Raw genomic sequence first — 57671 nt, forward strand, 5'->3', positions numbered from 1 at the left:
CCATAGCGTTCGTGCACGTCGCGCCAGGGGCAGCCAGCTCGCAGGACGAACAGCATGCCATTAAGAAACCGGCGGTTGTCGTAAGCGGGACGAGACTTGCGCCCCCGTTCACTGGGCAGCAGTTCACCGATCACCGCCCATTCCTCGTCCGTCAGATCGCCTCGCGCCAAAGCCGCCTCCAAAAGGCAGCCTTGAATCAAACGTCAGACGGTTTGGGAATCCACTATGTCAACAGGGCCTAGAATAGCTGACCAATAAGGAGGACGCGGAGGAGTAACTTTGCGGGGCGGAATGACGCGCCCCGGCCAAGGGAGGGAGCGGCCAACAAGACGTCCACGGAACGGCAGCTTTCCGCCAGTCAGTGCTCCAGAGCCGATGGTCCGCTTCCGGCCCGTTTCTTCCGAAGCTTGCCGGTCTGAATGGCGTCTCTCGCGGTTGTTCAGGCATCGTTCGGGAATCCTCGGATTACCGACATTCGCGCCTCGACAGGTTGTTCGATTTGACGGAAGAGGATCCCACTGGAAGATAAGCTGTGAGTACAAAATCCTACAGCACTTTCCGCATGTCCGGCTTCACGGCGGTTTGTACGATCTCGAAGAGCCGCTCTGCTGCTGGACCTAGCGGATCTCCAGCGCGTGTAACGAGCCCATAGCTTGCGACGCGCATGTCTTGGGCAAGTGGGATGCGGCCAAGGCGGCTCGCGAGGGCGCCGTGCTCGATGAAGAGATCGGCGACCGCCCGCGCCATCGGTGCGATCGCATCGGTTTCTCTGACCAGCGCCAGCGTGAAGAGGATCGAAGTCGTTCCGACCACGCGCCGTGGAAGTTCCAGACCGTGCTTGAGGAGATACTCCTCGTGGGTTCGCCTCAACAAGCCGCCCGGTGGCTGAGTGACCCAGTCATATTCGAGACAGTCCTTCAAAGCGATGTTCTGGCGCCGGGTCAGCGGATGGTCGAAGCGCACGAGCAGCGCCACCGGTTCAAGCCCGATCGTTTCGATTCGAAAGGCGCGGGCATCGCTCTCTGTCGGAATACGCCCGATATAGAAGTCGAGATCGCGGTCGAGCAACGCTTCGGAGAGTTTGTCCGACGTATCGATCAGGACAGAAAGATCGATGTCGGGATAGGCGGCCCGCGCCTCGCGTACCGCGGGCAGCAGAATCTTGAGCGAGGGGCCGGTGACCGCACCCATGCGAACCGAACCGCGTGTCCCGACGGCCATCTGGCCGATGCGCTCCTGCACGAGGTCGAAGCCGTGCAAAGCGCTCGCCGCCTGGCTCGCCAAGAGCGTCCCGGCTTCCGTCAGGGAGATGCCCCGCATATGACGGGTATAAAGCGGGACGCCGACCATCTCCTCGAGTTGCGATAGGAGACGGGATGCGGCCGGCTGGGTCATTCCAGTGTGCCGTGCAGCGGCTCCGATCTGTTCGAAATCGCGCAAGGCCGTCAGCAACCGAAGCTGCGAGAACTTGAGGCCCTTTCGAACCAGGTGATCGGCCTGTTTCGCCCTGTGTCTCTCGGACATCGTCGACCTTCTGCTCCAGACGCGACGGCTCCTATGCGGACCCGGACGCAACGATCGGCGACATCAGGAGGCTCCCGGCCGGAAGAGCGGCATCGACCGGGCGCTTCGATCGCCACCCCGATGATATACCTTAATTGGCATATCGTGATCTCAAAAGTCTATTTTTCAAATATATTTTATTGGGCTTAGGATGGTGCAGGGCAGAGCGCGGCAGACACCCATGCGGGGCCCGGAAATGACGATGCGGAACCGGAGGAGGAAGCCGGCCCGCGTCTGGCGTCGAGACGCCAATTTCTGGGCAACTCGCAGTCCCCGCAGGGCCTCGGGAGGAATGATGGTCGGATCGAACGATCGGCGCGAACACGCCGTCGCCTCGAGGTGCCGAGCGCTGCTCGGTTCCGGGCCGATTTCGCGCCGAGCGCACTCTCTGAGCAAACGGAATATCCAGGGCCCTCCCGTAAAGATCGAGTGTAGCCCCTGGGAACCATGCCGCGATCACCGATGAGGGGATCCGGGAAACAAGAGACGTGTGTCTGCCGGCCGGCGCTGGCTTCCACGTTTTTCCATAGGAGGAGTGAAGCATGATCAAGTCCCTGATGATAACCGCCGCGATTTGCCTAGGTGCGACCACGCTCGCCTCGGCACAGACCGTCGGCTTCTCGCAAATCGGCTCGGAGTCCGGCTGGCGCGCCGCCGAGACGACGATCACCCGTCAGCAGGCCGAAGAGCGCGGGATCGATCTGAAATTCTCCGATGCGCAGCAGAAGCAGGAGAACCAGATCGCGGCGCTCCGTTCGTTCGTCGCTCAGGGCGTGGACGCCATTCTTCTGGCGCCTGTCGTTGCGACCGGCTGGGACAGCGTGCTCCAGGAAGCCAAGGAAGCCGAGATTCCCGTCGTGCTCCTCGACCGCAAGGTCGATTCCGACGAGAGCCTCTATCTGACCGCGGTTGGCTCCGACCTCGTGCATGAGGGCGAGGTCGCTGGCCAATGGCTTGTCGACAATGCCGGCGAGGGCGAATGCCGCATCGTCGAACTTCAGGGCACGACCGGCTCCTCGCCGGCGATCGATCGCGCTCAGGGCTTCCGCAACGCCATCGAAGGTAAAGACAATCTGGAGATCGTCAGAAGCCAGACCGGCGATTTCACCCGAACCGGCGGCAAGGAAGTGATGGAGAGCTTCTTGCAAGCCGAGAACGGCGGAAAGGATATCTGCGCGCTCTACGCTCACAACGACGACATGGCGATCGGCGCGATTCAGGCCATCAAGGAAGCCGGCCTGAAGCCGGGCGAGGACATCAAGATCGTCTCGATCGATGCGGTGCCCGACATCTTCCAGGCGATGGCGGCGGGTGAAGCCAACGCCACGGTGGAACTGACGCCGAACATGGCAGGTCCCGCCTTCGACGCGCTCGAAGCCTATCGCAATGATGGAACCGAGCCGAAGAAGTTCATTCAGACCGAATCCAAGCTCTACACCCAAAACGACGATCCTCAGGAGCAGTACGAGGCCCGCAAGGACCTCGGTTACTGATCCGACCCGAGCGGACCGGGGCGGGGCCTCCCAACGCCCTGGTCCATTGCGAGCTGATGCAAGACGATGCGCCTCAAGAACCCTCTCCAGATGGTCTCCGATGCGCCGAAAAGGTCTTCGATGCCTCTGACAATCCGATCCCTCAGCAAGTCGTTTCCTGGAGCTAAGGCGCTCGACTGTGTCGATTTCGACCTGCGGGCCGGCGAGGTTCATGCCCTGCTTGGCGAGAACGGCGCCGGCAAGTCGACGCTTATCAAATGCCTCACAGGCGCCTACCGTCGCGATTCGGGCGAGATCATGCTGAACGGCGAGGCAATCTCGCCGAGCTCGACATCCGAAGCGCAGGCGCTCGGCATCGGCACGGTGTACCAGGAGGTCAACCTCCTGCCGAACCTGACCGTTGCGCAGAACCTGACCTTCGGGCGCGAGCCGCGCCGCTTCGGCTTCATCGACGGGACCGCTCAGCGGGCCGAGGCACGGCGCATGCTCTCCGGCTACGGGCTCGACATCGATGTCGGCCGCGACCTCGGCGCCTATTCCGTCGCCATCCAGCAGATCGTCGCCATCGCCCGTGCCGTCGAACTCTCCGGCAAGGTCCTGATCCTCGACGAGCCAACCGCCAGTCTCGACGCCGACGAAACGCGAATGCTGTTCGACGTGGTTCGCTCCCTGCGCGAGAAAGGCCTCGGTATCGTCTTCGTCTCCCACTTCCTCGATCAGGTCTTCGAACTGACCGACCGTCTGACTGTTCTGCGGAATGGTCGGAAGATCGTGACCGAGGAGACCGCGCGCCTCGATAGGGTCAGGCTCATCGAACACATGCTCGGCCGCGAACTGTCCATGACGGAAGACGCCGCGCGCAGGAAGACCGACCCGAATGTCGCCACGCGACCCGAAGTCGTGCGCTTCGAGAATTTCGGGCGCTCGGGCGTCGTCGAGCCCTTCGATCTCACCGTGCATCGCGGCGAAGTCATCGGGCTCGCGGGCCTCCTCGGCTCGGGGCGCACGGAGACCGCCGAACTTATGTTCGGGGTGCGCACGGCAGCGTCAGGCGAAGCGCGCGACGAGACCGGCAGGATCGCCCACGCCAATCCGCGCGAGGCGATCGCGTCTGGTTTCGGCTTCGCTCCCGAGGACCGTAAGACCGACGGCATCATCGCCGAACTCTCCATCCGCGAAAACATCATACTCGCCATGCAGGCGCGGCGCGGCTGGGCAAAACCCATCCCCCGGGCCGAGCAGGACCGGCTTGCCGCCGACTACATCGAGAAGCTCGACATCCGCACCAGCGGCCCGGAAAAGCCGATCGGGCAGCTTTCCGGCGGTAACCAGCAGAAGGTGGTGCTCGCTCGCTGGCTGGCGATGAATCCACGTTTCCTTATTCTCGACGAGCCGACGCGCGGTATCGACGTCGGCGCACATGCGGAGATCCTGAACCTCATCCGCCAACTCACCGACGAAGGCATGTCGCTCCTCGTCATCTCCTCCGAGCTCGACGAACTTATCGCGGTCTCCAACCGGATCGTCGTCGTCCGCGATCGCCGGCACGTCGCCGAGCTCACCGGCGATGATATCGCGACCGGACCGATTGTCCGTGCCATCGCTGCCGAAGCGGCCGCGCAAGCCGAAAAGGTCGCATGATGTTTCGCTCGCTTTCGCGGATTGCGCCGCAACTCATCACTCTCGGCGCGATCGTTCTCCTGGTCACCGCGTTCTTCCCGGATTTCATCCTGATCGGATACGAGCGCGAACGCCTGGTCGGACCGATCATCGACGTGCTGAAGCGCGGGGCACCCGTGGCGCTTCTGGCCATCGGCATGACGCTCGTGATTGCGACGCGGGGCATCGATCTTTCGGTGGGAACCGTCATGGCGATCTCCGGCGCGATCGGTGCGTGGGCGATCTCCTCCGGGCTCGGCCTCGCTCCCACGCTGGCGCTCGCCATCGGCGCGGGTCTTCTTTGCGGTCTATGGAACGGCTGTCTCGTCGCCGTCATCGGCATTCAGCCGATCGTCGCCACGCTCATCCTGATGACGTCCGGGCGTGGCATCGCCCAGTTGATCACCGAGGGCCGCATCCTCACCTTCAGCGATCCGTCCTTTGCCTTTTTCGGCTCCGGAACGCTTTTCGGCATGCCGTTTCCGGCGGTGCTATGGGTACTGCTCGCGCTCGTGGTGACCCTTCTAATGCGGCGCACGGCACTCGGCATCCTGGTCGAGGCGATCGGTGTCAATCGCTCGGCCTCGGCGCTGGCCGGCGTCAACGCGCGGGTTCTTCTCATCGCGGTCTATATGGCGGCCGGTCTCTGCGCCGCCTTCGCCGGCATCGTCGCGACCGCCGACATCCGGGGTGCCGACGCAAACAATACCGGCCTGTGGCTCGAACTCGATGCGATTCTTGCGGTAGTCATCGGCGGCAACTCGCTACTCGGCGGCCGCTTCTCGATCGCCGCCTCGGTCATCGGCGCGATGATCATACAGACTATCGATACCGGCATCCTGCTCGCGGGCTTTCCGTCGGAATACAATCTCGTCATCAAAGCCGGACTGGTGTTGATCATCCTCGTCGTCCAGTCGCCCAATCTCGCGCAGAGCTGGCGCTTCGTGAAGGACGAGAGTCGGCGAAGGCGCGAGCGCAGCTACGAGGCCAGAAAGGAATTGCGCTCGTGACCGTCAATCCGCGCTTCTATCCCCTGCTCGCGACCATCGCGATCTTCGTCCTCGCCTATACGGTCTGCTGGATCCAGTTTCCCGCCATGCTCTCAACGCGGGTCGTCGGCAATCTTCTGACCGATAACGCCTATCTCGGTATTGTCGCGGTCGGCATGACGGTGGTGATCCTTTCGGGCGGCATCGACCTGTCGGTCGGCTCGGTGATTGCATTCTCCGGCGTGTTCATCGCGGTCGTCCTGCGTGAAACGTCGCTTCATCCGCTGGCTGTCTTCGTGCTCCTGCTCGCGGTGACGACGGCTTTCGGCGCGCTGATGGGGCTGATCATCCATTCTCTCGCCATGCCCGCCTTCATCGTCACGCTGGCCGGCATGTTCCTCGCGCGCGGCGCCGCTTACATGCTGACCATCGATTCAGTGCCGATCTCAGACCCCTTCTACGACTTCATCAAGTCGTCCTACTACCTCATGCCGGGCAAGGGGCGGCTTACCGTCATCGCAGGAGTGATGCTGCTGACGGTCCTCGTCGGCGCCCTCGTCGCCCATCGTACCCGCTTCGGAGCGAGCATGTTCGCGCTTGGCGGCGGCGAGCAGACGGCGCGGCTGATGGGCGTCCGCATCGGACGCTTGACGGTTCTGATCTATGCGTTCTCAGGCTTCATGGCCGGGCTCTCCGGAATCGTCTTCTCGATCTACACGGGTTCCGGCTATCCGCTAGCCACCGTCGGCACGGAGCTGACCGCGATCGCAGCCGTCGTCATCGGCGGGACGATCCTCACGGGCGGTGCGGGCTACGTGGTCGGCACTCTTTTCGGCGTACTCACCATGGGCTTGATCCAGACTTACATCGTCTTCGATGGCACCCTGTCGAGCTGGTGGACGAAGATCGTCATCGGCCTCCTCCTTCTCCTCTTCATCGTGCTTCAGAAGGGGCTCTTGAGGATCTCCTCCGCCGGCCAGTCGGTCCGCCACGCATGATCGATGCGCGACGAGAAACGATAGTGCCTGGCAGTTCACGCCTGGCCGATGCCGTCGCTTCAATCAGCGCCGATGATACGAAGATGATCCGTGCCCGTTTTGGCGGCGAGGAGTTACCTTCGTGAGCAACCATGTGAGCGAGATAGAGTCGCCACGACGGGCGAGGGTTAATCGTACAGGTCGTCGCAGCCCTTGAGATATTCCTTCAGTCGTATTCCGATAGCATGGGAATCGTGACGATTAGCGCCGATGGGGCACGATGCGCGAGCGAAAGCTTCTGATTGCACGATAGTTGGCTGGCTTCGGCGGACCGCAGCCATTATGCGGCGAAGAAACATAGCCTCAATTTCTTCATCTTAGCGCAGGCCCTCAGCGAAGCGACGGTTGACCGTTAAATGTCAGCTGTGACCATTCTCAACCCGCCAATTCGGAGCCGAACCGAACTGAGCTTACGACGACCGCTCATCGGTGTTGGTTTCCATTCCGTCCGGTCGACAGAGAAGGGGCGATAGCTGATCGGCAGCGTTCCAACTACAGCAGCGCAAAGCAAACGGACTGTTTTCGGCCTCGAGAAGCCGCTGGAAATGATTTCTGTGTTAGGCGGACACCAGAAGATCCGCTTCTGGTGCACATTCTCAAGAAGCCGTCGTTCGCACGCTAACTCACCAGACGGTAGCCGATCCCCGGCTCGGTGATGATCAGGCGCGGCGCTGACGGATCGTCTTCGAGCTTCTGTCGAAGCTGCCCGATATAGACGCGGAGATATTGAGTATCGCCCTCGTTTGCCGCGCCCCACACATCCTTTAACAGGCGTCTATGGGTGACGACCCGTCCGGCTTCACGCAGGAGAACAACGAGGACGTCGAACTCGCGCCGCGTGAGGCGAATCTCGGCTCCTGCCTTGCGTACCTGATGGGCGTCGACGTCGATCTCGATCGTGCCGCATCGCATGATCCCGCCATTGCCAAGGGTCTGTCGTGCATGGCGCAGCGCGGCACGCAGCCGAGCGGTCAGTTCGCCGACCCCGAACGGCTTCTCGACATAGTCGTCCGCGCCAAGGTCGAGAGCCTGGATCTTTTCGGTTTCCCGGTCGCGTGCCGACAGGACGACAATCGGAACATGCGAGACCTTGCGCAGGCGCCTGATCACGTCCTTGCCGTCGAGATCGGGCAGTCCGAGATCGAGCAGGATCGCGTCGGGTGGATTTTCCGTCGCGCTCTGAAGCGCTTCGGAAGCCTTCGATGCCTGAACGACCCGGTACCCTTCCGCTTCGAGCACGGGTTTCAGGAAGCGGTGGATGGCGGGCTCGTCGTCGACGACGAGGATGGTCGGCTGGATCATAGGCCTGCTCCGCGTTCGGAAGGCAATCGAATGACAAAAGCGGCTCCCCGTTGCTGGAGGGTATCGGCGGACCGCAACTCGACAGTGCCGCCATGCGCCTCGACAATGCCTTTCGTGATCGCGAGACCAAGCCCGGAGCTGTCCCCACCATCGGCGGCAGAGGTGCGCAGCCGCGTGAACTTCTCGAAGACGTGATCGCGGAGATCGGCCGGGACGCCGGGTCCGTCGTCGACGATCTCGATCGTGACGATGTCTGGTTCCGTCCGCGCCCGAAGCGTGACGGTCGCCTTCGCGCCCGCGTAATTCACCGCGTTGCCGACGATATTGCCGACGGCCTGGTCGAGGAGCGATGCGTCGCCGTAGGCGAGGACCGGCCCGGGCGGACGGTCTACGCGGAAGCGTTGCGGGGCGCCTCTGCGACGGGCCTGATCAACGATGCGATCAAGCATCTCGCCGATATCGAACCAGTCCTTCGTGATCTCCAGTGCGCCAGCTTCCAGGCGCGTCATCGAGAGGAGATTGCGCACCATCTGGTCGAGATGGCGCGCTTCGTCGCGGACCTGTCCCAGAAGATCGTCCCGGACGGCAGGATCGATCCGATCCTGATACTCGATCAAGGCCGTCGAGGCGCCCAGAATGGAGGCGAGGGGGGTGCGGAAGTCGTGGCTGATCGAGGCAAGGAGGATGTTGCGCACCCTCTCGGTCTCTGCTGCCGTGCGCGCGCTGCGAACCTCCGTGGAAAGAACCGCCCTTTGGAGAGCAACGGCCGTCTGCTCGGCGAGAGCGGAGAGGAGGGCGCGAAGCTCTGCATCGAGTAAGGCGTTCGACGCGCTTTCGATACCGAGCACGCCGATGCGGGCGTCCTGGACGGCGAGCGGCAGAAAGGTCCAGCCGGCGGACGGCAGGGTCTGCGTGCCCGCGCCGGCCATCTCGCGATATTCATGCGCCCACCTTGCGGCGGTGCGCGCTGGCATGTCGAGCCGGTCGTCCGGTGGCCAGGAGGCGACGATGGAAAGATCTGCCCCCTCGGGCTGAAGGATCGTCACGGCTCGCCCCGTCGCAGCATTGATCTCGCTGGCGGCAGCTTCCGCCACGGCGCCCGCATCGGGCAGGGCCGAGAGCGTGCGGGTGAACTCGTAAAGCCGCCGGGCCGCGCGGGTGCGCCGGGCCGAGGCGCGCACCTGTTCGCGCGCCTGCCCCGCCACGGCGGATATCACGAAGGCGATGATCAGGAAGATCGTCAACGCCAGCAATTCGTGCGGGCGCGCGATGGTAAAGGTCCCGGTCGGATCCAGGAACAGGTAGTTGTAGGCGGCGAAGGAGAGGAAGGACGCAAGAACCGCAGGCCACACGCCGTAGAGCAGGGCTGGGGCCAGCACTGCGAGCAGATAGAGCATCGAGACGTTGGGCAGCGAGACGAAGCGCGCCAGGATGTTGCCCGCGAACGAGGCGGCGGCGACGAAGGCGGTCGCAGCAAGGTAGCCGGTCCATATGCCTCTCTCAGGCCACCGGAACGCCCAGGCTTCCGGGATCTCGTTCTCGGTCAGGACAAGGACGGAGACCCCGCGCGCTCGCTGCACGATGGCGTCGGCGAGGTTGCCGTCGCCCCAGGGCAGCCGGATCCACCGCGAGCGTGCCTTCCCGACGAGGATCTGCGTGATGTTCTCGAAACGGGCGAAGCGCAGCAGTTCGGCCGGAAGGTCGGACGCGACGAGGTTGTGCGTTTCGGCGCCGAGGCTCTTGGCCAGTTGCATGGTGGCATCGAGACGCGAGGCGGCGCCCTGATCGAGCGTCGCCCCGGGGCGCTCGATCGTAACCGCGAACCAGGGCGCGTCGAGAAGATCCGCGAGCCGTTTGCCTTCGCGCACCAGCCGCTCGGCCTGCGCGTTCGGGCCGACACAGACGAGCAGGCGCTCGCCGGCGGCCCATGGCCCTTCGATGGCGCTCCCCTGCATGCGCTCGACGAGATCGGAATCGACCTGCGCCGCGACCTGCCGTAGGGCGAGTTCGCGCAGCGCGGTCAGGTTCGACGGCTTGAAGAAGTTCTGCGTGGCGCGTGTGGCCGTGTCCTCGACATAGACCTTGCCCTCGGCGAGCCGCCGAATGAGTTCGTCCGACGGCAGATCGACGAGGACGATCTGGTCGGCGACCGTAAGAGTCGTATCGGGCACGGTCTCGCGCACGCGCACTCCCGTGATGCGCTGGACGACGTCGTTCAGGCTTTCCACGTGCTGGACGTTCATTGTCGTCCATACGTCGATCCCGTTTTGCAGACACTCTGCAACATCCTGCCAACGCTTCGGATGGCGCGATCCCTCGACGTTCGAGTGGGCGTATTCGTCGACGATCAGCAGCGAGGGCTGACGGGCGAGCGCTTCATCGAGATCGAGTTCGGGAACGAGCCGTCCCTTGTATGGGATGAGGCGGCGGGGGAGTACCTCGAGGTCGGCGATCATCGCCTCGGTGTCGGCACGTCCGTGCGTCTCCACGATGCCGACGAGAACGTCGCGGCCGCCGGCCCTTTCGGCCCTTGCGGCCTGAAGCATGGCGTAGGTTTTGCCAACTCCGGGGGCTGCGCCGAGAAACATACGCAGCTTGCCTCGGCCTTCTCGCTCGGCCTGGTCGAGAAGGGCGTCGGGTGAAGCACGGGGCGCGTCATGGTCGCTCATTGAAGATCTTCTACTGCTATTTCGTGCCTCTCAGCCATGCGAGGCAGATTCGCAACGCCGCCTGTCTGCCAGTTAGTTTGCGGCGGAGTTCGACGCGAGCGCATCGAGGCCGAGATTCACGCCGAGAACCAGAACACGCGGCTCGCCGAGAAGGCCGAGGGTGCGGCCGGCAGTGTTCTGCGAGATGACCCGACGAACCTCCTGTGGGGTCAGACCACGCGCCTGCGCAATGCGGGGCACCTGGAGCTCGGCGAAGGCTGGCGAGACGTGCGGGTCGAGGCCGCTGCCGGAGGTGGTGATCGCGTCAGCCGGAAGCAGCGCGGCACCAGTCGTAGCCTTCATCGCCCGTCCATCGGTCCTCAATCGCTCGGCCAGGCGAGCACTCGTCGGAGCCAGATTGGTGCCGGACGAGGCCGAGGCGTCGTAGCCGTCACCGGCGGCCGATAGGCGCGGCTGGAGATAGTCTGCCCCCGTGAAGGACTGACCGATCAGCGTCGAGCCGACGGCGACCCCGCCCCGGGTCACGAGGCTTCCCGATGCCTGGTCCGGGAATGCGACACCTGCGATGGCGGTCATGGCCAAGGGATAGGCAAGTCCCAGAAGGAGGGTAAAAAGAGCGAGAAGCGTTGCGGTGGCACGCAATTGCGAGAGCATGAAGATAGTCCTTGCGAAGAAGCTCAGGCGAGACCGAGAACGGAAACCACGACGTCGATCAGCTTGATGCCGATGAACGGCACGAGAATGCCGCCGAGACCGTAGACGAGGAGATTGCGACGCAGCACGGTCGCGGCATCGAGGGCGCGATAGGGCACGCCGGTAAGCGCCAGCGGAATGAGCGCCACGATCACCAGAGCGTTGAAGATGACCGCCGACAGGATCGCGCTTTGCGGCGTCGACAGACCCATGACGTTCAGGACGCCGAGTTCGGGGATCGCCGCGATGAAGAGAGCCGGGATGATCGCGAAGTACTTCGCGACATCGTTGGCGATCGAGAAGGTCGTCAGGCTTCCTCGCGTCATCAGGAGCTGCTTGCCGATGCCGACGATCTCGATGAGCTTGGTCGGATCGCTGTCGAGGTCCACCATGTTGCCGGCCTCGCGCGCTGCCTGCGTGCCGGTCTGCATGGCGACGCCGACATCGGCCTGGGCGAGGGCCGGCGCATCATTGGTGCCGTCTCCGCACATGGCGACGAGGCGGCCCTGGCGCTGCTCGTTGCGGATGTAGTTCAATTTGTCCTGCGGGGTGGCTTCGGCAATGAAGTCGTCGACGCCGGCCTCCGACGCGATGGCCGCGGCCGTCACCGGGTTGTCGCCCGTCACCATCACCGTGCGGATGCCCATGCGCCGCAGCTCGGCAAAGCGCTCCTTGATGTCGGGCTTCACGACGTCCTTCAAATGGATGACCCCGATGAAGCGGCCGTTTTCGGCAAGGCCGAGAGGCGTACCACCGCTCCTCGCGATAAGCTCCACCGCCTGTGTGAACGCTCGAGGCTCCGCGACCTCGCGGCCTGCCGTCTCGCGCACGAACTTCCGAATGGCGTCGATCGAACCCTTGCGGATCGTCTTCGACGTAAGGTCGACACCCGACAGGCGCGTCGCGGCCGAGAAGGGAATGAAGGTCGCGTCCGGCCGAGGCGCATCCGGCAGGACGATGCCGAAGCGATCGCGCGCGAGGACAAGGATCGAACGTCCCTCGGCGGTCTCGTCTGCCAGCGAGGCCGCCACGGCAATCTCGGCCATCTCGGCGGCACTCATGCCTCCGACCGCGACGAACTCCGATGCCATGCGGTTGCCGAAAGTGATCGTGCCGGTCTTGTCGAGGAGAAGCGTATCGACGTCGCCGGAGGCCTCCACGGCCTTGCCGGACATTGCGAGGACGTTATGCCGGATCAGACGATCCATGCCTGCGATCCCGATCGCCGACAGGAGCCCTCCGATGGTCGTCGGAATCAATGTGACGAGAAGCGCGACGAGGATCGGCACCGAGACCGCGGCGCCGGCATAGGCCGACAGGCCCGTGAGCGTCACCACGGCAATGAGGAAGATCAACGTCATTCCCACCAGGAGAATGGTCAGCGCGAGTTCGTTCGGCGTCTTCTGTCGCTCGGCTCCTTCCACGAGAGCGATCATCCGATCGAGGAAGGATGAGCCGGGCGCCGCGGTGATGCGCACGATGAGCCAGTCGGAGACGACGGTGGTGCCGCCGGTGACGGCCGAGCGGTCGCCGCCGGCCTCCCGGATCACGGGCGCGGACTCGCCTGTCACCGCTGCCTCGTTGACGGAGGCAATGCCCTCGACGATGTCGCCATCGCCGGGCACGAGGTCTCCCGTCTCGACCAGAACATGGTCGCCGATCTTCAAGTCCAGGGCGGAGACTGGCCGCACACTGGAACGGTCCGTCCGGTTCGCCAAGCGCTTGGCGACGGTATCGGTTCGGGCCTGGCGAAGCGAGGCTGCCTGCGCCCGGCCGCGTCCCTCCGCAATGGCCTCGGCGAAGTTTGCGAACAGCACCGTGAACCAGAGCCAGGCCGTGATCTGGCCCGTGAAGAGAAGCGGATTGCCCGCGATAAGATCGCGCACGAACAGGATCGTGACGACCGCGGCAACGATCTCGGTGACGAAGATCACCGGGTTGCGCATGAGAGCTGCGGGATTGAGCTTCTTGAAAGCATCGACCGTCGCCCGCCCGACGAGGTCGGGCCGAAAGGTAGACGTTGTGGCCTTGGCAGCCATTGAGGGGATTCCTTATGGTCGTGTCCACGAGGGACCGAAGGAGACTGAAGACGGATTGAAGGAGCGCCTCCCGGGAGAGGCGTCCCCGGTCGTCAGAAGGTCTTGCCGCCGAGCATCTGCACCTGTTCGGCGATGGGGCCGAGGGCGAGCGCTGGGAAGAACTGTAGGCCGCCGAGGATCACGATGATGCCGGCGAGAAGCCCGGCGAAGAGAGGGCCGTGGGTCGGGAACGTGCCCGCCGAGGGCGCAAGCTTCGTCTTGGCAACGAGCGAACCTGCGATCGCCATCATCGGCACGATATAGGCGAAGCGGCCCAGCAGCATCGCGAGCCCCAGCGTGGTGTTCCACCAAGGCGAGTTGGCCGAGAGGCCGCCGAAGGCCGAACCATTGTTCCCCGTCGCCGACGAATAGGCGTAGTAGATCTCCGAGAGGCCGTGCGGCCCGGCGTTCCCGAGCCCCGACAGCGCAGATGGAAGGACGGCGGAAAGCGCCGAAAATCCGAGGATCGCGGCGGGAAGGATCAGAATGGCGAGGATCGCCATCTTCATCTCTTTCGCCTCGATCTTCTTGCCGAGATATTCCGGCGTGCGACCGACCATCAGCCCGGCCACGAAGACCGTTATGATTGCGATCAGGAGCATGCCGTACAGGCCGGCGCCGACACCGCCCGGCAGGATTTCGCCGAGCATGATCAGCACCATCGGCACCATGCCGCCGAGCGGGGTGAAGGAGCCGTGCATCGAGTTGACAGCACCGTCCGACAGACCCGTGGTGACGGCCGCGAACATGGCGGAGGCGGCGAGGCCGAAGCGGACCTCCTTGCCTTCCATATTGCCGCCGGCGGGATCGAGGCCGGCCGAGGCGAGGATGGGGGTGCCGGCCGCTTCCGCCCAGTAGGCGACGCCGATGCCCGCGATGAGCAGAAGCGCCATGACCGAAAGAATCGCGACCGCCTGTCGCTTGTCGCCGATCAGTCGCCCGAAGGCGAAGACGAGCGCGACCGAGACGACAAGCATCTGCCATATCGTCAGGGCATTCGAGAGCGGCGACGGGTTTTCGTAAGGATGCGCGGCGTTGACGTTGAAGAACCCACCGCCATTGGTGCCGATCTGCTTGATCGCGATCTGCGAGGCGACCGGACCAAGTGCCAATGTCTGCTCGTCGCCTTCCAGCGTTTGGACCGTCGCCGAAGCCTCGAGCGTTTGCGGCGTGCCCATCGCGACCTGCGCAAGACCCGTCACGACCGCCAACGGCAGGAGAACGTAGAGGGTCGCCCGAATAACGTCCGTGAAGAAGTTGCCGACGGTCTGCGCTCCGGAGCGCGCGAAAGCGCGCACCAGTGCGACCGCGAGCGCGATGCCAGTCGCCGCCGAAAGGAAGTTCTGCACCGTGAGCCCGGCCATCTGGCTGAGATGGCTCATCGTGGTTTCGCCGCCATAGGCCTGCCAGTTCGTGTTCGTCACGAAGGAGACGGCAGTGTTGAAGGCAAGATCCGGCGAGAGCCCCGCGAACCCTTGCGGGTTCAACGGCAGCAGGCCTTGGCCTCGGAGAAGCAGATAAAGGAACAGGAAGCCGGCCGCATTGAAGGCGAGCATCGCCAGTGTGTAGCCGAGCCAGCTCTGCTCCTTTCCGGGGTCGATTCCGGCAAGGCGATGGAAGCTGCGCTCGACGGGGCCGAGCATGGGCGTCAAGACGTTGCGCTCGCCTCGAAAAACCTTCGACATGAAGGCGCCGAGCGGCATGGCGAAAGCGACGACTGCCGCGAGAATGACAAGGATTTGCAGCCAGCCGACGACGGTCATGGCGGACGCCTTTCAGGTTGGGAAGGATTCAGAACCGCTCCGGTCGCACGAGGGCGAAAACCAGATAGCCGGCGATGGCAAGCGCGACGGTGCCGCCGAGGAGGAGGTCGAACATCGTCAGGCCCGTCCGGCCCAGCGCGCGTATGCGGCCATCAGAACGAAGAAGCCCAGCCCCACGGCCAGATATAGAAGATCGAACACGAGCGAGCCCTCCTTTCGGGATCGCCCCTCAAGTGAACCCGATCGGCATAAAGGCGCCATACGAATTTTCAGATATCTGAATGAACGGCGCTAACGACTCGCGGGTGGGTCATGATCATCTCGGTCGCCATGTCTGCTTTCGGTCCGAAACTCCGAGGCCGCGAATGACGAAGAAGGGTCGGAAGCCGATCGGCAGCTTTTCAATCCGCTTGTTCAGAAGCAGACGGTCTCTTTTCGGCCCAGAGTAATGGTCGAAGCATAATGCGGGCGACCCTATCAGAGGTGGGCTAACCGTTAACCACGTTTCCAATTTCGCAAGCGCTGACGCCTTGCGATCGGTGGTTGAGGACGTCAGGTTATCGGCAGGCAGCGGAACATCGGGTCATCCGCGGCTTTTGAAGCAAACGGCCCCCGACGGTGCTGGTAACACCGGACGAGGGCCTGACCCAGAACCTGTACGAGAGGTCCCAGGCTATGACGAGCCATATCCGCTTCGTCCCTTCGTGGAAAGTTGTAACGAACACGCGCATCGGTCTCCGCCGAATAGCGCGCACTTGCGCCGTTTCGTTCGCCTGATCGATCCGATCGGCCCGAACGGCTGACTGGCGAAGACCGCCTTTCGTGGCGCGCTTCGTCTCGTTCACATTTCCAGCTTTTACTGAGACGACCCGCACCGTTCGCTGACGACGAGGCTCGCGACTTGCGAGAGCGCACCGCGCGATCGAGCGTGACGTCCATACTGCCCCATCCGCTCTTGGAACGGTCCGCCGTTCGAATGTCGGTCTAGGCAGGATGCATGGCGTCGGTCGTCCCTCATCGAAGGGATTCCCCTATGAACCCATCCACTCATTACGCCTCGCGGCGTCGCCAATTGCGAAGCTCTACCGCTTCGTCTGCCGATGTTGGCAGCGGCCGCACCGCCACCGTCGCCTCCGATCCTGCCGAAGTCAAACCGCGTTTTGCTCCCGCCGAGCATCGAGACGCGGTTGATCTCAACGGTGCCGCCGCATCTACGCGGGCCGCATCCGGTTCACACCGTTCGAACGGGGCGTCGGCACCTGCGGTCCTGCCACGCTCCTATCCCTGCCGCCTTGATCCCGGCGCCATCGCAGCCGAACTCGAGCCGTTCGTCGAGAAGGCAGTCGCACAGGTTGCGGCCGCCGTACCGAGCCCGGACGCGATCCTCGGTCGCTACATCGCCGTCGCAGCCCTCATCCGCTCGGTCTCGTTCCACGAGGGCAAATTGCTGGAAGACGCGATGATCGCGATCGGCGTGGCAAATCCCGATCTCGTTGTCCTTGGTAGCGGCGTCCGGCTTCCGGTGACGGCCGCCGCCCTCGAGGCGGTCGCGCATAACAGATCGGGTGCACTTGTCGGACTGTCGTTCGATGCGGATGCAAAGGCGAAGTCGACCTATACGCCGGACCTCGTCACCGTGAACCGCCGCTATCGCTCGGCGCTTGTCATCGACGTGAAGCGCTCGCTCGCCTCCTATCTCGACACGCACCGTTTGAGTGAACTGAGAACCCGAATGCTGGCGGCCTCTCTGATCCTGCCGGACTGGCTCTACAAGGAGCGCAAGCGGCTTGCCGTCGACAGCGTCGGGATCGCCATCGTCGACGGGTCGAGCGGAACAAGCGACCACGGCTCGGGCCTCTGGAGCCTCAGCGAGATCGACGATCTTCTGGAGATCGAGGGGGCAGCTGCCGCGATCATCGCCATGCGGGCGCGGTTTGCGGACCGGGTGCAGGCTCTGATCAAGGACGAGATCCTGCGGCTCGCTCCTCCGCCATCTGCGTCATCGTCGGGCGAGTGTGCGGCCTGCGCCAAGGCCGCATCCGCACAGGACTTCGGCGACCCTGACCCAGATCATGTCACCGACGATGCGTCCGGTCCTGGAAATCATTTCCAGACTGCCTCGGACGCCGTGTTCGACGGAGCCGGACGACCGATACGTTTCGGCTTTGCGCGCGGGCGTCTCCACGCCTGAGCGCGAGGCCCGCTCGAGCGCTGAAGCAGCTTCACGCTTGAGAACCTGACGGTCCGACGCGCGTCGGCGCGCCCCTCATCCACTCCACAGAACCTGTTCACTCCATCGAACGCGCAGTCTCGCCGATCTTCGGATCGGATGCCGGACGCGCGAAGGATCCCCCATGACCTTCGAACATGACGACGACCACAACGACGACCGCCTGAACAAGCGAGGAGACGACCCCTCGGGCAAACACCATCGCAAACAGGACGATCCGTCCGAGCGCGGAAGCGAGCGGTCCATGACGCCCGCTCCCGTTCCCTTCGACCGCCAGCTCACCGAACTTGCCGAGGCCGCAGGCGCGCGGCGCTTCGGCTCGATGCAGCCGGAACACCCGGTATCGCGACCGCTCCCCGACCCAGCGATCGTCATCGCCGTCACGATGATGAGCATTCGCCAGATCGGCCATCTGCCGCTTCCCGTGCGAACCGCGCTCAACGACCTCGCCGAGCGCGGCGATCCGACCGCGCGCGTCATCAGAGCCTGGGTTGGGAAGCGCACCTCGCGGCGCAGCACGGTCGAGAGGAGCGCCCGATGACACGCAAGCCATCTGAGACGACCAACCCAGCCACCGATAGTGCCACCGCCCCCGACCGCGCCACGGCCAACGCCAACCCCGATCGCTCGAGGGATGTGAAGGCTGTCCAGAGCGCCGGCCCCGTCACCCGCTTCGGCGCTCTGCCGGACAAGGTGCGCAACGACGGCGGCCTTCTGGCGGCGCTGCTTCTCATTGATCGGGCGATGGCAGATGCTGCGATGTCGGCCGATGACCTGACCCGTCTTTGTCGGCGACACGGCACCGTGCTGGCGATCAGCGCGGACGCGACGGGGTTCGGGGAGACCTGCCGCCAGCTCCTGTCGATCGGTGCGATCCTTCCCGGCCGCGTCGACATGCTCGATCTGACGAATGTGCGCGCGGCGGTCCAGTTCGCGTTCCCCGCCGACAGGGAGCGTGACTGGAGCCTTCTCGTCCAGTCGCTCGACGATCCTCTCGGCGCGACCTGGGGATCCCTGCCGAGCGATCTTAAAGGCAAGGAGGTCGAACGCCGGATGATCGAGCGATATGCCTCGGCCATTCGCTCGGGTCATCCGATCTTCGTCCTTGGGCGAACGAAGCGGATGCTTCCGATCGCCCAGCTGTCGGCAACGTGCAGGCTTGATGGTGGCCCGATCGATGCCGGGATCATCGGCCGGGCGATCGAGGTGGTGACGGGCATCGATCGCTCAGTGGCGGACAACGGTCTGGTACAGCTCGCGTCCGAGGGCGTCCGCCTCCATACGCTGCCGCTCGAGGACATCACCTTCGCCATCCGCCCCGGTCTGCCGCTCGACACCATCCTGACGCTTCTTGAGCGATCGGCTCGCTACGCTGCGAGGGTTGCCGACGAAGAGGCGGCCGCTGCGAGGAACGCTGCCGACGACGATGATGACGATGAGGGAGGCGGCAGCGGCGACGGTAGTGGCAAAGACTACGGGGACCGCCATTCCAATCGCGACCTGCGCAGTTGGGCCGAGAGGACGGCCAGCGATCTACCGGGCAACGAGCGCAGGTCGGGCAGACCCCCAGCGCGACCCGACACGAACGCCGCGAAGCCAGAGGACGAGACCCGGCCGAACAAGTTGGATGCCGGATCGGTCGTCATCCATCCCGAACCGCTGCCGGACAGTGTTCGGACAGACGCCACAGATCGCGGACATGAAGTCGGCTCCGAGGATGATCGGGTCATCGGCGTCTCAAACGACACGAAAGTGACCAAGGATTCCGGCAGCGGCGACGTCGGCAACAGTATGTGCAGCGATGGCGATGGCGACAGCGTGGGCGACAACAAGGACGGATCCCAGCAGGCACCGACACGCACGCCCTTCCATCGCTGTCCTCTGACCATCGAGACCATGGCCGGGCTCGGCAAGGCGCGGGACTGGGCCCTCGATCTGAAGACCGATCTGGAAGCCTATCGGGCGGGCGAGATTGCATGGGAGGAGATGAGCACGCGGCTGCTTTTGTCCGGCCCGCCCGGCACGGGCAAGACGAGCTTCGCACGGGCGCTCTGCAACACGCTGCAACTCCCCCTCCACGTCGCCTCCGTTCAGACATGGCTCGAGCCGAGCTATCTCGGCAGCGTGCTGAAGCGGATGTCGGCAGCATTCCAGGCGGCCGAAGCCGCAGCGCCCGTCATCTTCTTCATCGACGAGACCGACGCCATCGGCACGCGGGGACCTGCCTCGCGCGACTTCTCGGACTACTGGAACGCGATCGTCAATCGCATGCTTGAGCTGATGGACGGAGCGGTCAAAACCTCGGGCGTCATCATCGTCGGCGCGACGAACAGGCCGGAGGTCATCGATCCTGCCCTGACGCGGTCGGGACGCTGGGAGCGCCAGATCGCGCTCAAAAAACCGGATCGGACGGAGCTGATGACGATCCTCGCTCATCACCTCGGCGACGATCTCCAGAGGATCAAAAGCGGTGAAGATGAGGCCGCACGCGCCCGTTCACAGGCGAGCCTTCACTCAGACGAACCGGACGACCTGCACGGACCGGACGAGCAGCACGAGCCGGACGTCACCCCGGCCAGTCCGCTCGACTGTCTGTCGCGGCGCATGCTCGGTCTGACGGGCGCCGATGTCGAACGGGTGTTGCGCGAAGCACGGGGACGGGCGCGCAGGGCCCGGCGTCCGCTCACCCTTGCCGATCTCGAAGCCGTCGTCGGCAGCGACCGGAAGGAGCTGCCTGAGGGACTTCGCCGCCGCATGGCGATCCATGAGGCGGGCCATGCGATCGTCGGTCACGTCCTGAAGCTTGGGCGCGTAATCGCCGTGTCGATCGAGGACGCAGGCGGAGGCTTTACGGCCTCACTCCATGAGGGCGATGACGATGCGGACGAAGGGTGGCTCATGGGACGGATCGCACAGCTTCTCGGTGGCCGCGTTGCCGAGGAGATCGTTCTTGGCACGATCGCGACAGGAGGCGGCGGCGTCGAGACGAGCGATCTTGCACTGGCAACCCGCGTCGCCGTCTCGCTCGAGACCGCCTACGGCTTCGGATCCGATCGCCCGCTGACCTTCCGCAGCAGTGAATGGGCACAGGGCCTCCTCCTGCGCGGCGGTCCGCTGGCCGACCGGGTCGAGGAGCGGCTGCGCACAGGCGAAGAACTCGCCCGAACGACGATCGAGGCGAACCAGCCTCTCCTGACCCGCCTTGCCGACGCGCTTCTCGCAGCCGGAACGCTCGACGCTGACGAGATCGCGGCGATCCTTGGTGTGCCACCTGACAACGCGGACCTTCAAAGGGAGGCGAGCGGGGACGGAACGACCCGAGAGGTCACTTCAGCGGGACAGACTCCGATCGGTGAGCAGACAAACAAGAACGGGGACGCCTGATGGTCGTCCACCTTCCGCCCGTTGGATCGTCCGACGACCTCGCCGCGACCGTCCGCCAGCTTCGCGACCTGCTTCGAGATCTGGAGGCAATCCAGGCAGGTTGGCGGCCATCACCCGCCGATCTTTGGCAGGCGCCCGTTCTCGAGGGTTGGGAGATCGGTTCTCGCACCGTACCCTGTCTTCTCGGACTGGTTCAGGGCCATCCGACCCTCGATGATCACAGACTGATCCGAACCTCGGAGGTCTGGGCGATCGCGCCCGAGTTCGGCTATGCCCGCACCCTCAGCCGCCTCTATCGGCTGGGCGAGCAGGGTCTGATGAACTGACAGCAAGCCGACGTATGGAAGAGGCGAAGGCGGTCCGCACACCACGGGTCGCCTTCGAGCGTTCCGATCTGTCGATTCATCCACCCGACGTCATGGATCGAAGGATCAATGGATCGATAGGAGGCGGCGCAGCGGGGAAGCGCAGACGGGAGAACAATACGAGAACGCGACTTGAGGTCCTTGCAACCGATCTCAGGTCACGAACACTTCGAGATTAATCGAAACACGTTACGCATTTGCGTTGCCAATGTCCGCGCAATCGATTCTCGCCCTCTGATTGTCGATTCAGAACCCGATACGGGCGTTGCAGACGTCCAGATTTGTGTTTCAGTCTTCGATAAAAGCGATTCCTGCCGTCGCAGAACTGATTGGCTGCCCATCGACGCCGCGCCCGGAACGTCCTGCCTTCGCAGCAACGGACGGCACCCCGATTATCGCAGTGTCCTGACCGCGGGATCGGTCTCCGACAACTCCTCTCAAGTCGCGGGCAAGTCGAGATCACTTGAAACACGTTGCGCATTTGCGTTGCAGAGATCGAGATTTGCGATTCAGACCATCGCGCAAACGATTCCGGATCCGAGACAAGCGTTTCTGAACTCGAGATCTCCGATTCAGCCGCTCACGCCGTTATGTCGGTGCCGGGTTCGCGTGTGATCCGAGAGCGTTCGACCGACGCCGAAACAGCGGAACACCAAAGCGACCCGGCAGCAGTCTGACATGACCACAGGCACCACGGTGGCGTCGAAGCGTGACCACCCGGAACGATGCCACTCTTCTCATGCAGGCACGACATCGACCCCGACGTCGCCCGTCCGCGCAGGACCTCACAGACGGGCAGAACTTGAGGGAATATCGCCTTCACGTAAACGATGGGCGGCACGGCGTCATGAGCGCCGTTTTGGCTGCCGTTGCGTCGCCGAGCGACTGTCAGCCGGAGGGTTCGCCAACCCCCGTTTTGGGCTGAATCACGCCACTTGACATTCGCCGAAGCCTGGAACTGCGGGGTTGCCTATTCTGAGGGATGCTTTGCGGGCGATAAGTCGAGGGTGCGCGCAAAAATATACTTTTGTCCACTTTGACGGAATACAAGGCAATCATGAGTGGCGGCATCGGGCGAAGGTAAGTACATCGCCATGTATTGAGCGGCCTTCCCTGTGTCTTGTCAACAATATAGCCCGATTTCCGATTGGACAACCTTGAGGGTCCGTGTCAGCATCAAGGCTGTCGTGGAACGTTGCATGCGACAACTGAAAGGATCTTGAATGAGCGACGAGCAGAACTCGAACGCCCCGGGCGAGACCGGGGCGCAGGCGACCGATGACGTGGCAGCCGCCGCGACGCCGATCGCCATGGGAGGCATGGCAGACATGGAAGAGAGCGAGGACATGGACAGGAACGCGGACGCGGACGCGGACACCAGCGCAGCCGAGGGCGTGAGCGCGCAGACGAACGGCGTCGCAGACGACGGAGAGAGCACCGACGAGGCTGCGCAGGCGAATGCCGAAGAGGAGGACGCGGCAGCGCAGGCGAACGCGGAGGAAGAGGCCCCCTCAAGGAAGGCGAAGACCCGCGGCTCCGCGAAGGCGAAGGCGAAGGCGGTCGGCAAGGCGAAGCCCTCCCGGGTCCGCAAGGACATGGATGCCCGCAGGGCAAAGAAGGACCGCGCACGTGACGCGCGCGAGAGCGACGAGGAGGAGGCGAACGGGAAGGCCGCCCGGAAGGCGAAGGGCAAGGCGAAGGCCGAGCGCCAGTCCTTCGACCTCGACCGCCTCGCGGCGGAGGCGAAGGCACGGGTTCTGACGAGCGTCGCGGAGATCGACGCGATCGGACGCAAGACGGCGGAGAACACGTTCGACCTCGGCCGAGAGTTCGAGATCATCAAGAACGACATCCCGGACGAGACGGACTGGAAGGAGGCCGTACCGAAGCTCTGTGGGCTGTCTTACAAGAGCGCCGACAACTGGATCAAGGTGCACGCGACCCTCGGTGGGCGCCGTGAGGACCTGATCAGGCACCAGGTCACGCCGACCGTGCTCATCAAGCTGACCCGGGCAACGCCCGAGCAGGTCGATCAGGTGATCCACGCCTTCGAGGCGGGAACGCCGATGAAGGTCCGCGAGGTCGAGGACCTCGTGAAGGGCAACACCCCGGACGCGAACGGCGACATCGCGGCGGGTGGCGGTCTCGCCGAGCTGAAGGCGATCGCCCGGGCGAAGGTGAGCCGCCAGACGAAGGCTGTCGCGGCCAACGTCAAGACGATCCGGAACGCGTTCCTCGAAGCGCTCGAGGCAGCGGGCACGAAGCGGCTGAAGAAGGGCGATCTGGTCGAAGCCCTCGCGCCGATCGCACGGATCGCCTGCCGCGACCTCACCGAGCTCGTCTGCGATGTCGACCCGGCCTCGCTCTCGGGCAGCCAGGCGCTGCGCCACCTGCCGCCCGCCGACGAACGCTGGGCGGCCGCGCTCAAACTGCTCGAGCGCCTCGGCTACAGCGACTGGGTGGAGGCCACCGTTCTGAAGACGTACGTCACCGACGAGGTGCTGCCGACGCTCGGCTTCATCCTCGACGGCGGCGTCGGCCCCGCCGCGCAGCCGGACGAAGCCGACGCCCGGAACGAGGCCGTGAACGAGAACCAGAACGAGGGCGACAACGCCGCGCTCGCGCACGGCAGCCGCGGGATCGAAGACGACAACGAGTTCGACGGCGTCGATGACGACGAGCAGACGGGATCGACGGAGAGGTCGGGCACCGTCATGCCGTTCGTGGCGCGGAACGGGACGGGATCCGGGAACGGCGCCTCGGGCCCGCAGGCCTTCGTCTGATCAGGACGCGAACTGCCTCCGCTTCCGTCGTGTAAGCGACGGGAGCGGAGGCCGGCCGTCCTGGCGCCGCAGCCAACGCTCGAGCGAGTGTCCGGCCCGCCTGCCGATCCGTCCGCTTCCAGACCGCCACCTTCTCCAGCCTGAGCCACAAGCAGGCCCGCCGCAGGCCGAATCCGACGAGGACATGAGACATGGCCCGATCATCATCCACCCGGAACACGCAGCTCGAGGACGACGCCCGCGAGAAGCGGCTCGCCAAACAGCGTGCCTACCAGCAGGCGCTTCGGGAACGGCAGCGCAAGGAGCGCAAGCCCTCCCGCGACGATGTCGCGCGGACGGTTCTGTTCTGGCTGTTCAGCGGACTGACGGCGAACAACAAGGCGGCCGCGTTCAGACAGCTCTACAACGATGTCCTGCCCATGCTAATCGACCAGGGGTTCGACGAGGCGAAGGCCGCCGAACGGATCGAGGAGATCTACGACAGGTACGAAGCGGGCTGGGCCTTCCGGGGCAAGGGGCACCTGAAGGACAGGCCCGACTTCGACGAGATGTTCGGCGACGACCGTTGAGCGAGGTGTCCGCCATCGGGAACGTCACCCGACGGCGATCCGAATGTCGGCCGATCCAAAACGCCGCCGCCTTCGTGGATCTCGTCTCTATCGGCACGAGCTGCCTCGGAACTCGTTCGTTGCCTCCGTTGCCATGACCGACGTTCGGTACTGTCGATGCCTTGGCACCCGTCCTTACGTTCCCTGACCTCGGCAGGCGCCGCTTGTCGATCGGTCTTCAGCCTCGTTCTGATCGACGTCGCCCGGACGTTGGAAACCAGCCGATCCGGCGTCATGCGATCGAACGACGTTTGCACCCGCATCGAAGGTCGTGCCCGTTACTCCTGACTTCAGAATCAAAAATCTCACAAACGTCGTTTGCGGGAGAATCGTAAATCTGAGGAGATGAATCGCTTCTATCAAAATGCGGATCGGAAACGCTGGAAATGATTTCCAGGCCACGTTTGGCGTCGCGCTCGCCGATCGTCGTTTGAAGAAGCGGACCCGAAATCGAGGCAATGGGATCGACGCGTCGGATGGTTCGCAGTGAATGCTCGCGATAGTCTCCCTCCAGAAACAAGGCTGAGGATGCGCGGACCATCCGGAACGAGGCGTGCGACGTATCGATGGACGGCTGTCGGACAAACTCGCATGTCAGCCTAGGTCTGTTCAGCCGACCGTGTTGGTATCTCTGCCGAGCGTCGATGTCTCGATCCGCGCGTTCTGATGACGACACGGCGTTCGAGAATTGCTCGGCGGTCCACACTCTGCATATTTGTCCGTCGCAGCGTTTAGATGATCGCACCCGAATTCCGGGTTGGAAGCTGGCTTGTCGCTGTTCAACTGACCCGGCGCAGGAAATTCTTTGTTCTGCGATCCTTCGGATCGTCGAAGATTGCGGCGGGCGATCCCATCTCGACGATGTGCCCGGCATCCATGAAGACGATGCGATCGGCGATCTCTCGGGCGAACTGCATCTCGTGGGTGACGATCAGCATTGTCTGCCTCGTCTCCGCGACACGGCGCATCAGATCGAGGACCTCGCCGACCCATTCCGGATCGAGCGCCGATGTCGGCTCGTCGAACAACATAAGATCGGCGTCGAGCGCCATCGCGCGTCCGATTCCAACACGCTGTTGCTGACCTCCGGACAGCGCCGACGGATAGGCCTCTGCCCTGTCGGAGAGGCCGATATCTCGAAGGATTTCGTCCGCTCTTTCGCGTGCTTTCGAAGCGGGCCAGCCCCGAACGACGATCAGTCCTTCGGTTATGTTCTCGCGCACTGTTCTGTTCGCAAAAAGTGAATAGTTCTGGAAGACGAAAGCGGTTCGGCGTCGCAGCGCCAATATCCCCCGGCGGTTCGCTCGTTCGGCGGTGACCGTGAGATCCCCGATTTTGATCGACCCATGATCGGGACGATCGAGAAAGTTGATGCAGCGCAGGAGCGTCGACTTGCCGGTGCCGGAAGGACCGATGACGACGACCCGTTCGCCCTCTTCGATCGAGAGATCGATCCCGTCCAGAACGGTCTGCTCACCGAAACGCTTCGTCAGGCTCGACAGGCGGATCATCGCGCGTAGGCCCGGTTGAGATAGGTTTCGAGCCGCTTCTGAAAGAAGCTCAACACTTCGACGATGATCCAGTAGAGGACTGCAACCACGAGAAACGCCTCGAAATAGAGGAAGCTGCCGGCAGCTTCCTTCTGTGTCGCCCCCATCATTTCGGTGACCCCGAGCGTGAAAGCGAGCGAAGTGCTTTTGATCATGTCGATCAGATAGTTGACCAGGGTCGGCGCGGCGACTCTCGTTGCCTGGGGAAGGATGATCCGCCGCATCATCTGCAAGCGCGTCATGCCGATCGCCTCGCTCGCCTCCCACTGGCTTCTGTCGATACCGACGATCGCCGCGCGAATGCTCTCGGACATATAAGCAGAGAAGTGCAGGGTCAGGCCCATGATCGCAGCAGTCACGCCGTCGATTTGAGTTAGGAAGGCGAAGACCTGCGGAAGCCCGTAATAGAAAAGGAAGAGCTGGACGAGAAGCGGCGTGCCGCGAAAGAACGAGATGAAGAGGACGACGAAGCGGTCGAGAACCGGAACTTTGATGACGCGCTCGATCGCCAGAAGCGAGGAAAGAACGAGGGCGCACGCCATCGCGATCCCCGCCATCATCAGTGTCAACGGGACGTAGCCGAGGAGAATGGGGACCAGCCCCAGCATATACTCGTAATCGAGCGCGCGCATGACAGGCCTATTGCGGCGTGGTCACGTCCGAACTGAGCCACTTTTCAGAGATCTTGCTCAAGGTCCCGTTCTCACGCAACCGATCGAGCGCACCGTTCACTTCGTCTCGAAGTTCGCGTCCTTCTTCGGTATCGCGGAACGGATAGGCGTTGCGGATTTCGCTGAAAGGCTGTCCGGCGAGCGCGAGCGGCAATGGGCTTTCCGCAATGACCTGCGCGGAGGAAACCCGGTCCATCACGAAGGCGTCGGTCCGCCCGAGCGCTGTGTCCTGTTCGATATTGCTCTCATAGGTCCGGATATCGATGTCGTCCGCATTCGGCAGTTCGCGAAGAAGCTGCTCGAAGTTCGAACCGAGATTCACCGCGACCGTCTTGCCGGAGAGATCTCTAGTGTCCTTGATCGTGTCCTCGTTACCAGCCTTCACGACGATCTGGGCCCCATCGTAGACGTAGGGTTCGCTGAAGGCGAACGCCTCCTCCCGCTCGGGCGTGATGGTAATCTGATTGCCGATCGTATCGATCCGGCCCGCCTGAAGAGCTCCGATCAGGCCGGAAAAGGACATCGTCTCGAACTCGACATTGCGACCGATCTCGGCTCCGATCGCATTCATCAGGTCGACCTCGAACCCCTGGAGTTCGTCGTTGCGAACGAAGGTGAAAGGGAAATAACCGCCCGACATGCCGACGCGGATCGGCTGTTCGCTCTCCTGCGCAATGGTGGGCGCAGTGACGAGAATCATCGCTGCAAAAAGAGCGGATCGCAACATCGAAAGGGTCATGGCACGGACTTTCGCGGAGTATTCGGCCAGGATGGACCATGAATTTTCATGTTGCACCTGGTTTTGGGCTTCGACCGTTGAACTAGGCGCTTCAAAAACGGATGGAAGGCCTTCTACGAACCGCATGAGTTCATTGAACGAAGGCGCCTCATAGGTTGGCTTCCCATGATAGAACGCTTCATGATGCATCTTCGAATCGGATCCGATGCTGCACTATGCCGAGCCAAGCCGTGCGATCGATCTCATCTCTGAAATAGAAAATGCTGGTCTTCATGACCACGCCTGTTCGAAGTCGTTCGCTGGCTATGATCGCATCTTGCGCGAGCCGAGCCTATCCAAGGCATCGTCGTTCCGGCGGGCCCAATCGTAGAGCAGTTCGACGGGCTCCACGAACCGGTGTCCCAGTTCCGTCAGCCTGTACTCGACGGCGGGCGGGACGGTGCCCGCCACGTGGCGGCTGATGAGGCCGCTCGCCTCCATTTCGCGCAATGTCTGGGTGAGCATCTTCTTCGATATGCCCGGAAGACTGCGATGGAGGACGCCGTTGCGCGCCCGTCCCTGGTGGAGGGCGTGAAGGGTGTGCAGCACCATGCTCGTCCACTTCGTCGAGAACAGCTCCAGAATGCGGCGAGGTGAGCAATCCTCACGCCATTCGGTTTCATCGGATCCTTTGTCCATGGTGGTTACCTTCTGGTGCCTATGTCCCAATTCGGTTCCGTCTAGCTGCGGACTGCGTCTCTGCCTAGCTCTCGTCGCAGACAGTCACGGAGTTCATCATGACCAAGACCGCACTCGTCGTCGGTGTCACCGGCATTCAGGGCAGCGCAGCCGCAGAGAAGCTCGTTTCGCAGGGCTACGAGGTGTACGGGCTCGCTCGCCACCCAGGTGATCAAGACGGCGTCACGCCCGTCGCCGCCGATCTTCTAAAACCCGAAACGCTCGAAAAGGCGCTCGATGGGATCGCGCCCGAAACCGTGTTCCTCACCACCTGGCTGAGGCAGGAAACCGAGGAGGAGAATATCCGTGTCAATTCTGCGATGGTGAAGAACATTCTCGATGTGCTTCGCGTCAAGAAGTCGGTGCGACACGTCGCGCTTGTGACCGGCCTCAAGCATTATCTCGGCCCCTTTGAGGCCTATGGGAAGGGCGAACTGCCAAAGACGCCGTTCCGTGAGAACCAAGGCCGGCTCGACGTAAAAAACTTCTATTACGCGCAGGAAGACGAGGTGTTCGCCGCCGCAAAGACCGACGGCTTCACTTGGAGCATTCACCGTCCGCACACGATCATCGGGAAGGCCCTCGGGAACGCAATGAACATGGGGCAGACGCTGGCCGTTTATGCCACAATCTGCAAGGAAACCGGACGCCCCTTCCGTTTTCCGGGCTCGAAGGTCCAATGGGAGAGCCTGACGGACATGACCGACACGCGGCAACTCGCAGGTCAGCTCGTCTGGGCCGCAGAGACGCCGGCAGCCGAGAACGAAGACTTCAACGTCGTCAACGGCGATGTCTTCCGCTGGAACTGGATGTGGCACCGCATTGCCGACTGGTTCGGCATTGAGGCCGAAGAGTTCGACGGTGTCGAGCGTCCGCTGGAAGAGCAGATGGTCGAGGACGCGGAGATTTGGGCGCAGATCGCCGACCGCCACGGCCTCGCGGAACGCGATTTAACCCGGCTAGCCTCTCCCTGGCATACCGATGCCGATCTGGGTCGTCCGATTGAGGTCGTAACCGACATGTCGAAGAGCCGAAGGCTCGGTTTCACCGGCTATATCGCGACGGACGAGGCCTTCTTCGACCTCTTCGAAAAGCTTCGTACAGATCGGATCATCCCGAATTCATGAAGCCGAGTTATGCATCCGGGGGCTCCGTGAGGGTCCTCCGGATGGACACGGGCAGCGAACGAAGAACAGCTGGCGGACCGGCTGCTGGTCATGGCTTAATTCGTGACGCAAGAGCGCCGCGCTCCTATCTATCGCCATCCGTTCTGAGCGAACCTGCCTGCCTCTCGAGCCAGTTTCGGATCTTCCGAGCCGACACTGGATCAAGATGCCCGGTATCTTCGGTGAGCGTCGCGCGGACCTGATCCGCCACAGGGTGACGGCGACCGTCCTCATCGCCCTGACTTGGACGATGCCAGCTGCCGGGTCCACTCCGATCGCTCGTCGGTTTCAAGGGGGACAAAAAGTGGTAAGCAACCGATACATCAGGGTCGACAAAGCGCCACGTCGCAAGACGGTTTGGGCTCTATCGCACTGATTTCAAATGCGATCGAATGCTGGCCGATTTGTTATTCCGGCCGAAAGCCTTCCGGCGTCTTCTGGACCGAAATGCGCGGGAAGTCGCCGCTTCGAATCCCTCCTTTAGAGCAGTATTGCCCGTCCGTCGTCCTCGCGAAAGACTTTGGTAGAAGACGGTATGATCGACATTATCATCCCACCCCACAAGAGGGTTTCAACGCTTCTGCGCGAGATGTTTCCGCTGCGGGCAAAACCGGATCCCCGCGAGAGATCCGCGGCGCCTCGTCTTCGCGGACCGTGCGCAAAAAGACCCTTATTCGACGTTTTGAAGGAGCGCATTTTGGCGAGCACGTTTCGGCTTGAAACCAGCCTGTCGCGACGTCGCGATTTGTCCGCCGAGGAGCGGACTGTTCTTCGAAGCTTGCCAGCAACGCGAAGGACATACGCCGACGGGGAGCGGATCGTCGAAGAAGGCACGGCTCCTGACGGGAGCTGCCTGTTGGTCGAGGGCATGGCGATACGGGCGCACCGGATCGGGCGGAGCGAGCGGGTCGTCAGCGCCCTGCATGTTGCGGGCGACTTCGTCGATCTCCACTCCTTCCTCCTTTCGCATATCGATCACGATATCATCGCCGTCGGACCCTGCACGATCGACTTCGTCGCCGCCGAGCATCTGGAGGCGGTCACCCGGGATCATTCTCGTCTCGCTCGGCTGCTCTGGCTGGAGACGCTGATCGACGCAAAGATCCACCGCGTCTGGGTCGCTGCCCGGGCGGCTCTGCCGGGAACGCAACGGGTCGGACATTTCATCTGCGAGTTGCATGCCCGCCTTGGCGCGGCCGGGCTGGTCTATGCGGGCGGTTTCGCGATGCCTCTCGACCAGAGAGGCGTTGCGGACGTTCTGGGCTACTCCGTTGTCCACGTGAACCATGCGGTCCGTGACCTTCGAGCCGAAAGACTTCTCGAATGGGAGCGCGGGCGCGTTCGCCTGCCCGACCCCGACGGTCTCGCGCGTTATTCCAGCTTCGACCCAGCCTATCTGGAACTTCGAAAGGGCGCCGAGAGCACGGAGTAAACAAGTTAAACAAAAGCTTGTTCGGCCGTCGATCCGGCTAGCTGTCCCATCTCGAACGACCGCTTGCAGGACGACGAATGGGCCATCACGATCGACGATCCGAAGCTTCGGGAACGACCGCTCTCAGCGAGGCGATCCTTCCTCTCCTCGGCGGTCTGCGCTCGAGAGCGGACGCAGCTCGGCGCGATCTTCCCGATCTCGGCGGTCCGATCGACCTTCTACGCAAGGAAGGCGTGCTTTCGGCTGTATTGCCTGCCCCGGAAGGTTCGGGCCTCGGCTGGGTTCGGGGAACCGCGAGGCCTCTTTCGGATATGCTGCGCCACATCGGTGCCGCGGATCTCGCGCTTGCCCGCCTCGTCGAGGGTCATGTCAACGCTGCGATTCTCGTCGAGATTCACGCAGAGCGCCCGGCCCGCGATGCGATGCGCCGAGCCGTCCGCGAAGGCGCGCTTCTCGGCGTCTGGGGTGCGGACGGGGCGCAGCCGCTCGAATGGGTGGACCGTGCCGAAGGGGACGTCAGCCTGTCGGGGTCCAAGCGTTATGCATCGGGGCTGGGTCATGTGGACCTCGCCCTCATCACGGCGCGGGCGGCGGCCGGTGCGCCGCCACGTATGTTCCTCGTTCCCGCGACTAATCCTTCGCGACACGACCACGAGGCCTGGACCGCCTCTGCCATGCGCGCATCCCGATCGGGCACGTTCGATGCGACCGGACTTGTTCTCGATGAGACGGGTTTCGTGGGCCCTGCCGGCGCGCTCACGACCGAACCCTGGTTCGAGGGTGGTGTCTGGCGGTATTGCGCCGCCCATGTAGGTGGGGCGGAGGGCCTCATCGAGCGCTGGATCGAGGTGCTGCGCCGCATGGGCCGCCTCGACGATCCGGTTCAGCGTGATCGTCTCGGGCACGCGATGGCCGACACCATTGCCGCCCGCGCGGTAGTCGAGGCCGCCGCCGACGCGGTGGAGCACTCTGCGGAGGCCTCGCCCCAAGGCGTCGAGCGAGCGGTCGCGCACGGCCTGATGGCCCGCGAGGCCGTCGAAGGCGCCTGCATCCGCATTCTTGCCCTCTGCGAGCGCAGCCTCGGTATGATCGCCCATGACAGTCAAGGGTCGATCGACCGGATGCGCCGCGATCTGTCGCTGTTCCTTCGCCAGGCGGCGCCCGACGCCAAGCTGGATCGGGCATTGCGCACGGCTGAGGACATCGGTCCGGGGAGGCTCCGATGAACGGGTCCGTGGACGAACTCCTCGACGCCGGCTCGCCTCTGCTTGTTCTGGCGCCGCATCCTGACGACGAGTCGCTTGCCTGCGGTCTGTTGCTCGCCGAACGCTGGCTGAGGGGAATCCCAACGCATGTCGCCTGTGTGACCGACGGTTCCGCGTCCCATCCCGGCTCTTCCAGCTTTTCCCCTTCACGCCTTGCGGCCCTGCGCCATGAGGAATTGCTGCTGGCGGTGCGGTGCCTCGGCGGAGATCCTGTGCGCGACGTCACTTGGATGGGGCATCCGGACGCGGCCTCGCACCGGGTTCATGCACCAGGAAGCGATCTTGCGCGGGACGTATGCCGTCTGGTGGATCGCCTCGGCGCGAAACTGCTTCTCACGGCCTCGTCCGAGGACCCCCATTGCGATCATGTCGCCTGCGCTGATGCGGCCCACCGAGTGGCGACCGCAAGGCCATCCTTGCGGATGTGGTCCTACGCGGTCTGGTCGCGTTGGCACGACTGGTCGAAGGGCCGCGAGGCTGCGGGGCTGCCTCTCGACCTGCCGCGAAGGCGCGAGGCCAAACGCGCCGCGATCCGCGCCCATCGCAGCCAAATGGGCTTCGTCGTGTCCGACGATCCGGAAGGCTTCAGGATGCCGCCGGGCTTTGCCGACCGCTTCTGTGCGGCCCCCGAGATCTTCTTGCAGGTCGCGCCATGACGCCCGCGAACCTTGCCCATCTTCAAGGCCTCTATGCCGAAACGGACGATCCCTGGAATTTCCGCGGCTCTCCTTACGAGGCGGAACGCTTCGTTTCGGTCGCGCAGGCTCTTCCCCGGCAGCGCTATGACGCGGCCCTCGAGATCGGATGCGGCAACGGCGAACTCGCCCGCTGCATCGCCCCACGCTGCGCGTCCTATACGGGGATCGATGCGGTGCCTGCTGCGCTCGACGCTGCCCGCATCGCGGTTCCGTCCGCCCGGTTCGTCGAAGGCTTCATGCCGTGCCGACTGCCGGAGCCGGTGGGCCAGCCGGGCTACGATCTCGTGCTCTTGAGCGAGATCCTCTATTTCCTCGACCCATCCGCCATCGCAAGGATCGCCGAGGATCTCGACCGGGACCATCCGGCCGCCGACATCGTCACCGTGGCATGGCGCGGCGAGACGGGGCATGCGCTAAGCGGGGAGGATGCGATCGCAACCTTCATCCAGGCGTCCCGCCGGCGATCGCGCACGGTGCGGCGGACCGACTCCTATCGGATCGACGTCTTCACGCCCCCTCGCGAGCGCTCAGCCTGATGCGTGCCGTCGCTGTCATCCCGGCTTGCAACGAAGCCGATTGCCTGCCCGGCGCGCTCGCCTCACTGAAGCGCGAAGGCCTCGAAGCGTTGGTCGTCGCCAATGGCTGCACCGATGCGACGGCCAACCTCGCAAGGGCCGCAGGAGCCATGGTCATCGAAACACCCGTCCTTCAGGGCGGCGTCGGCGCTGCAAGGGCCATTGGCCTCGCGGCCGCGCTGAACGAAGGAGCGTCGGTTCTCTTCACGATGGATGCCGACTGCACGCTCGCACCCGGCAGCGCGGCCGCCATCTGGCGGGGTCTCGGGCGCGCCGACGCCGTCTTCGGGAGGGTCGTCCCGAATGCGAGCGAGTTCACCGCTCTACCTCTTGCCGTCCGACGGCACGGCTCGGCCGAAGACAGGCGCAATGCCCTGCTTGGGCTGATCGAGGCCGCAATCGCCGATTGCCCGTGGAATCCGTTCCCCGCCCATGGGACGAGCCCTGGCGCGCTGATCGCCTGGCATGCGGCGGCTTACCTCGCCGTCGGCGGTGTCGCGCCTGTCCCCTGCCATGAAGACCGCCTGATGGCCGCAGCCTTGGTCGGCGGCGGCTTTCGGGTCGCACGACCCTGGGACGCCGTCGTCATCGCATCCTGTCGGCAACGCGGTCGGGCGCCCAGCGGAATGGCTCACACGATCGCCCTGCGCGCGCGCGCAGGGCCCCAACTCATCGCCGAAGCATTCGTTCTCGAACGCGAATGCCTCGCACTCGAGCGCCGATTGTCGGCCCTGATGCCGCGCCGAAACTGGCCGGACCTTCCATCCCTGTCCACCAAAGGAGACGACGATGTTCCATCATTCGAGCAAGCTTCAGTATGAAGTCCGTGTCGACACCCCCGATCCCCAGTTCGCCAAGCTGCTCCAGCAGGCGATCGGCGGCATCGAAGGCGAGATCCGCGTGGCGATGCAGTACTTCTTCCAGGCCATGGGCGCGCGGGGCGACAGCCGCATCCGCGACATGCTGATCTCGACGGCGACCGAAGAACTCTCCCATATCGAGTTCCTCGGCCATGCGGTCGCGCTTAATCTCGAAGGCGCACCGGTCACCGATCAGGAGGAAGCGGCCAAGGACCCGGTGGTCAACGCCATCCTCGGCGGCGCCAATCCGCGCCATCTCCTGTCCTCCGGCTTGTCGGCGATGCCGGTGAACGCAAACGGCGTGCCCTTCGACATGAGCCATATCTACGCGACCGGCAATATCGGCGCGGACATGCTGGCAAACGCCACCGCCGAGGCCGGCGGCCGCGTGCTCGCCTCGCGTCTCTATAACTGGACGTCGGATGCGGGCATGAAGGACATGCTCTCCTTCCTCATTGCCCGTGACACCTATCACCAGCAGCAATGGCTGGCGGTGATCGAGGAACTGGGCGGTATGGCGGCCGCGCTGCCGATCCCCAATTCCACGCCGCAGGACCACGAGGCGATGAAGCATTCCTACTATTATCTGAACACGCTTCTCGACAAGAAGGCCCCCGAAGGCCGCTGGTCCTCCGGTCCCTCGCTCGACGGACGTGCCGAGTTCCATATCGTGGATCAGCCGGCTCCCGAAGGCCAGGAGCCCGATCTCGGCAAGGCCCGGCCCAATTCCGGCGCCCAGACCGAGCAGATCTGAAGTTTCTACCTCACCGACCGTCGCCCAGGGTCCCGAGCGGCTAGGCGGCGGCCTCTCCAATTTGACGACCAGCGATTACGGAGACGGTCGATGTTGAAACAGTATGAACATTGGCAAAGGACGGGACGCAACGATCCACTGCCTCGCTTCGCTCTCTTCGCGGCGGCCGGCACGGCCATCGCGCTTCTTGCTTTCGCGGCCAAACCGCTTCTTACCAGTTCCTCCGCAGAGCGTCGCCGCGAGTTCGACGACGACGCGCCACGTCGTCTGTCACGTGAAGGGGAGGGCTCGCCGGCCTTCGTTGGAAAGAGCGTTCTCATCAATCGGCCCCGCGCCGAACTCTACGACTTCTGGCGCGACTTCAAATACCTGCCCCGGTTCATGGAGAACATCCGTGCCGTCGAGGTGAATGGCGACGTCTCGACATGGACGTTCGCCGCACCCGCCGGACAGACCGTGACCGCGGAGGTCGAGGTCATCGAGGACAGGCGCAACGAGCGAATCGCCTGGAAGTCGACGCCGCAATCCCAGATTGCAACCAAAGGCGCGATCGATTTTCGCGATGCCTCAGCCGGACGCGGGACCTATGTCGACGCTCTCGTCGAATACACCCCGCCCGCATGCGCGGTCGGCCGGGCCGTCGCCGACCTCTTTAGACGGGAGCCTCACGTGCAGGCACGCCACGACATGAAGCGGTTCAAGATGCTGATGGAAGCCGGCGAGGTCTCGACCTCGCGGCGAACCCGACACGATTCATAAGGAGGCGATCATGCGCGCGCTCACCTATCACGGCACGAAAGACGTTCGTGTCGATACCGTTGCCGATCCAGAAATCATCAATCCGCGCGATGCGGTAATCAAGGTCACCTCGACGGCGATCTGTGGTTCAGACCTTCACCTATACGACGGCGTCATCCCCGGAACGCTCTCCGGCGACATTCTCGGCCACGAGTTCATGGGCGAAGTGGTCGAGGTCGGCCAGAAAAGCACCTTGAAGAAGGGCCAACGGGTCGTGGTGCCGTTCACCATCTCTTGCGGCAAATGCTATTTCTGCGAGAAGCAACAGTTCTCTGCCTGCGACAACGCCAACCCCGCAGAAAAGCAGGACATGACTGAGCAACTCTACGGCCATGCCGTGGGCGGTCTGTTCGGCTACTCACATTTGACGGGGGGCTTTTCCGGCGGTCAGGCGGAATACGTCCGCGTTCCCTATTCCGATGTCGGCCCGATCGTGGTGCCGGACCATCTGGAAGACGACAAGGTTCTCTTCCTCTCCGACATCCTGCCGACCGGCTGGATGGCTGCCGACAATGCCGATATCGAGAACGGAGACACGGTCGCGATCTGGGGTTGTGGCCCTGTCGGGCTTTTCTGCATCCAGAGCGCCCTTCGGATGGGAGCCGAGCGCGTGATTGCGATCGATCACTATCCGCGCCGTCTGGAACTCGCGCGTCAGGCCGGCGCTGAGGTGATCGACTTCAAGCAGACCAACGTCACCGAAGCGCTGATGGAGATGACCGGCGGCATCGGTCCCGATGCCGTCATCGATGCTGTAGGGATGGAATCTCACGGGTTTTCGCTCGGCGATCAGGCGCAGGCTTTCAATCTCGCGGATACGATCAAGCAGACTGTCGGGATCGGTGCCGACCGGGGGGGAGCCCTGCGTGAGGCGATCTTCGCCTGCCGAAAGGGTGGACGCCTGTCCATGCCGGGCGTCTATGGCGGGTTCCTCGACAAGTTCCCGCTCGGGGCACTGATGGAGAAGGGTATCCAGGTGAAGACCGGTCAGACCCATGTCCAGCGCTACCTTAAGGAGCTTCTGCAACTGATCAAGGAGCAGAAGATCGACACCACCTTCATGATCAGCCACAGGCTTCCGCTGGAAGAGGCGCCGAGAGGTTACAAGAACTTCAAGGATAATCAGAACGACTGGACCAAGGTTGTCCTGAAGCCGGGCGTGTGAAGAGGTTGATCCCATGACCGAAAGATCGCTTGCGGTCGTAACCGGTGCCTCAACAGGCATTGGTTACGAACTCGCCAAATTGTGCGCCGAAGACGGTTTCGACCTGATCTTGTGTGCGGATGAAGACGATATCCGGGAGGCGGCGGAGAAGGTCGGCCGCCTCGGAACGAAGGTCGAGCCCGTAGTGACCGACCTTTCGACGAGACAGGGCATCGAGACGCTCCTCTCCGTCATCGGCGAGCGAGACGTCGACGTTCTCTTGGCAAATGCCGGACGCACGCTCGGCGGGGCCTTTCTCGACCAGGATCTGGAACGGGCGGTGGGCATCGTCGATCTTAACGTCTCGGGAACCCTACGTCTCATCCATACGGTCGCAAACCGCATGCGAGCGCGTGGCCGAGGCAGGATTCTCGTCACTGGCTCGACGGCAGGTTACATTCCCGGCCCATTCATGGCGGTCTACAACGGCACTAAGGCGTTTTTGGAAAGCGTGTGCGAAGCGCTCGCGGACGAATGGAGGGACACCGGCGTTACCGTCACCTACCTGTCTCCCGGCCCGACGGAAACGGAGGTCTTTGAGCGCGGCGGAATGGAATACACGCCGGTTGGATCCAGCGACATGAAAGAAGATCCAGCGAAGGTGGCGCGGATCGGTTACGATGCCATGATGGCAGGTCACGTGAATGTGGCGAGCAGCTTCATGAACCGGGTGCAAACGACCTTCGCCGGCATTCTTCCCGATACACTTCTTGCGAAAATGCATAGGCATCTCGCCAAGCCTAAATGAGTGAGGCTTCCAAGGTACGCTCAAACTTCTTGCAAAGTCCGATTTCGACTAGCTGTTCGGCGCCGTCCCATGGCCACGGCGTCCACGAACGTAGCTTTGCTTCAAGGTTCTCGTGAACGCCTTTGATATGCCGTTCCACTGCGTACCGCGAATCATCGTGACGAGCTGTACAAGTCCAAGCGCGGCTGCGGTATCTGCGGTAATCGCCGCGATGTACGCGCTTCCGTTTCGGACAGATATCAGAGTGCATGAGCCGTCCACGTTACGCCGAACCGCTCTTCGACCACGTCGACCATCGCACTTTCGAGTATGCCAACTGTCCGATCAAATCGGGGTGCGGCCAGAAGTATTCTCAGCCATATCGTTCATCGACCCGGAATTAGTAACTCGGAAAGTCAGGACGAGCGCTTTGAGACCGTTCGGAGAACGTTCGCAACCACTGAATGCCATCATACGATCGGGCAGGGCGGATTGCTGGGAAATGATTTCCAGGGCGCGAACGCCGTTCGAGACAAAAGGGCTCCTCATGCCTTCGTCCATAACGCTGGGCTTCGTGTATCGCCTCGTGTATCGTGCGGTGTATCGCAGATTAGTGTGGTCGTTTCGGGCGATAGCCGGATTTGCGGGATTTAGGCTTAATTAACGGAGAGTCCCCCCCTCTCCGCCACAATTCTCCAATTAAAGCAGGCTGTTCGTCGCAGATGAGACCGGCGGTCAACGCGCAACGGTATATGCTGATGTTCAGTGCCGAGCGACAGAGCCACACCCTCGGCACGTCGGAGCGCGGATGATCAATTCTGATGACATCGATCCGGACGAGCCGGCCAGACCTGAAATCCCGCTGCCGCGTCTATACGAGCGCGATATCGACGTCCTACTTCGTGAAGAGCTCCTGTTCGGCCGACCGGTGCAGTCGCCCTTCCTCGACGCTCTGAATTTCCCTCAATCGGCGCAGTTCCTCTCCGGCCACTTGTCTGTCGTCGAAGTCACCGGAGAGACAGGCATCCTAGTGAACCGCCGCGGCTTTCCCGGAGACCGGTTGGCTTAAGTCCTGCGCGGCGATCGGCACGGCCACAAGTTGAGCGTAGTAAGCGGCTTCCGCCTCGGGGGGGCGGGATATGCCGATCGGCTCGAGCAGCTGGCGGTTGTTGAACCAATCGACCCATTCGAGGGTGGCGGACTCGACGGCTTCGACGCTGCGCCAGGGCCCGCGCCGATGGATGACCTCGGCCTTGAACAGCCCGTTGATCGTCTAGGCCAAGGCATTGTCGTAGCTGTCGCAGACACTGCAGACGGACGGCTCGATGCCGGCCTTAGCCAAGCGCTCGGCGTAGCGGATGCTCTTGTACTGCGAGCCGCAGTCGCCATGGTGCTCGAGCCTGCCGCCGGCGAAGGGGCGACGGTCATGAAGCGCCTGATCCAGAGCATCGAGGACGAAGTCGGCAAGAGCGGTTCGTAAGACGCGCCAGCCAACGATGCGGCGGGCGAACGCGTCGATGACGAAGGCGACCTAGACGCTTGGGAGACGGTCCGGGCTTGCCCGGATGAATTCGTCCACTGGACGAATTCAAAAGCGTACAAGGCCGGCAGGGGCGCGCCGCGTGGCGCCATAGATGAAGTCGCTCACCCACAAACCGTTGAGCGCCGGCGCCTGGAACTGCCGGTTCGCCCGGTCGAGCGGACAGGGCGCGGCCCTGTCGCTGATCGTCGTCTTCACCGTCTTTCCGCGAAGAACGCCCTTCAGTCCCATGGCCCTCATCAGCCGGGCGACCGTGCAGCGGGCGACGTTGAAGCCCTCGTGCCGCATCTGACGCCAGACTTTCCGCACGCCATAGACACCGAAGTTCGCCTCGAACACGCGGCGGATCTCGCCGCAGAGGTCCACATCACGGTGTTCCCGGTTGTGGCGCTGGATCTGCGAAGCCTGCAAGCTGCAGGCGAAACGATGGAAGACGACGATGCGCTTGTCTGGATGAACTGAGGTCTCTGACTTCAGAAACGTTCGACTTCAAATCGAAGAAGGCGATTGAAGTCCTTCGCGCGCACGGTAGCAGCGTCGGAAAATCATTTCCGCTCTGCGCCTGTTCCGATCGTCCGATTCGACTCCACAAATCACCGAAGGCTGCCGTTTGGCTTAGGTCGAACTGTTTCAATGAAGACGGATCAGGTGGTCGGGGAACTGTCCGGTTGCAAGTCTGACCACGCAATGCGCGCACATGCAGCGAGTGTCCGGATCGCGGCGCGAACATTCGGCTGGCAGGAACGGCTCGGCAGCGGCTCGGTAGATGTTACGCACAGGATGGGCAATGGCGCGCCCTCCGGAGTTGCCGAGTTTGCCTGCGACTTCGCGATCGAGCGAAACTTCAGTGAAGAGGAACGGTAGCAACTCATCGACGAAGCCCAGAGGGGCTGAACGGTCGGCACCGCGCTCGACAGCGGACCGGCGATCATCGGTTCGTGATCGTCAAACTCGAGGTTTCGGCAAGGCGACCCGAGCCGGAACCGTTCCGTCCGAGAAGCGCGACCGCGAGGGCTGGAGGTCGACGACCGCACGCGCAGGCGTTCCTTGCCGGGCAGAGCCGGGCTGGACAGGCACCTTCATCATGCGACGGGCCTGCACCGCCAACCGGGCACAGGCGCGGTTGGCGGTGACGTTCTGTCATGGCCGAAATGGAAGTCTCAACGCTCGGGCAACTTCATCCACGGCTTCACCATGACATCGGCATGGGAGAATTGCGGCATCTTCGCCGACAATTCTTCCATGTTGCTTATGTCCTCGCCGTTCAGCATCTCCTGGGTGATGAGGGTCGGCGGCACGACGACCTGCCCGTCGACGTCTTCGCCCGCCATCAACGAGGCGAGGGCACGAACGGAGACCTCGCCGACGACGGTGGGGTTCGTTGCGGCGGTCGCCACCCAAGCCGAGCCAGGCTCACGCATTGCCTGGATGTCGGCGGTGGAGACATCGGCCGAATAGATCCTAATGTCCGAAGACAGCCCCGCCTCGTCGACGGCGATCTTCGCACCTTTTGCGAACTCGTCGAAAGGGGCGAAGATCACGTTGATCGTCGGGTTCGCCCGCAGCACGGCGGCCGCCTGGTTCGCCACCGAATTGGCGATCGGATTGTCGAGCGTGCCGAAGCGGGCGAACTCGTTGATTCCGGGATTGGCCTCCTTCATCTCCTGCCAGACCGCATCGCGCCGGTCGAGCGGCGCGATGCCAGCGACATAGACGTAGCCGGCATCGAAACTATCGCCGTTGTCCTCGATCGCCTGTTCGATCGCGAGCCGGGCGAGGTCGCGGTCGGACTGCTCGATCTGCGGAACCGCCTCGTTCTCGACGTCCACGTCGAAGGCGACGACGTCGATGCCGGCATCGAGCGCGCGCTGCACGGCCGGCTTCATCGATTCCGTCAGACCATGCTGCACGATGATTCCGTCGACGCCGAGGCCGATCGCCTGATCCATCATGTCGGACTGAAGCGCGGCATCCTGACGGCTGTCGAAGACGCGCAGTTCGATATCGAGGGCCTCGGCCTGGCGCTCGACACCGGCGAGATAGGCCTGGAAGAAGTCGCCCGTCGACAGATAGCGGACGAGCGCGACGACCGGCCGTTCCTCGCCGTCGAACGGTGCCGGCGCGGACGCATTGTCCTGCGCAAGGCTCGGAGTGACGGCGAGCGCCGCGGTGCCGGCCGCGAGAAAGAGGCGTCTGGTCAGTTTCAGCATGGTTCCTCCGAGATTTCTGGTCGTTTTCAGCGCGTCCGGGCCGAGAGGCCGAAGGTGAACATGAGGGCAACGACGAGGACGGCGCCCTTGATGAAATCCTGCGTGTAGTAGGGCGCGTTCATCATGGTCAGGCCATTGAGAAGAAGGCCGACGAAGAGTGCACCGATGGCCGTGCCGACCGCGTTCGGCCGACCTGAGCCGAGGACGGCGAAGCCGATCAGGGCGGCCGCGACCGCGTCGAGCAGCAGCGAATTGCCGGACGAGACATCCCCGCGGCCAACCCGGGCGGCAAGAAGGATGCCGCCGATCGCGGCGCAGACGCCGGAAATCATGTAGGCGGCGATGCGGTACTTCTCGACCGCCGCGCCCGCAAGACGCGCGGCCTGCGCGTTCGAGCCGATCGCGTACATCACCCGTCCGTAGCGAGTCAGGCCGAGGAAGACGCTGATGAGGATGGCAAGCGCGATCATGACGACGACGGAGATCGGGACGATGTCGAACAGGCGATAGCGGCCGAGTGCGAGAAAGGCGTTCGTGAACGAGCCGTCCGCCGTTGAGCCGTCCGGCAGCGTCATGCCGCGGGCGATCGAACGTCCGGCAGTGGGAACGAGCTGGAGTCCGAGCAGGAGGAACATCATGCCGAGCGTGGCGAGAAGGTCCGGAACGCGCAGCTTGACGATCAGGAGGCCATTGGCGAGGCCGACCAGGAGGCCCAGCGCAATGCAGGCGGCGACCGCCTCGACCGTGCCGCCGCCGAATACCACCATGACATAGGACGATGCCATGAGGGAGGTCGCCGCGACCGCGCCGATCGACAGGTCGAACCCGCCGACAACCAGCGTGCAGGTGACGCCGAGCGCGAGGATCGCGACGATCGAAACCGACTGCAGCACGATCACGAGGTTGCGGACCGAAAGGAATGCAGGCTCCATCAGCGTGAAGAACATGATCATCGCGGCCAGAAGGCCGAGAAGCCCGTAGCGGACGATGGCGGCCGTCACGCCACCCCCATCGTGGTGTGCGTCGCGCTGTTCGGTGCGAGCGGCGTCGAGTTCAGGCTGCGTGGCGTCGGTCATGGCTCTGCGAAAGACTGGAGACGATCATCTGGCGGTCGAAGGGCGGATCGGAGAGATCGGCGACGACGGCACCGTTGTTGAGGACCACGATCCGGTCGGCGATCTCGATCGCCTCGTCCGGATCGGCGAAGAGAAGCAGCGTCGCGCGTCCATCGGCGGTACGACGAAGCTTCCGGCCGATATCCTGGCGGGCCGCGATGTCGACGCCCTGGAAAGGCTCGTCGAGAATGAGCAGACGCGCCTTGCCGGTCAGCCACCGCGCCAGCACCACCTTCTGCTGGTTGCCGCCGGAGAGCGCACCTATGGGGGCGGTCTCGCCGGGCGTGACGATGGCGAGATCCTCGATCGAACGGCGCGCATGCCGGCGCTCGGCCCCACGGCGCAGGAAGGTCGCCGCGGTGAACGCGCCGAGGAAGGGTAGGGTGATGTTCCGTGTGACATCGAAGTCGCCGACGATGGAGCCGCCGCCGCGGTCCTCCGCGGCCATGAAGATGCCGGAACGAACCGCCCTGATCGGCGAGGCCGGGACGTAGTCCTTTCCATCGAGGCGCATGGTGCCGGCGGTTGGCTGCCGGACGCCGTAGATGCATTCGGCAAGTTCCGACTTTCCCGCGCCGACGAGGCCGACGATGGCAGTGACCTGGCCTTCATGGATGTCGAGATCGATCGGCGGCACCCGCGGGCCGGTCTGCAGGCCGCGAAGGGAAAGCACCGATGCACCGGCAGGCTTCGGCTCTATCTCAGCGGCGCCGAGACTGCGTCCGAGCATGCCGTGAACGGCCGCGGAATAGTCGATCGGAGCGGCGAAGTCGCCGGTGATCTGGCCGTCGCGAAGCGTCAGGACGCGGCTCGCGAGCCGTCTGATGTCGCTCATGCGATGAGAGATGTAGAGGGTCGCGACGCCGCGGTCCCGCAAGGCCTCGAGAACGCCGAAGAGACGTTCGGCCTCGGCGTCGGAGAGCGCCGAGGTGGGTTCGTCCAGGATCAGCAGCTTCGGATCGTGCGATAGCGCCCGTGCGATCGCCACCAACTGCCGGTCGGCGAGCGAGATATCGGCGACGCGCCGGTTGAGCGGAATGTCGAGGCCGACCCGGCGCGCCATCTCGCGCGCCTTCTCTGCCATCGCCGAACGGCGGAAGAACATGGAACGGCCCTGACAGATCTCGTCGATCAGGAGGTTTTCCAGAAGATCCATGTCGAGGACGACGTTGTCGTTGATCGCCTGATGCACGATCACGATGCCGGCGCGCAGCGCGTCGCTCGGGCTCGTCGGCCGGTATTGGCGCCCGTCGCAGAGCATCTGACCCGCGCTGGCGTCGTGGACACCCGCGATGATCTTCACGAGGGTCGACTTGCCCGCCCCGTTCGCCCCCATCAGCGCGACGATCGTGCCGGCCTCGATGGTGAGATCGATGCCGCGAAGGACGGCGTTGCGGCCGAAATTCTTGCGCAGGTCGCGGAGCACGAAGCGTCCGGCGGCAGCAGGCGTCGAGCTGGAAGGCCGGGCACGCGTTGCGGCACCGGCGCCGGAACCTGCCCTCATGTCTCCTCCCAAGAGCAATCAGCGACCGAGGCCGTCTTGCGGCATTTCTTGACATATGTCAAATGCGTTTGGAAAATGCCAACCTGTATCTGGGAGGAGTGGATGGCGGAGACGACGACGGTGCAGAAGACGGAAGGACGGCCCGACTATTCGTCCTATCGGCCGATGGAGGAGTGCGACGTCGCCCAGCGGCTCGCGACCTACCCCGAGGTCGTGGAAGTTCTTGGCGGCCGGCCAACAGAATGGGCCGTACGAGAGGTCGGCGATGGCAATCTGAACTTCGTCTATATCGTGAAGGGCCCGAACGGCTCTCTCTGCGCCAAGCAGGCTCTGCCCTTCGTGCGTCTCGTCGGCGAGTCGTGGCCGCTGCCGCTCGATCGGTCGCATTTCGAGCATGGCGCGCTCGTCCGCCAGGCGCAGCGGTCGGGCCACGTCCCGAAGATCGTCACCTACGATCCGGGTCAGGCCCTGATCGTCATGGAAAACCTCGGACGTCATAAGATCTGGCGCAACGCGCTGATCGCAGGCGAACGCCACGAGAGCGCCGCCGACGTTCTCGCGAACTTCATGGCCGAAACGCTCTTCCGCTCATCCGACCTGTCGCTGGACGCGGCAAGTCGCAAGGTGGAAATGGTGCATTTCGCGGCCAATACGGCGCTGTGCAAGATCACCGAGGATCTGGTCTTCACCGATCCCTACCGCGCGCATGAGCTGAACCGCTGGACGAGCCCGGAACTCGACGACACGGTTGCGGCCATTCGAGCCGACGCGGAGTGGAAGCATGCGGTCCAGGAGATGAAGGCGCTGTTCCTGACGCGGACCGAAGCGCTTCTTCACGGCGACCTGCACACGGGTTCGGTCATGGTCTCGCGGACCGAGACCGGAAGCGAAGATGTCCGGATCATCGATCCCGAATTCGCCTATTACGGCCCGATGGGTTTCGACGTCGGCGCGCTGATGGCGAACCTTCTCCTCGCCTTCTACGCCCAGGACGGGCTCGCGGACGATCGGTCCGGAATGAAGGATTGGCTGCTCGCCCAGGTCGAGCGCGTCTGGAGTGGCTTCGCCGAGCGGTTCACCGAACTGTGGCGGACCGAACGGACCGGCGACAGCTATCATCGCTCGCTGTTCGAGGATGTCGGCGACGAAGAGGCTTCGGCCGCTGCCTGCAATACCTATCTCGCCCGGCTTCAGGTCGAGGCGATCGGTTTCGCCGGCGCGAAGATGGCGCGCCGCATTCTCGGCCTCGCGCATGTCGCCGATCTCGAGACGATCGAGCCGGCCGAGCGGCGCGCGAAGCAGGAAAAGAGAGCGCTCGCGCTGGCACGCATGCTGCTCGTCGAGCGGCATGCCATCGGCAACTTCGCGGAGGCGTGCGAGCGGGCCAGGCAGGTGGATGGAGAAGAGCGATGAAGGTCGACGGCAAGGACTGGCGGACCATCTGGGTCGAGCGGCTTCCGGCGGAAGGCGAAGGGGGCGCGGTCGGCATCATCGATCAGACCAAGCTGCCGCACCGCCTCGAGACGATCACCCTGTCGACGCTGGATGACGCGGCGGTCGCGATTTCCGATATGCTCGTCCGCGGCGCACCGCTAATCGGCGCGACGGCCGCCTACGGCGTGGCGCTGGCGCTGCGGGACGATGCGTCGGACGCGCGCCTCTCCTCGGCTTACGATACGCTCTATGCGACGCGCCCAACGGCGGTGAACCTCCGCTGGGCGCTCGACGAGATGCTCGGTCTTCTGAAGCCGCTGCGTCATGCGGAACGCGAAGCCGCCGCGTGGAAGCGGGCTGGCGAGATCGCGAACGACGACGTCGCCATCAACCGGCAGATCGGCGAGACCGGTCTCGAATTGATCCGCAGCATCGCAGCGACGAAGAAGCCGGGGGAAAAGGTCAACATCCTGACCCACTGCAATGCCGGCTGGCTCGCGACCGTCGACTGGGGGACCGCGACCGCGCCGATCTACCGCGCTCATGAGGAGGGGATCGACATCCACGTCTGGGTCGACGAAACGCGCCCGCGAAACCAAGGCGCCTATCTCACCGCCTGGGAACTCGGAAAGGCCGGTGTCGATCACCATCTGATCGTCGACAATACGGGCGGTCACCTGATGCAGCACGGCATGGTCGACCTCGTGATCGTCGGCACGGACCGGACGACCGCCTCGGGAGACGTCTGCAACAAGATCGGGACCTACCTGAAGGCTCTCGCAGCCCACGACAACGACGTGCCGTTCTACGTCGCCCTGCCGTCGTCCACCATCGACTTCACCATCGACAGCGGCTTCGATATTCCGATCGAGGAGCGAAGCGGGCGCGAGGTCAGCATTGTCGGTGGCATCACCGCCGAAGGAACGATTGTCGAAGTGCAGATCTCGCCGACCGATACGCCGACCGCCAACTACGCCTTCGACGTCACTCCGGCGCGCCTGGTCACCGGCCTCATCACCGAGCGCGGCCTCGTCTCGGCGGACCGCGCCGCGATCGCAGAGCGCTTCCAGGACAGGATCGGCAATGCCGCTTGAAGGACTTCCGATGAACTCGCAGGACGGCGAAGCTGATCAGCGCGCATCGCTGATCGAGACCTGCCTTCGGATGAACGCCGAGGGCCTCAACCAGGGCACGTCAGGCAATGTCTCGGTGCGTCACGGAAACGGAATGCTGATTACGCCGTCCGGCGTTCCCTATACGTCGATGCGGCCGGACATGATCGTTCCGATGTCGCTCGACGGCGACTGGTCGGGCGACATGAAGCCGTCCTCCGAATGGCGGATGCATCTCGACATCTATAGGACGCGCGCCGAAGCGGAAGCGGTGGTCCACGTTCATTCGACCTACGCGACCGCGCTTTCGTGCCTGCGACGGTCGATCCCTGCGTTCCACTACATGGTCGGCGTTGCCGGCGGTGCGGACATTCGCTGCGCCGACTATGCGACGTTCGGGACGGCGGAACTGTCGGAGGCGATGATCGAGGCGCTCGATGGGCGCAGGGCCTGCCTTCTCGCCAATCATGGGCAGATCGCCTTCGGCACCTCCGTGGAAAGGGCCTACGGTCTTGCCGTGGAAGTCGAGACGCTGGCGCGGCAATACGCGGCGGCCTGCTCGCTCGGCGAACCGGTCCTGATCGACGGCGCGGAAATGCAGCGTATCCTGGAGCTCTTCAAGACCTATGGCATCCAGAAACCCCGCTCCTGACGATACGGCCGCGGGGCTCCATGGCGCGCTCCCGATCGACGCGGCCTACAACCTGCCGCTCCGTGCCGCCTTCGCCTATTACGTCGATAATCTGTCGCAGGCGGAGATCGCGGAAAAACTGCAGGTTTCGCGGGCGAGCGTGCACAATTATCTGCGCCAGGCCCAGCAGGAAGGGATCGTCCGGATCTCGCTCGATCCGGGTATCGCCGCGCGTCAGGAACTGGCCGACCGGATCGCCGACAGATTTGATCTGCAGGCGGTCTACATCGTTCCGTCGCTCGCCGGCGAGGTTCGGCCCAGCGTCTTCCGCGCGGCGGCGATGTGGCTCGGCGATCTTCTGGAAGGCGTCGACTCGCTCGGGGTCGCCTGGGGTGAGACTGTTCACGAGGTCGCGAGCCTTCTGCCGCAGCGCAGCCGCCGCGATCTTCACATCGTGCAGCTGATCGGCTCCATGACGCTTCCGTTTCGCTTCACGGCGGAGAGCTGCACCGCGCTCATCGCCGACCGCTTCGGCGCCGACTGCTTCAACTTCCACGCGCCGGCTGTCCTCAGTGATCCGGCGCTCGTCTCGGCCCTTTGCGCCGAACCGATCCTTGCCGATCATCTCGTTCGCATGGCGAAGTGCGATGCGGCCCTGTTCGCCATTGGGCTCAGCACGGTGGACAGCCATATCGTTCAATGCGGTGTCGCCACCGAGCAGGAGCTTGCGATCTACCAGGAGGACGGCGCGGCCGCAGTGATCGCCGGTCGCTTCATCGACGCCAATGGCGTGCCGATCTCCGGGCCTCTCAATGGCCGCGTCATCGGTATCGATCTCGACCGGCTCAGAGCAATTTCCAAGCGGATCGTCGTTTCCGCCGGCCCGGAGCGCGTCGAAGCGCTCCGGGCTGCGCTCGTCGGCGGTTTCGCGACCCATCTCGTCACCGATGAACGGACTGCTGCCTGCCTGGTAGGAGAAGGAACGGCAGCCTGACATTCCGGCTGTCGGCAACCGTCAAAACGCGCAGTCCAGCCTTCGAAATGCTCTTCCGGCCGCCATCTGCGATCGACCACCATAGAAGACCAAAGAGTGCAGGTCAGGGACTGAAACGGCAGCTGTGCGTCGTTCAACCCCTGAGACCGACAGCCCACGCTCGGCCCGGTGTTGCCATCAACCGCGATCCAGCGAACAAGCCAGATGGGAGTTCGGGCGGTTTCCCAGCTTTTCGCTGATGAATCGCGCGGCATCGATGAGTTGTGAGAGGTCGATCCCCGTTTCGACGTTCATTCCGTCGAGCATGTAAACGAGATCCTCCGTCGCGACGTTGCCCGTGGCGCCCTTCGCATAGGGGCAGCCGCCGATCCCGCCGACGGCGGCGTCGATGACCGAGACGCCGAGGCCGAGGCAGGCGTAGATGTTTGCGAGGGCCTGGCCGTAGGTGTCGTGGAAATGCAGCGCCAGTCGTTCTATGGGAACGTCTTCGGCGACCGTTTCCACCATCTTCACCGCGTTGAACGGCGTGCCGGTGCCGATCGTATCGCCGAGCGAGATTTCGTAGCACCCTGCCTCGAAGAGGCGGCGCGACACCGAGGCGACATCGATGGGATCGACGGCGCCCTGATAAGGGCAGCCGAGGACGCAGGAGACATAGCCGCGTACCCGAATGCCGTGCTCGCGGGCCATGGCCAGCACCGGGGCGAAGCGGTCGAGACTTTCCGAGATGGAGCAGTTGATGTTGCGCTGGGAGAACGCTTCGGATGCCGAGGCGAACACGGCGACCTCCTCGCACCTCGCGGCGATCGCGGCTTCCAGCCCCCTCAGATTGGGGACGAGGACCGGATAGGCGACGCCGCTGACGCGCCGGATCCGGGAGAGCACCTCGGCCGTATCGGCCATCCGCGGAACCCATTTCGGCGAGACGAAACTGCCCGCCTCGATCGTCCGGCAACCGGCCGTCGACAGTCGCTCGATGAGCTCGACCTTGACGTCGGGCGAAACCGCCTTCGTCTCGTTCTGAAGCCCGTCGCGCGGAGCGACCTCGACGATGCGGACCGATGCGGGAAAGGGCATGATGTTCCTCATTTCGGCTTTTGGAAATGTCTCGGCTGCCCGGCGACGTATTTTTCCAGGAACGCCAGGAGGCGAGGATCTGCGCCATAGGCGACGTTGACCCGGATCGCCGGAGGCGAGGGCTCCGCCCGGTTGGGCGAGAAGACGCTGCCGGGCGCCAGGAAGATGCTCTCTTCGGCTGCCGCGCGGCACACCGCGATCTCGTCGAGGGCAGGATCGAGTTCGGCCCAGACGTAAAAGCCCGGAACCCTGCTTGTCCTGACGCCAAGTCCGATGGCCTCCAGTTCGGTGACCGTCGCGGCATTGGCGGTTTCGACCCTCGAGCGCAGCCGGCGCAGGTGCCGCAGATACTGGCCACTCTGGATCAGATTGAACACAAACCGCTCGACGTGATCGGAGGTGGCGACGCATGTTAGGATCTTCATGTCCGTCAGAGGGCCGATCAGGGAGGGATGGCCGGCGATGAATCCGCATCTGAGGCTGGCGGAAAGCGTCTTCGAGAACGTTCCGAGGTAAAGCACGCGATTGAGTTGATCGAGCGCGGCGAGGCGCGAGAAGGCTGGCGGGACGATGTCGGCGAAGGCGTCGTTCTCGACGATCAGGAAGCCCCATTGCTCGGCCGCCTGAAGGAGGCCGAACGCCACCGGCGGTTCGAGTGAGCCTCCGGTCGGATTGTGCGCCTGGGACTGGGTGAAGAACAGTTTCGGGCGGTGGGTCGCGAGCTTTCGCTTCAGGTCATCGAGATCGGGACCGTCCGGCGTGCGCCGAATCCCGACGGCCTCGACCTTGGCGAGTGCCAGCTTGGCAAACAACGGATAGTAACCCGGATCGTCGACGAAGACGGTATCGCCGGGCTCCAGCAGATGGCGGATGATGAGATCCATGCCGTGATTGGCGCCATGGGTGAGGAGGATGCCATCGGGATCCGCCCGGATAGACCGGTCCATCAGCATCAGGCGCAGGCGGTCGCGCAGCGGCTCGAAGCCCTTGGTGCTGCCATAACCGAAATCCTCCGCCTGCGCCTTAGCGGTCTTGAACCCGGCGAACTGGCGGCGCAGTTCGGAGCCTTCCATCCAGGAGGACGGCGGGCGGCCGTCGCCCGGTCGCACCTCGTAGTGGCGATCGAGCTGCTCGCGCAGCAGGGAAACGATATCCACCGCGGCGACGATATTCTTCGAACCGGCGCTGGTGGCCGGAACGTTGCGTCGCGAGACATAATAGCCCGAACCGGCCCGCGCCTGCAGGAGTCCCTGACCGACGAGGCGGTCGTAGGCCTCGGCCATGGTGTTCTTGGAGACGCCGTGCTCGACGGCGGCACGACGGACGGAGGGCATCCGCTCTCCGATCTTGTAAAGTCCCGCAGCCAGCCGCGCCGACAGCTCATCCACGATCGCGGCGGCCCGCGTCTTTTCGCCGGCCATGATTGTCCCTGTCTGATAATAGGGACAGTCACCGAAAAGATGGCCGAAATTGTCCCTTGATTGTCATGGACAGAGTAGGACAGTTTTGGCCGCCATCCAAGCTTTGGATGCCGCGTCGGGAGGAATAATGGAACAGTCGACGGATGCTCTCGGCGAGGGCATGAACTCGCGCCTCGAAGGCTATCGCAACAAGACGCCGCAGGAGCGACTGGGCGTGCTCGCGACAAGTTGCGGCCTGTCCGACGCCGACGTTGCCATCCTCGGTCAGCCTGGCGCCCTCGACGACGTCCGCGCCAACGGAATGATCGAGAACGTCGTCGGGACGTTCCAGCTTCCGCTCGGTATCGCGACGAATTTCAACATCAACGACCGGGACTATCTCGTTCCGATGGCGGTCGAAGAGCCTTCGGTGGTCGCGGCCGCCTCCTACATGGCGCGGATTGCCCGCGACCATGGCGGCTTCAGGACGTCATCGACGCTCCCAATCATGCGGGCGCAGGTTCAGGTGCTCGGCATTACCGACCCGTTCGGAGCGCGCACGAAGCTTCTTGGCGCACGCGAGCGCATTCTTGAGATCGCCAACAGCCGTGACGCCTTCCTGGTCAAGCTCGGCGGCGGCTGCAAGGACATCGAGGTCCATGTCTTCCCGCAGACCGCGCGCGGCCCGATGGTCGTCCTGCACCTTCTCGTCGACGTTCGCGACGCCATGGGCGCGAATGCGGTGAACACGATGGCGGAGGCCGTCGCGCCGACGGTCGAGGAACTCACCGGCGGGTCGGTGCGCCTGCGCATCCTTTCCAATCTCGCCGACCACCGCCTGTCCCGCGCGATGGTGCGCATCCCGGAATCCGCGCTGGCGACCAAGGAATTCTCCGGCCGGCGCATGATCGACGGGATCATGGAAGCCTACGAACTCGCTGCCATCGATCCCTATCGGGCGGCCACCCACAACAAGGGGATCATGAACGGCATCGATCCCGTGATCGTGGCGACGGGCAACGACTGGCGCGCGATCGAGGCCGGCGCTCACGCCTATGCGGCCCGCAATGGCCGCTACACCTCGCTATCGAGTTGGGAGGTGGACAATGATGGCGCGCTGGTGGGAACGCTGGAGATGCCGATGGCCGTCGGGCTGGTCGGCGGCGCCACGAAGACCCACCCGGCTGCCCAGGCGGCTTTGAAGGTCCTGAAGGTCGCAAGTGCGCAGGAACTCGGCGAAGTGACCGTCGCCGTTGGGCTGGCGCAGAACATGGCCGCCTTACGTGCGCTCGCGACGGAAGGCATCCAGCGCGGTCACATGGCTCTCCACGCCCGCAATATCGCCATCGTCGCCGGGGCGGTGGGCGACGAGATCGAGAAGGTCGCCGGCGAGCTCGCCGCGGCGCACGACGTCCGCACCGACCGTGCGGAGGAAATCCTGGCAAGGTTACGCGGGGAGGCGTGACGAGGTCTGTAGCGCCCGTCGCGGCCTGAGCAATTGAAAAGAGGAGGAATTATCAATGTTTTATAAAATGACTCGTCGCTCCGTCCTGAGCTTATCGGTGGCTCTCGCCGCGCTCTCGCTTTCGGCGGCTCCGTCCTTTGCGCAGGAGGAGAAGGTTTCCTGGCGCATGCAGGCGCTCTGGGACGGCGGAACGACCCCGCAGAACTACGAGCAGAAGTTCGTCGACCGCGTTGCCGAGCTGACCGACGGCAATTTCGAGATCGAATTGTTCTCGGCCGGCCAGATCGTGCCCCCCGCCCAGGCCTTCGACGCAGTGCGCGGCGGCGCCTTCCAGCTGATGAAGACCTTCGACGGCTACGAAGCCGGCAAGATTCCGGCGCTTGCCTTCACCAGCACGATCCCATTCGGCTATCCCGAGACCCAGCAATACGAGGACTGGTTCTACGAGCACGGCGGCCTCGAAATGGCTCGCGAGGCCTATGCCCCGGCTGGCCTGTATTACATCGCGCCGACGATCTACGACCAGGAGCCGATCCACTCGAAGGTCCCGATCGAGACCGTCGCCGACTTCTCCGGCAAGAAGGGGCGCTTCGTAGGGCTAGCCTCGAGCGTCATGAGCACATTTGGCGTCGCGGTCTCGCCGCTGCCGACGAGCGAGGTCTATTCCGCGCTGGACAAGGGACTTATCGATCTTGCCGATCGTGGTGACCTGCAGGCCAATCTCGACGCCGGTCTCGGCGAAGTCGCCAAGTACATTATCCTGCCGGGCGTCCACCAGCCGACGACCGCAACGTCCTACGTCGCCAACAAGGCGGCCTACGATCAGCTTCCAGACACCTACAAGGAAGCGCTCGCGACTGCCGCCCGGGACATCTCCAAGGAGTATCAGGAGGCAAAGACGAAAAGCGACAAGAGCGCGCTCGAGGCGTTCAAGGAGCAGGGCGTCGAGGTGATCGAACTCAAGGAAGACGACGTGAAGGACGCCCGCTCGAAGGCGGTCGAGGCATGGCGCGTGGCCACCAAGGACAACGAACTCGCGACCCGCATCCTCGATTCGCAGATCGAACAGATGCGCGAGCTCGGCCTTATCGAGTAGTCCTCTCCCATCACGTCCCGGCGGGCGGTCGCCCGGCAGCCGAAATCCATCCAGGGAGGGACCGATGCCTCACGTCCTCGGCGCTTTCGTGCAAGGGGTGACGACCGTCAATCGCCTGCTGTTCAAAGCTTGCAGCCTGCTCTTGCTGGTGATCGTCCCCGTCATGCTCTACGCGGTCGTGGCGCGATACGGCTTCAACACCCCTTCCGACTGGGGTCTCGAACTCGCGACACTTCTGTTCGGTCCGTATTTCCTTCTAGGCGGGCCTTATCTTCTCCACATCGGCGGTCACGTGAATCTCGATCTCGTCCGGCAGGCCGCGTCGCCGCGGCTGAACCGCATTTTCGATCTGATCAACTATCCGGTGATCGCCGCCTTCGCGGCGGTCCTTCTCTACTACGCCTGGCCCTTCGCGGTGCAGTCCTACGACCTCGGCGAGACGTCCTACACCTCCTGGAACCCGATCATCTGGCCGGTGAAGTTCGTCATCCCCGCCGCGCTGGTGCTTCTGTTCCTTCAGGCCGTGGCGGAATGGTTCCGCCTCCTGTTCAACGATCTGGCACCGCCTGCCGGTGCGGGTGTCGAGGAAGGTCTATGAGTTCCACCGGCATTCTGATCCTGATGTTCGCGGGGCTGACGGCGTTTCTGCTGACAGGCCTGCCGGTCGCTTTCGTGCTTGGCGGCCTGTCGGTGCTGTTCACGGTCCTCTTTTGGGACCAGAGCGCCCTGATCATCCTCGTTCTGCAGATCTTCGACACCATGCGCTCCGAGGCGCTGCTGGCGATTCCGCTCTACATCTTCATGGCGGTGATCCTGCAGAAGTCCGGCATCATCGAGGATCTTTACCGGGCGATGGAGCTGTGGTTCGGCCGCATCCGTGGTGGCTTGGCGATCGGCACCGTCGTGATCTGCGTTGTCATGGCGGCGATGACCGGCGTCGTCGGCGCGGCCGTGACGGCGATGGGGATCCTCGCCTTGCCGGAGATGATGCGGCGAGGCTACGACGCACGGCTCGCGACGGGCACGATCTGTGCGTCCGGCACGCTCGGCATCCTCATTCCGCCGTCGATCCTTACGATCGTCTATTCCGTCACGGCCCAGGTCTCGATCGGCAAGATGCTGATAGCCGGTATCGTGCCCGGCATTCTGCTCGCCAGTCTCTACATCGCTTATATCGTGATCGTTTCGCGGTTGCGGCCGCAGCTCGTGCCCGATGTCGCCGACATCCCGAGGGCCAGCATGATTGAGAAGCTGCGCGCGCTGCGCACGCTCGTCCTGCCGACGCTGATCATCGTCATGGTGCTCGGTTCGATCTTCTTCGGCATCGCCACGCCGACTGAGGCGGCGGCCGTCGGCGTCTTCGGTGCGGCGATCGCAGCAGCGACACGGCGCCATCTCACCTGGACCACACTGTCTGAAAGTTCGCTCGTGACGCTGAAGGCGACCGCGATGATCCTGTGGATCACCATTGGCGCGAAGGCCTATGTCGCGATCTTCACCGGGCTCGGGGGCGCGGATGCACTCCTCGGAACGATTCAGTCGCTCGAGGTCAGCCCCTATCTCGTCCTTGCCGTGATGATGCTTATCCTGGTCTTCCTCGGCACCGTACTCGACGAGATCGGCATCATCCTCCTGACCGTTCCCGTCTTCCTTCCGGTCGTCCGCTTCCTCGGCTTCGACGAGATCTGGTTCGGCGTTCTCTACGCCCTGACGATCCAGATGGGCTATATCAGCCCGCCCTTCGGCTACACGCTCTTCTACATCAAAAGCACGCTTCCCAAGGACGTCGGGATGGGCCTCGTTTATCGCGGGATCCTGCCGTTCTTCGTCCTGCAGGTCGTGGGGCTTCTGATCTGCGTGGCCTTTCCCCAGATCGCGACCTTCCTGCCGGCGCTGATGTCGAACTGACCCGAGACGGTTGACCGCTCGGGGGGCGACCAGGCCGAACATGAGCCACCGCGCCCCAACGCTGAACGGCGAGCCTCGCCGCAGCGGTGAGGGTACGACCCGAGCGCTCAAGGCAGCGGGAAACAGAGCAACAATGGGAGGAAACCGAATGAAGACGTCATCCATGATCACGGTTGCCCTGGCCGCGGGTATGCTCGCTGCCATGCCGGCCGGAGCACAGGAGAAGAACGCCGCGCTGCCCTCGCTCGAATTGCCCAAGGCGTTTCTGAGCAAGGTTCCCCTGCCGGTCAGCGAAGCCGATCTGCCGACGGTCGAGGCTGTGGAGTACTTCAAGGTTTCGGCAGAAGCTCTTCAGCTCGAATGTCCCGTGTTCACGGCCGAGGGTGATCTGCTCTTCTGCGAAGTGTTCGGCGGCCGCGTCTACCGGCTTACGCCCGACAACGAGCTTTCGACGGTCCTCGGCAAAAGCGAGCTGCGGCCCGCGGGATTGGCGATCCACGATGGCCGCGTCTACATGGCCGAGCTTGGAGACTTTTCAGAGCACGGATCGGTGGTCTCGATGGCGCCGGACGGCACGGACATCAAGGAGATCGTTCCGCGTTCGGCCGGCTATCTTCCGGACGATCTGGTCTTCGACGACAAAGGCGGCTTCTACTTCACCGATTTCAAAGGAGGGTCAAGCAGCCCTGACGGCGGTGTCTATTACGTTGGCCCGGAGGGTGGTGACCCCGTGTCCGTTCTGCCGAACCTGAAGATTGCCAACGGCATCGGCCTCAGCCCGGACGGCAAGACGCTCTGGGTGACGGAACTGGCGGGCGGCAAGTTGCACAGGGTCTCGCTTGCCGATGCCACCACCATCGCCCCCTTCGGCGCGCTCGTCACCTATACCTTCACCGGAGCTGGACCGGATTCGCTCCGCATCGATGCCGAAGGCAACGTCTATGTCGCCATGTATGGGCAGGCGCGGGTGCTGGTCTTCAATCCTCTGGGCCTTCCCATCGGCCAGTATCTTCTGCCGGGGCGGGACGAGGGACATAATCTGCGATCGACTTCGATGGCGATCCGACCGGGAACGGACGAAATGCTGATCCTGACCAATGACTGGGATCAGGGTGAAGGCTCGACGATATTCGCGGTGAAAGCCTTGGCTCAGGATGCCTCTGGCCCAGGAACTAGAAAGTGAAGCTTGGTCCGGACGCAGCTGAGCGGATGGCGTTGTGACCTTTTGCCCATTTCGATGGGCCGGGACGACCTCGCCTGCACTTCAAACGCTGATGGTCCGCGATCGAAGGTATTGCGGACGGGAGGCCCAGAGATCCTTCGCCGGAGCAGAAGACGGACGCCATCGCGAGTTCGTAACGGACCTGCAATCATCCGCCGGCCGGTCGCAGGAAGGCGCTTCGTGAACGAGACTTGATCGCTATTCGTTCGACAGACCGCTTCGGGAGACAAGATGAGGTCACACGGAGCCGAATGATCAAGCCATTGATCGAACAGGAAGTCAGAGACATGCCGATGCTGCCGACCGCATGAAGACCGTTCTCCTCTCGACCGCCGGACTCGCCGTTCTCGTCGTCGCGGCCTTCTTCGCTTTCGCCTTGTCCCCGGAGGAGATCGAGGCCGTCGAGCGCCCGGCAGCGGACAGCTTCGATGCGGGCCTCGTCGCGAAAGGTCGAGACCTCGCGGCGCTCGGCAATTGCCTCACCTGCCACCGGAGCGAGGGCGGCGCGCCTTATGCTGGCGGTTACGGCGTCGAAACGCCCGTCGGCACCATCTACGGCTCCAACATCACGCCCGATCCCGAGACCGGCATCGGGCGCTGGAGCGAGGCGGCCTTCGTCCGCTCCATGCGCGAAGGGCTCGGCCGCGAGGGCGAACATCTCTATCCCGCCTTTCCATATACGCACTTCACACGCGTGACCGATGGCGATCTCGAAGCGCTCTACGCCTTCCTGATGACGCGCGAGGCCGTGGCGAAGACCGTCCCGGACCCAGACCTTCCCTTTCCGATGAATGTCAGGCCTCTGCTCGCGGCGTGGAAACTTCTCTTTTTCGATGAGGGCGCAGCCCCGTTGGAAGGTGTGGATGACGAGCTGGAACGCGGCCGCTACCTCGTCGACGGGCTCGGCCATTGCGGTGCGTGCCATACGCCGCGCAACCTCTTCCTCGCCGAAAGGTCCGACGCCTATCTGCGCGGCGGCGAAGCGTCGGGCTGGGCCAATCCCCCGCTGGCAGGCGATATTCACTCGCCGTCGCCCTGGTCCGCCGATGAGATCACGACCTATCTGCGCGGCGGGTTCGCCGAGACCCACGGGACCGCCGCTGGCCCCATGGCCGAAGTCGCCGCGCAGCTGAAGGATGCCCCCGCAAAAGACGTATTGAGCATGGCCACCTATCTCGTATCCCTTCAAAC

Annotated in this window: 48 protein-coding genes and 1 pseudogene (1 of these 49 running past the window's edge); 31 read left to right on the plus strand and 18 right to left on the minus strand. The window is 63.6% G+C overall.

The window, feature by feature from the left end:
* Nucleotides 1-170, minus strand: a 170-nt coding sequence (locus tag DYI37_RS00005; RefSeq protein WP_147307868.1) for a transposase, incomplete at its 3' end; no start/stop codon positions are given.
* Between the two features lie 376 nt (nt 171-546).
* Nucleotides 547-1524, minus strand: coding sequence for a LysR family transcriptional regulator (locus DYI37_RS00010; protein WP_116681169.1), 978 nt, complete (start codon nt 1522-1524; stop codon nt 547-549).
* 596 nt (nt 1525-2120) lie between these two features.
* Between DYI37_RS00010 and ytfQ the strand changes: the two genes are divergently transcribed.
* From ytfQ to yjfF, 4 genes are all read left to right on the plus strand, one after another.
* The gene (gene ytfQ, locus DYI37_RS00015; protein WP_280986901.1) at nt 2121-3056 is read left to right on the plus strand and encodes a galactofuranose ABC transporter, galactofuranose-binding protein YtfQ; all 936 of its coding nucleotides are present in this window, start codon (nt 2121-2123) and stop codon (nt 3054-3056) included.
* Between the two features lie 120 nt (nt 3057-3176).
* The gene (locus DYI37_RS00020; protein WP_116681756.1) at nt 3177-4697 is read left to right on the plus strand and encodes a sugar ABC transporter ATP-binding protein; all 1521 of its coding nucleotides are present in this window, start codon (nt 3177-3179) and stop codon (nt 4695-4697) included.
* Entirely contained in the window at nt 4694-5725 is a 1032-nt protein-coding gene (locus DYI37_RS00025; RefSeq protein ID WP_425365011.1) for an ABC transporter permease, read from the plus strand. The genes DYI37_RS00020 and DYI37_RS00025 overlap by 4 nt, the downstream gene beginning before the upstream one ends.
* Nucleotides 5722-6702, plus strand: a complete 981-nt coding sequence (gene yjfF, locus DYI37_RS00030) for a galactofuranose ABC transporter, permease protein YjfF (RefSeq protein WP_116681171.1) — start codon at nt 5722-5724, stop codon at nt 6700-6702. Before DYI37_RS00025 ends, yjfF begins: the two co-directional genes overlap by 4 nt.
* Before the next feature lie 657 nt (nt 6703-7359).
* On the opposite strand, the gene DYI37_RS00035 is transcribed toward yjfF, so the two are convergent.
* The 6 genes from DYI37_RS00035 to kdpF form a co-directional block, all read right to left on the minus strand.
* Complete coding sequence (locus tag DYI37_RS00035) at nt 7360-8043, minus strand: response regulator (RefSeq protein WP_116681172.1); 684 nt, start codon at nt 8041-8043, stop codon at nt 7360-7362.
* Complete coding sequence (locus DYI37_RS00040) at nt 8040-10712, minus strand: sensor histidine kinase (protein ID WP_116681173.1); 2673 nt, start codon at nt 10710-10712, stop codon at nt 8040-8042. The genes DYI37_RS00035 and DYI37_RS00040 overlap by 4 nt, the downstream gene beginning before the upstream one ends.
* 72 nt (nt 10713-10784) lie before the next feature.
* Nucleotides 10785-11366 (minus strand): potassium-transporting ATPase subunit KdpC, encoded by a 582-nt coding sequence (gene kdpC / locus DYI37_RS00045; protein ID WP_116681174.1) that lies wholly within the window; start codon nt 11364-11366, stop codon nt 10785-10787.
* Between the two features lie 23 nt (nt 11367-11389).
* Nucleotides 11390-13444, minus strand: coding sequence for a potassium-transporting ATPase subunit KdpB (gene kdpB, locus DYI37_RS00050; RefSeq protein WP_116681175.1), 2055 nt, complete (start codon nt 13442-13444; stop codon nt 11390-11392).
* 92 nt (nt 13445-13536) lie between these two features.
* Nucleotides 13537-15246, minus strand: coding sequence for a potassium-transporting ATPase subunit KdpA (kdpA, locus tag DYI37_RS00055; protein ID WP_116681176.1), 1710 nt, complete (start codon nt 15244-15246; stop codon nt 13537-13539).
* 28 nt (nt 15247-15274) lie between these two features.
* Nucleotides 15275-15361, minus strand: a complete 87-nt coding sequence (gene kdpF / locus DYI37_RS20500) for a K(+)-transporting ATPase subunit F (RefSeq protein ID WP_116681177.1) — start codon at nt 15359-15361, stop codon at nt 15275-15277.
* A gap of 918 nt (nt 15362-16279) precedes the next feature.
* Here kdpF and DYI37_RS00065 point away from each other — a divergent pair.
* From DYI37_RS00065 to DYI37_RS00090, 6 genes are all read left to right on the plus strand, one after another.
* Nucleotides 16280-17437: a hypothetical protein gene (locus DYI37_RS00065; RefSeq protein ID WP_147307835.1), complete on the plus strand. Its 1158-nt coding sequence runs from the start codon at nt 16280-16282 to the stop codon at nt 17435-17437.
* 163 nt (nt 17438-17600) lie between these two features.
* A complete protein-coding gene (locus DYI37_RS00070; protein WP_116681179.1) occupies nt 17601-18017 on the plus strand; it encodes a hypothetical protein in 417 nt (138 codons plus the stop codon).
* Entirely contained in the window at nt 18014-20860 is a 2847-nt protein-coding gene (locus DYI37_RS19850) for an AAA family ATPase (RefSeq protein WP_158555039.1), read from the plus strand. The genes DYI37_RS00070 and DYI37_RS19850 overlap by 4 nt, the downstream gene beginning before the upstream one ends.
* Nucleotides 20860-21186, plus strand: coding sequence for a DUF6634 family protein (locus DYI37_RS00080; RefSeq protein WP_116681180.1), 327 nt, complete (start codon nt 20860-20862; stop codon nt 21184-21186). Before DYI37_RS19850 ends, DYI37_RS00080 begins: the two co-directional genes overlap by 1 nt.
* 1262 nt (nt 21187-22448) lie before the next feature.
* Nucleotides 22449-24008, plus strand: coding sequence for a hypothetical protein (locus DYI37_RS00085; RefSeq protein WP_116681181.1), 1560 nt, complete (start codon nt 22449-22451; stop codon nt 24006-24008).
* A gap of 191 nt (nt 24009-24199) precedes the next feature.
* On the plus strand, nt 24200-24577 hold the full coding sequence (locus DYI37_RS00090) for a hypothetical protein (RefSeq protein ID WP_116681182.1): 378 nt from the start codon (nt 24200-24202) through the stop codon (nt 24575-24577).
* A gap of 818 nt (nt 24578-25395) precedes the next feature.
* On the opposite strand, the gene DYI37_RS00095 is transcribed toward DYI37_RS00090, so the two are convergent.
* From DYI37_RS00095 to DYI37_RS00110, 4 genes are all read right to left on the minus strand, one after another.
* On the minus strand, nt 25396-26127 hold the full coding sequence (locus DYI37_RS00095; RefSeq protein WP_116681183.1) for an amino acid ABC transporter ATP-binding protein: 732 nt from the start codon (nt 26125-26127) through the stop codon (nt 25396-25398).
* On the minus strand, nt 26124-26798 hold the full coding sequence (locus DYI37_RS00100) for an amino acid ABC transporter permease (protein WP_116681184.1): 675 nt from the start codon (nt 26796-26798) through the stop codon (nt 26124-26126). The genes DYI37_RS00095 and DYI37_RS00100 overlap by 4 nt, the downstream gene beginning before the upstream one ends.
* A 7-nt stretch (nt 26799-26805) precedes the next feature.
* Nucleotides 26806-27765: an amino acid ABC transporter substrate-binding protein gene (locus tag DYI37_RS00105; RefSeq protein WP_245413708.1), complete on the minus strand. Its 960-nt coding sequence runs from the start codon at nt 27763-27765 to the stop codon at nt 26806-26808.
* 114 nt (nt 27766-27879) lie between these two features.
* The gene (locus tag DYI37_RS00110) at nt 27880-28254 is read right to left on the minus strand and encodes a winged helix-turn-helix transcriptional regulator (RefSeq protein ID WP_116681185.1); all 375 of its coding nucleotides are present in this window, start codon (nt 28252-28254) and stop codon (nt 27880-27882) included.
* Between the two features lie 98 nt (nt 28255-28352).
* Here DYI37_RS00110 and DYI37_RS00115 point away from each other — a divergent pair, with 98 nt between their 5' ends.
* The 11 genes from DYI37_RS00115 (at nt 28353) to DYI37_RS00170 (ending at nt 38841) form a co-directional block, all read left to right on the plus strand.
* Nucleotides 28353-29420 (plus strand): SDR family oxidoreductase, encoded by a 1068-nt coding sequence (locus DYI37_RS00115; protein WP_116681186.1) that lies wholly within the window; start codon nt 28353-28355, stop codon nt 29418-29420.
* Between the two features lie 628 nt (nt 29421-30048).
* Nucleotides 30049-30891 carry a Crp/Fnr family transcriptional regulator gene (locus DYI37_RS00120; RefSeq protein WP_245413752.1) on the plus strand — a complete coding sequence of 281 codons (843 nt, stop codon included), beginning with the start codon at nt 30049-30051 and terminating at the stop codon, nt 30889-30891.
* Nucleotides 30892-30968: 77 nt separating this feature from the next.
* On the plus strand, nt 30969-32117 hold the full coding sequence (locus DYI37_RS00125; RefSeq protein ID WP_116681188.1) for an acyl-CoA dehydrogenase family protein: 1149 nt from the start codon (nt 30969-30971) through the stop codon (nt 32115-32117).
* Nucleotides 32114-32812, plus strand: coding sequence for a PIG-L deacetylase family protein (locus DYI37_RS00130; RefSeq protein WP_116681189.1), 699 nt, complete (start codon nt 32114-32116; stop codon nt 32810-32812). The genes DYI37_RS00125 and DYI37_RS00130 overlap by 4 nt, the downstream gene beginning before the upstream one ends.
* Nucleotides 32809-33390, plus strand: coding sequence for a class I SAM-dependent methyltransferase (locus DYI37_RS00135; protein WP_116681190.1), 582 nt, complete (start codon nt 32809-32811; stop codon nt 33388-33390). The genes DYI37_RS00130 and DYI37_RS00135 overlap by 4 nt, the downstream gene beginning before the upstream one ends.
* On the plus strand, nt 33390-34250 hold the full coding sequence (locus tag DYI37_RS00140; RefSeq protein WP_158555041.1) for a glycosyltransferase: 861 nt from the start codon (nt 33390-33392) through the stop codon (nt 34248-34250). Before DYI37_RS00135 ends, DYI37_RS00140 begins: the two co-directional genes overlap by 1 nt.
* Nucleotides 34219-35043 carry a manganese catalase family protein gene (locus DYI37_RS00145; protein WP_116681192.1) on the plus strand — a complete coding sequence of 275 codons (825 nt, stop codon included), beginning with the start codon at nt 34219-34221 and terminating at the stop codon, nt 35041-35043. The genes DYI37_RS00140 and DYI37_RS00145 overlap by 32 nt, the downstream gene beginning before the upstream one ends.
* A 90-nt stretch (nt 35044-35133) precedes the next feature.
* A complete protein-coding gene (locus DYI37_RS00150; protein ID WP_116681193.1) occupies nt 35134-35802 on the plus strand; it encodes an SRPBCC family protein in 669 nt (222 codons plus the stop codon).
* Nucleotides 35803-35812: 10 nt separating this feature from the next.
* Nucleotides 35813-37006, plus strand: coding sequence for a zinc-dependent alcohol dehydrogenase (locus DYI37_RS00155; protein ID WP_116681194.1), 1194 nt, complete (start codon nt 35813-35815; stop codon nt 37004-37006).
* Between the two features lie 13 nt (nt 37007-37019).
* Nucleotides 37020-37793 (plus strand): SDR family NAD(P)-dependent oxidoreductase, encoded by a 774-nt coding sequence (locus DYI37_RS00160; RefSeq protein ID WP_116681195.1) that lies wholly within the window; start codon nt 37020-37022, stop codon nt 37791-37793.
* Between the two features lie 787 nt (nt 37794-38580).
* Nucleotides 38581-38841, plus strand: coding sequence for a hypothetical protein (locus DYI37_RS00170; protein WP_116681197.1), 261 nt, complete (start codon nt 38581-38583; stop codon nt 38839-38841).
* On the opposite strand, the pseudogene DYI37_RS00175 reads toward DYI37_RS00170, so the two are convergent.
* From DYI37_RS00175 to DYI37_RS00195, 4 genes and pseudogenes are all read right to left on the minus strand, one after another.
* Nucleotides 38800-39693, minus strand: a pseudogene (locus DYI37_RS00175) (IS3 family transposase); the annotation flags it as partial. The gene DYI37_RS00170 and the pseudogene DYI37_RS00175 overlap by 42 nt on opposite strands.
* Before the next feature lie 779 nt (nt 39694-40472).
* The gene (locus DYI37_RS00185) at nt 40473-41519 is read right to left on the minus strand and encodes a substrate-binding domain-containing protein (protein ID WP_425365017.1); all 1047 of its coding nucleotides are present in this window, start codon (nt 41517-41519) and stop codon (nt 40473-40475) included.
* A gap of 29 nt (nt 41520-41548) precedes the next feature.
* A complete protein-coding gene (locus tag DYI37_RS00190) occupies nt 41549-42598 on the minus strand; it encodes an ABC transporter permease (protein WP_116681200.1) in 1050 nt (349 codons plus the stop codon).
* Nucleotides 42576-44141, minus strand: coding sequence for a sugar ABC transporter ATP-binding protein (locus tag DYI37_RS00195; protein ID WP_116681201.1), 1566 nt, complete (start codon nt 44139-44141; stop codon nt 42576-42578). Before DYI37_RS00195 ends, DYI37_RS00190 begins: the two co-directional genes overlap by 23 nt.
* A 102-nt stretch (nt 44142-44243) precedes the next feature.
* Here DYI37_RS00195 and mtnK point away from each other — a divergent pair, with 102 nt between their 5' ends.
* Genes mtnK through DYI37_RS00215 form a run of 4 tightly spaced genes read left to right on the plus strand, consistent with a single transcriptional unit; the run spans nt 44244 to nt 48312 of the window.
* Entirely contained in the window at nt 44244-45554 is a 1311-nt protein-coding gene (mtnK, locus tag DYI37_RS00200; RefSeq protein WP_158555042.1) for an S-methyl-5-thioribose kinase, read from the plus strand.
* Entirely contained in the window at nt 45551-46669 is a 1119-nt protein-coding gene (mtnA, locus tag DYI37_RS00205; RefSeq protein WP_116681203.1) for an S-methyl-5-thioribose-1-phosphate isomerase, read from the plus strand. Before mtnK ends, mtnA begins: the two co-directional genes overlap by 4 nt.
* Before the next feature lie 10 nt (nt 46670-46679).
* Nucleotides 46680-47339: a class II aldolase/adducin family protein gene (locus tag DYI37_RS00210; RefSeq protein WP_116681759.1), complete on the plus strand. Its 660-nt coding sequence runs from the start codon at nt 46680-46682 to the stop codon at nt 47337-47339.
* A complete protein-coding gene (locus tag DYI37_RS00215; RefSeq protein ID WP_116681204.1) occupies nt 47314-48312 on the plus strand; it encodes a sugar-binding transcriptional regulator in 999 nt (332 codons plus the stop codon). The genes DYI37_RS00210 and DYI37_RS00215 overlap by 26 nt, the downstream gene beginning before the upstream one ends.
* A 177-nt stretch (nt 48313-48489) precedes the next feature.
* On the opposite strand, the gene DYI37_RS00220 is transcribed toward DYI37_RS00215, so the two are convergent.
* On the minus strand, nt 48490-49389 hold the full coding sequence (locus tag DYI37_RS00220; protein WP_116681760.1) for a hydroxymethylglutaryl-CoA lyase: 900 nt from the start codon (nt 49387-49389) through the stop codon (nt 48490-48492).
* An 8-nt stretch (nt 49390-49397) separates the two neighbouring features.
* Complete coding sequence (locus DYI37_RS00225) at nt 49398-50810, minus strand: aminotransferase-like domain-containing protein (RefSeq protein WP_116681205.1); 1413 nt, start codon at nt 50808-50810, stop codon at nt 49398-49400.
* Between the two features lie 127 nt (nt 50811-50937).
* On the opposite strand from DYI37_RS00225, the gene DYI37_RS00230 reads away from it, so the two are divergent.
* The 6 genes from DYI37_RS00230 to DYI37_RS00255 form a co-directional block, all read left to right on the plus strand.
* On the plus strand, nt 50938-52254 hold the full coding sequence (locus DYI37_RS00230; RefSeq protein ID WP_199520043.1) for a hydroxymethylglutaryl-CoA reductase, degradative: 1317 nt from the start codon (nt 50938-50940) through the stop codon (nt 52252-52254).
* Between the two features lie 55 nt (nt 52255-52309).
* Nucleotides 52310-53350 carry a TRAP transporter substrate-binding protein DctP gene (gene dctP / locus DYI37_RS00235; RefSeq protein ID WP_116681206.1) on the plus strand — a complete coding sequence of 347 codons (1041 nt, stop codon included), beginning with the start codon at nt 52310-52312 and terminating at the stop codon, nt 53348-53350.
* Between the two features lie 64 nt (nt 53351-53414).
* The gene (locus tag DYI37_RS00240) at nt 53415-53948 is read left to right on the plus strand and encodes a TRAP transporter small permease subunit (protein WP_116681207.1); all 534 of its coding nucleotides are present in this window, start codon (nt 53415-53417) and stop codon (nt 53946-53948) included.
* Nucleotides 53945-55258, plus strand: a complete 1314-nt coding sequence (locus DYI37_RS00245; RefSeq protein ID WP_116681208.1) for a TRAP transporter large permease — start codon at nt 53945-53947, stop codon at nt 55256-55258. The genes DYI37_RS00240 and DYI37_RS00245 overlap by 4 nt, the downstream gene beginning before the upstream one ends.
* A 148-nt stretch (nt 55259-55406) precedes the next feature.
* Nucleotides 55407-56441 carry an SMP-30/gluconolactonase/LRE family protein gene (locus tag DYI37_RS00250; RefSeq protein ID WP_199520044.1) on the plus strand — a complete coding sequence of 345 codons (1035 nt, stop codon included), beginning with the start codon at nt 55407-55409 and terminating at the stop codon, nt 56439-56441.
* Between the two features lie 346 nt (nt 56442-56787).
* Nucleotides 56788-57671 carry the 5' portion of a c-type cytochrome gene (locus DYI37_RS00255; RefSeq protein ID WP_116681209.1) on the plus strand. 403 nt of this gene lie beyond the right edge of the window, so only the first 884 of its 1287 coding nucleotides appear in the window; the start codon lies at nt 56788-56790; its stop codon lies beyond the right edge, outside the window.

The organism is Fulvimarina endophytica, assembly GCF_003403015.1.
GTDB lineage: Bacteria > Pseudomonadota > Alphaproteobacteria > Rhizobiales > Rhizobiaceae > Fulvimarina > Fulvimarina endophytica.

Coding starts and splice junctions, on each gene's coding strand:
- DYI37_RS00010 (WP_116681169.1), bottom strand. CDS start 1,524: ATGTCCGAGAGACACAGGGCGAAACAGGCCGATCACCTGGTTCGAAAG.
- ytfQ (WP_280986901.1), top strand. CDS start 2,121: ATGATAACCGCCGCGATTTGCCTAGGTGCGACCACGCTCGCCTCGGCA.
- DYI37_RS00020 (WP_116681756.1), top strand. CDS start 3,177: ATGCCTCTGACAATCCGATCCCTCAGCAAGTCGTTTCCTGGAGCTAAG.
- DYI37_RS00025 (WP_425365011.1), top strand. CDS start 4,694: ATGATGTTTCGCTCGCTTTCGCGGATTGCGCCGCAACTCATCACTCTC.
- DYI37_RS00035 (WP_116681172.1), bottom strand. CDS start 8,043: ATGATCCAGCCGACCATCCTCGTCGTCGACGACGAGCCCGCCATCCAC.
- DYI37_RS00040 (WP_116681173.1), bottom strand. CDS start 10,712: ATGAGCGACCATGACGCGCCCCGTGCTTCACCCGACGCCCTTCTCGAC.
- kdpC (WP_116681174.1), bottom strand. CDS start 11,366: ATGCTCTCGCAATTGCGTGCCACCGCAACGCTTCTCGCTCTTTTTACC.
- kdpB (WP_116681175.1), bottom strand. CDS start 13,444: ATGGCTGCCAAGGCCACAACGTCTACCTTTCGGCCCGACCTCGTCGGG.
- kdpA (WP_116681176.1), bottom strand. CDS start 15,246: ATGACCGTCGTCGGCTGGCTGCAAATCCTTGTCATTCTCGCGGCAGTC.
- kdpF (WP_116681177.1), bottom strand. CDS start 15,361: ATGTTCGACCTCCTCCTCGGCGGCACCGTCGCGCTTGCCATCGCCGGC.
- DYI37_RS00065 (WP_147307835.1), top strand. CDS start 16,280: ATGAACCCATCCACTCATTACGCCTCGCGGCGTCGCCAATTGCGAAGC.
- DYI37_RS00070 (WP_116681179.1), top strand. CDS start 17,601: ATGACCTTCGAACATGACGACGACCACAACGACGACCGCCTGAACAAG.
- DYI37_RS19850 (WP_158555039.1), top strand. CDS start 18,014: ATGACACGCAAGCCATCTGAGACGACCAACCCAGCCACCGATAGTGCC.
- DYI37_RS00080 (WP_116681180.1), top strand. CDS start 20,860: ATGGTCGTCCACCTTCCGCCCGTTGGATCGTCCGACGACCTCGCCGCG.
- DYI37_RS00085 (WP_116681181.1), top strand. CDS start 22,449: ATGAGCGACGAGCAGAACTCGAACGCCCCGGGCGAGACCGGGGCGCAG.
- DYI37_RS00090 (WP_116681182.1), top strand. CDS start 24,200: ATGGCCCGATCATCATCCACCCGGAACACGCAGCTCGAGGACGACGCC.
- DYI37_RS00095 (WP_116681183.1), bottom strand. CDS start 26,127: ATGATCCGCCTGTCGAGCCTGACGAAGCGTTTCGGTGAGCAGACCGTT.
- DYI37_RS00100 (WP_116681184.1), bottom strand. CDS start 26,798: ATGCGCGCGCTCGATTACGAGTATATGCTGGGGCTGGTCCCCATTCTC.
- DYI37_RS00105 (WP_245413708.1), bottom strand. CDS start 27,765: ATGCATCATGAAGCGTTCTATCATGGGAAGCCAACCTATGAGGCGCCT.
- DYI37_RS00110 (WP_116681185.1), bottom strand. CDS start 28,254: ATGGACAAAGGATCCGATGAAACCGAATGGCGTGAGGATTGCTCACCT.
- DYI37_RS00115 (WP_116681186.1), top strand. CDS start 28,353: ATGACCAAGACCGCACTCGTCGTCGGTGTCACCGGCATTCAGGGCAGC.
- DYI37_RS00120 (WP_245413752.1), top strand. CDS start 30,049: ATGTTTCCGCTGCGGGCAAAACCGGATCCCCGCGAGAGATCCGCGGCG.
- DYI37_RS00125 (WP_116681188.1), top strand. CDS start 30,969: ATGGGCCATCACGATCGACGATCCGAAGCTTCGGGAACGACCGCTCTC.
- DYI37_RS00130 (WP_116681189.1), top strand. CDS start 32,114: ATGAACGGGTCCGTGGACGAACTCCTCGACGCCGGCTCGCCTCTGCTT.
- DYI37_RS00135 (WP_116681190.1), top strand. CDS start 32,809: ATGACGCCCGCGAACCTTGCCCATCTTCAAGGCCTCTATGCCGAAACG.
- DYI37_RS00140 (WP_158555041.1), top strand. CDS start 33,390: ATGCGTGCCGTCGCTGTCATCCCGGCTTGCAACGAAGCCGATTGCCTG.
- DYI37_RS00145 (WP_116681192.1), top strand. CDS start 34,219: ATGTTCCATCATTCGAGCAAGCTTCAGTATGAAGTCCGTGTCGACACC.
- DYI37_RS00150 (WP_116681193.1), top strand. CDS start 35,134: ATGTTGAAACAGTATGAACATTGGCAAAGGACGGGACGCAACGATCCA.
- DYI37_RS00155 (WP_116681194.1), top strand. CDS start 35,813: ATGCGCGCGCTCACCTATCACGGCACGAAAGACGTTCGTGTCGATACC.
- DYI37_RS00160 (WP_116681195.1), top strand. CDS start 37,020: ATGACCGAAAGATCGCTTGCGGTCGTAACCGGTGCCTCAACAGGCATT.
- DYI37_RS00170 (WP_116681197.1), top strand. CDS start 38,581: ATGATCAATTCTGATGACATCGATCCGGACGAGCCGGCCAGACCTGAA.
- DYI37_RS00190 (WP_116681200.1), bottom strand. CDS start 42,598: ATGACCGACGCCACGCAGCCTGAACTCGACGCCGCTCGCACCGAACAG.
- DYI37_RS00195 (WP_116681201.1), bottom strand. CDS start 44,141: ATGAGGGCAGGTTCCGGCGCCGGTGCCGCAACGCGTGCCCGGCCTTCC.
- mtnK (WP_158555042.1), top strand. CDS start 44,244: ATGGCGGAGACGACGACGGTGCAGAAGACGGAAGGACGGCCCGACTAT.
- mtnA (WP_116681203.1), top strand. CDS start 45,551: ATGAAGGTCGACGGCAAGGACTGGCGGACCATCTGGGTCGAGCGGCTT.
- DYI37_RS00210 (WP_116681759.1), top strand. CDS start 46,680: ATGAACTCGCAGGACGGCGAAGCTGATCAGCGCGCATCGCTGATCGAG.
- DYI37_RS00215 (WP_116681204.1), top strand. CDS start 47,314: ATGGCATCCAGAAACCCCGCTCCTGACGATACGGCCGCGGGGCTCCAT.
- DYI37_RS00220 (WP_116681760.1), bottom strand. CDS start 49,389: ATGCCCTTTCCCGCATCGGTCCGCATCGTCGAGGTCGCTCCGCGCGAC.
- DYI37_RS00225 (WP_116681205.1), bottom strand. CDS start 50,810: ATGGCCGGCGAAAAGACGCGGGCCGCCGCGATCGTGGATGAGCTGTCG.
- DYI37_RS00230 (WP_199520043.1), top strand. CDS start 50,938: ATGGAACAGTCGACGGATGCTCTCGGCGAGGGCATGAACTCGCGCCTC.
- dctP (WP_116681206.1), top strand. CDS start 52,310: ATGTTTTATAAAATGACTCGTCGCTCCGTCCTGAGCTTATCGGTGGCT.
- DYI37_RS00240 (WP_116681207.1), top strand. CDS start 53,415: ATGCCTCACGTCCTCGGCGCTTTCGTGCAAGGGGTGACGACCGTCAAT.
- DYI37_RS00245 (WP_116681208.1), top strand. CDS start 53,945: ATGAGTTCCACCGGCATTCTGATCCTGATGTTCGCGGGGCTGACGGCG.
- DYI37_RS00250 (WP_199520044.1), top strand. CDS start 55,407: ATGAAGACGTCATCCATGATCACGGTTGCCCTGGCCGCGGGTATGCTC.